The following is a 52,371-nucleotide window of genomic DNA, read 5'->3' on the forward strand; positions in this document are numbered from 1 at the left end:
GCCCGGGGACGGGACCCCGCCCGGACCGGACGGCGCCGGCACCGAGCCGCTGCCGCCGCCGGAACCCGAGGGCCCGCAGGCCGCCCTGCAGGCGCTCGTCGGCCTGGAGGGCGTCAAGGAGCAGGTCGCCACCCTGGTCAACCTCAACCGGCTGGCCCGGCGCCGCGAACAGGCCGGGATGCCCGCCCTGCCGATGGGCCGGCACCTGATCTTCGCCGGGCCGCCCGGCACCGGAAAGACCACCGTCGCCCGCCTCTACGGCAGCATCCTGGCCGAACTCGGCGTCCTGCGCAGCGGCCACCTCACCGAGGTCGCCCGCGCCGACCTGGTCGCCTCCATCGTCGGCGGCACCGCCATCAAGACCACCGAGGTGTTCACCGAGGCGCTCGGCGGCGTGCTCTTCATCGACGAGGCCTACACCCTGTCCGCCGGGGGCGGCGGCACCGGCCCGGACTTCGGCCGCGAGGCCATCGACACCCTGGTCAAGCTGATGGAGGACCACCGCGACGACGTGGTGGTCATCGTGGCCGGCTACTCCGAGGAGATGCGCGAGTTCCTCTCCTCCAACCCGGGCCTGGCCTCCCGGTTCAGCCGCACCGTCGAGTTCCGCAACTACTCGGCGCAGGAACTGGTCACCATCGTCGAACGGGCCGCCGCCGCCCACGGCTTCGACCTCGCCGAGGCCACCGTCGAGGCGCTCGGCACGCACTTCACCCGCATGCCCAAGGGCGCGGACTTCGGCAACGGCCGCGCGGCCCGCAAGGTCTTCGAGGAGATGGTCGACCGCCAGGCCTCCCGGCTGGCCGCCCTCGCCGAGGTCACCGACGCGGACCTGCCGCTGCTGCTGCCCGAGGACCTCGGCGCCGAGGCCGCCCGCGCCACCGGCCCCGGCGCGGACGGCCGCAGCGAACTCCTCGCGCGGCTGCGCCAGATGGTGGGCCTGAGCGCCGCCAAGGAGCAGGTGGAGAACCTGGTCAACCTGATCACCCAGGCCCGCCGCCGCGAGGAGGCCGGCCTGCCCGCCGCCAGGATCAGCCACCACCTGGTCTTCGCCGGGCCGCCCGGCACCGGAAAGACCACCGTCGCCCGCCTCTACGGCGCCCTGCTCGCCGAACTCGGCGTCCTGCCCACCGGCCAGCTCGTCGAGACCGCCCGCGCCGACCTGGTCGGCCGCTACATCGGCCACACCGCCCAGCTCACCAAGGAGGCCTTCGAACGCGCCCGCGGCGGCGTCCTGTTCGTCGACGAGGCCTACACCCTCACCCCGCGCGGCGGCGCCGCCTCCGGCGACTTCGGCCAGGAGGCGGTGGACACCCTGATGAAGCTGATGGAGGACCACCGCGACGAGGTCGTGGTGATCGTGGCCGGCTACCACGAGGAGATGCAGGGCTTCCTCGCATCCAACCCCGGCCTGGCCTCGCGCTTCCCCCAGCAGATCGCCTTCGACCACTACAGCGCCGACGAACTCGTCACCATCGTCAGCCGCCAGGCCGAGGAGGCCGGCTACCTCTGCGCCCCCGAGACCCTCACCACGCTGACGGCGCTGTGCGCGGCCGTCCCCCGGGACCGCAACTTCGGCAACGGCCGCTTCGCCCGCCAGACCCTGGAGGCGATGGTGACCCGTCAGGCCGGGCGCCTGGCCCGCCTGGAGGTCGGCGACGTCTCCGAACTGAGCCTGCTGCTGCCCCAGGACGTCCCCGCACTGCTCCAGGGGAGCGCGGTGTGACCACCCGCCGGGCAACCGCCCTCGCCGCCTGCACCCTCGCCTGCGCCCTGACAGCCCCGGCCGCGGCGGCCACCGGCGACCCCTCCGCCCTGCCCGTGATCGCCCAGAACCGCCCGGCCGCCCGCGCGGGCGACTGCCTCAAACCCTCCGACAAGGGCACCGACCGCACCCCCTGGGCCCAGACCTTCCTGCGCCCCGAGGCCGCCTGGGCACTGAGCCGCGGCGCCGGGGTGACCGTCGCCGTCGTCGGCTCCGGCGTCGACCCCGCCTCCGGCGTCCTGGGCGAACGCCTGCTGCCCGGCCCACGCGAGTACGGCACCGGCGACTCCACCCGCGACTGCGTGGGCCACGGCACCTTCCTCGCCGGACTGATCGCCGCCCGCCACCAGGACGGCACCGGCTTCGCCGGCATCGCCCCCGAGGCGCGGATCCTGGCCGTGGCCGTCACCGACGACACCGGCACCACCACCCCGGCCCTGCTCGCCAAGGGCATCCGGGACGCGGCCGACGCCGGCGCCCGGGTCATCGCCTCCGCCCTGCCCGTACCCGCCGGCGACGCCGGCCTGGACGACGCGCTGCGCCACGCCGACGCCAAGGGCGCCCTGGTCATCGCCCCGGCCACCCCCGACCAGGGCGGCGCCGCGCTGCCCTCCGCCCCGCCGCAGGTCCTCACCGTCGCCGCCCTCGCGCCGGGCGGCACCGCACCGGACACCACCGGCACGGCGGGCACCACGGGCACGGGCACGGCGAGCGGCACCGGCGGCACCGGCGGCAGCGCGGGGACGAGCACGGGGACGAGTACGGGGAGCGTGAGCACCGGCACCGGCAGCGGAGCGGGGACGGGCGCCGGCGCCCGGGTCGACCTGACGGCCCCCGGCGAGGCGATGATGAGCACCGGACCGGCCGGCAAGGGCTACTTCACCGGCAGCGGCCCCAGCTTCGCCACCGCCGTGGTGGCCGGCACCGCCGCCCTGCTCCTGGGCCACCACCCCGACCTCGACCCGGCCCACCTGCGCGAGCGCCTCGAATCCACCGCCTACCACCCCGGCACCGCCCTGCCCGACCCCCGCCTGGGCTACGGCACCGTCGACCCCCTCGCCGCCCTGACCACCACCCCGCCCCCCACCGCCGCCGCCCTCCCGGCCGCGCGGGCCACCGTCCTGGGCCCCCCGCCCCCGGACCCCGCCCCCCGCCAGGCCGCGACGGTGGCCGCCGTCGTCCTCACCACCGTCACCCTCACCCTGGGCCTCGCCCTCCTGTGCACCGCCGCCCGCCGCCGCGCCTGGCGCCCGGGCCGCTGGCAGGCCTGACGGACCGCCGCCCGCCCGTCAGCCCGTCAGCCGGCCCGTCAGGTACCGGGCGGCCGGATGCCCTCGGCGACGAGGGCGGCCAGCTCCAGGTAGGCACGGCGGGTGCGCTGGTGCAGCCTGGCGGGCTCGAACGTGCCGCCGAGGGCGAGGTGTTCGTCGAAGGGCAGCACCACGGCGGCCCGGCAGCGCTGCCCGAAGTGGTCCACCAGGTCGTCCGCCCGGATCGCCCGGCCCTTGGCCCGCACGCCGGAGATCACGGTCACGCTGCGCCGCGCCAGCTCCTCGTACCCGTTGACGCACAGCCAGTCCAGGGTGGTGTCGGCGCCGCTGGCGCCGTCGACGCTGGTGGTGGCGGTGATGACCAGCTGGTCGGCGAGGTCGAGCACGGCGCGCATGGAGCCGTGCAGCAGGCCGGTGCCGCAGTCGGCGAGGACGACCGGGTACTGGCGGCTGAGCAGGTCGACCAGCCGCCGGTAGTCCTCGCCGCCGAAGGCGTTGGCGACGGTGGGGTCGCCGTCGTTGGCCAGGACCTCCAGTCCGCTGGGGGTCAGCGAGGTGAAGCGGCGGATGTCCATGTAGCCGGTGATCGAGGGCGCGGCCGCGAGCATGTCCTGGACGGTCGCCGCCGTCTCCCGGCGGACGCGCCGGCTCAGGGTGCCGGTGTCCGGGTTGGCGTCGACGGCGACGACCTTGTCGGCCCGGGTCTCGGCGAGGACGGAACCGAGCCCCAGGGTCGTGGAGGTCTTGCCGACACCGCCCTTGAGGCCGATGACCGCGATCCGGAAGGAGCGGTGCAGGGGTGTGCGGATGACGGCCTCCAGCCGCTCCCGCTCGCGCTGCTCGCCCCGGCCGAGGCCCAGACCGGCCCCGAGGCGCCGGGCGCGCCGGGCGGGAACCGGGGCGGCGGCGGGCACGGATGCGGGCACGGGTGCCGGGTCCGGCTGAGGCTGCGGCGCGGCGTACGGGACGAGGGCCGGTGCAGGCGGTGGGGTGGCTGGTACGGGCGGTGCGGGCACGGCGTACGGCGCGGGAGGCGCGGCGGGCAGTACGGGCACGGCGTACGGCGGGGGCGGCGGCAGGAGGACGGCGGGGCCGTCAGGGGCGGGCCGGGCCTCCGGGGGGATGAGCACCGTGCCCAGCGAGTCCAGCGGCCGGTGCCAGTCGGGCACGGCCGCCCGGGCCGGGGGGACGAGCCCGTAGTCGGGGGCGAGGTCCCGTTCCGGGCCCGCTCCCAGCCGCCGCACCTGCTCGATGACCATGTGGTCCGCCGCCACGCTCCGCCTCCTGTCGCCGCGTCGGCCCCCTGCCGGTGCCGTACGGGATCCCCCCCACCGGGCTCAACGGCCCGGGCCCGCGACGCCGTTCACCGCGGACGAGGCGCGCCGCATGCTCGCCGTCCTACCGCTGCGCCCGCACGGCGAGGCCGACGGAGTCGACATGGAGTTCCACGACCACCTCGTCGCCCTCCCAGCGGCCGCGCTCCTAGAGGTCCTCGCCGTCCTGGGCTTCCTGGGCAGCTGACCGGCGCGAAACCCCGTGCGGCCCGCAACGGTTGACATAGTTGATCATGGAAGTCCAGCCTCGGTCCGCATACGTATCGATAGGTGCTCCAACGCTCAGGGGTGGCTGGTTTCATGAAGCTCGGCAGGGTTCTCGGTGTGACGGTGTCGGCCGGTCTCGTCTTCGCGGGAATGGGGACCGTCACGGCGAGCGCGACCTCGACCGTCCCCTCGTTCCAGAACAGGTGGAGCGCGCAGTGCCTGGGCGTGGGCAGCTCCACTTCGAACGGGGCGCCCGTCATCCAGTGGCCCTGCAACGGCGAGTTCGACGAGAAGTGGATGACGCGGAACTTCTGACCGGCCGCGAAGCGAAGGTTCCCGAACCCGGCGGGCAGCGCGACGTGATCGACCGCGACGACGGACCTCGGCGCGGGACGCACTGGTAGCGCACCGGCTCGGCGTCCGCGCAGACCCGGGTGCCCCTTCCGCACGCGGGCCGGGCGCCCGGGCCGGGCAGCCAGGGCCTGTCTCCTTGATCGGGCCGGGTGGGCGGCCGGGTCGGAGCAGGCCGCCGGCCCGGGGCGGAGGTGTGTCGGTGTGGTGCGGCAGGATCTCCTGTATGACGGACGGAATCGCCTGGCTCGCGGAGCCACAGAGCATCGCCTTCGGCGGCTACAGCGTGACGCTGGCCCGAGGGCTCGGGGTCGAGGCGCTGGCGGCGCGGATCGCGGCCTCGGCCCAGTGGTCGGAGCGGACGGTGGAGCCGGTCGGGGAGCTCACCGGGGACGGGCTGGTCGAGGCGCTGGAGGAGGAGTTCGGGGACGCCTGGGACGGGATCGGGCTGCGGCTGGGGGTGAGCGGCGGGTGGACCTTCGCGGTGGCGTACGGGGGCTGGTTCGGGGAATTCCGGGACGGTCCGGCGATCTCCGAGGGCGGGGCCGAGGTCTTCCTGGTGGAGTACGAGGAGGAGAACGGCAAGCCGGTGCCGCCGACCTTCCGCTACCACCGGGACGGTCGGACGGTGTGCTCGTTCAATCTGCACCTGGACGACTCATGGGGCAACGGCCAGGTCGTCGGAGACCCCGAAGTCGCGGGTAAGATCAAGGAGTTGCTGAGCGCCGAAGGTCTGCCGGACGAGGAGCGAGCGGGCCGCGAGGTGCACCGGACCACCCTGGGGGTGCTGGAGCGGCACTTCGGTCTGACGCTCCCCCGGGCCCTGGTGCTGGAGGCCCCGCTGCCGGCCGTCCTGCTCGCCGACTAGAGCGTGACTCTTTGATGGGCTGAGCTGTTGATCGGATGTGTCTGTCCGATTGGTGATCAGTGATGCCATGTGGGACTGGATCGAGCCGTTGATGCCGGCCGATCCGGTCCGCGGGCGGCGACGGGCGAACCACCGCCGCACTCTGGAGGCGATCGCGTGGAAGTACCGCACGTGCTCGCCCTGGCGGGACCTGCCCCACGAGCTCGGCTCGTTCAAGACCGCTCACAAACGACTGCTGCGCTGGGCAGTCACGGCACTTGGGTCAGGGTCTTCGCAGCTATTCTCGCCGCAGCGGACGCGGGCGACGACATCGGCTGGACCGTCTCGGTGGACTCCACCGTCTGCCGGGCCCACCAGCACGCCGCCGGTGCCCGCAAAAGGTGACACCGGCCGAGGAGAGCCGGCCGACCACGCACTCGGACGCTCGCGGGGCGGCCTGAGCACGAAGGTCCACCTGGCCTGCGACAGCAACGCCCGTCCGCTCGCGGTCGTCCTCACCGCCGGACAAGCGGGCGACGCGCCCGCGTTCACCCCCGTCATGGCGGCGATCCGCGTCCCACGCACCGGTCCGGGGCGACCGCGAACTGCCACCGCCAACGACGTGGTCCTCACGGTGGCAGGCCACCTGCCTTCGACCCCGAGTCCGACAAGGAACGCAACACCGTCGAGCGGTGCATCAACCGGTTCAAGCAGTGGCGCGGCCTGGCCATGCGAACCGACGAACTCGCCATCGCCTACCAAGCCGCACTCCACCTCGCCGCGATCCTCATCTGGACCCGCAGATAACCAAAGAGACAGTCCCTAGCCGAGGATGAGGCGGAAGACCTGGTTGTAGACGAAGAAGCCGCCGGGCCGGTCGGGGATCGGGGCCAGGACGAACATCTCGCTGAACCGCAGCGGCTTGTCGTAGGCGTTGTCGACGGCGAGGCTGCCGGTGACCAGGACCACCACGGAGCCGTTCGCGCAGGGCTGCGGGTCGACCGAGGTGATCTGGGTCCTGACGGTCTTCAGCTCGGGCTTGGCGAGCTGTCCGATGATGCCGCTCGCGCCCTGGATCTGGGCGCCCTCCCAGGTGAGCATCGACTCGGGCCGGTAGAGGCTCGCGAGGTTGCCGCGCGCGGAGTAGTCGTCGAAGGTCGTGAAGTAGTGGTTCACGAAAGCGTTGGCGATTGCGCTGAAGTCCATGGGCGGAACGTATCGGGACGCCAAAGCGCCTCACTGGCAGGCGAGATGACGACCACTCGTTCGAGTGGCTCCGGGTTTGCGGCCCCGACGGACCCTGCGGGCCGTCCGGCGGCCACCGCCCGAACCGCGGGCCCGGGTGGAGCGGGAGTCGGCGGGGCGACTTCCCGCTCCGGTCAGGGGGCCGCCGCTCAGCCGCAGGGCAGGTCCAGGTTGTACGTGCGGCAGCCGGAGTCGATCTGGGTGTCGGTCCAGCGCGGGCCGCTCAGCACGTACCGGGCGCGCAGCGTGTCGTTGCCGCCGCCCGCGCAGGCGGCGGAGTTGCCCCCGACGGTGCCGCAGGCTCCGCCGCTGCCGGAGCTGGAGCCGTCCAGCAGGTCCCGGCCGTCGTAGGTCACGGTGGAGGCGAAGTCGAACCCGCACGGGTACGTGTTGCCGGCGCTGTACCACGCGCCCCGGCGCCGGAGCACGCCCGGAACACCCCGGACCCGGCCTGAGCCGGCCGCTGCACCCCTGCGAACCGCCTTGACCTCAAGCCGACTTGAGGTCCTACGGTGATCACGTCCTGGCGATCGAAGAGAAGAGGCGCACCAGCGTGACGCTCAAGGAGTACCCGCACGAAGTCCTGGCCGCCCAGCCCATCGGCGCGTGGACCGGCGAGGCGTACCGCCGGGTGGTCGGAGCCCTGCGCGAGCAACTGGCCGTGGAGAGCCTCACCCAGCCGCACTGGTGGACGCTCAACCACGCCGCCGGCGCCCCCGGCCGCTGGAACCGCACCACCCTGGTCGAACGGCTGGCCCGCCACGACGACCTCGGCATCGACCTCGACGGGGTCTTCGACGACCTCGCCGCCCGCGGCTGGCTGCTGGAGGACGAGACGACCGGCGGCATGTCGCTCACCGAGGACGGCGAGGCGGCCCGCCTGCGCGCCCGCGAGCGCAACCACCGCGTGCTCCGGCAGGCCCACGAGGGTGTGGACGAGGCCGACTTCGTGACCACCGTCAACGTGCTGCGCCGCATCACCGCGAACATGGGCGGCGACGGCAACCTGCCCGACTGACCGGGCCCGGGCCGCGCCGGCGACACGGGGTGGTCCGGCATACCGATGCCGCCGCCGGCGGGGCCGTCACCCCGCCGGCGGCGATGCCCGGGACGGCCCGCACAGGAAGTCGACGGGGGTGACTTCCTGTGCGGGCGCACGGAGCCCGGACCCCCGACAGGGACCAACGGCACCCGCGCCCGGGCGGGTTCACCGGCAGGACCGGGAGGCCGGGGGAGGCCGGGGGAGGACAGGGAAGGGCGGGGAGGGTCGGGAGGTCGAGGAGGGGACAGATTTCGATATTGATCGAACAACTGACCGCATCTTGATCTACTGTCAGGCCCGAACCATCGGAACGTCGGAGGATCCATCATGCTCAAGCGCATCGTCGTCGGTACCGCCACCGCCGCCCTGATCGTCCTCGGCAGCGGCCAGGCCTTCGCGGGGGACACCTCCTGGGGCGGCGTCGCTCCCGCCGGGGACACCTCCTGGGGCGGTGTGGCGCCCGCCGACACCTCCTGGGGTGACGTCGCCCCCGCCAACACCTCCTGGGGCTGGTCCGCTCCCGCGGACACCTCGTGGGGCGACATCGCCCCCGCTGGCAAGTAACACCCGGGACGAGAGCCCTCCCGCACCCTCGGTGCGGGAGGGCTCGGCGCCTCCGGGTGCGCCGGGTGATGCCCCCCTTGCGCTCTGGCGCGGACGGCGCCGCTTCGACCACGCTGGGCCCGAACCGTCCGGCCGGTACGGCCACGTACAGCCGCTACGGACGACCACCGGACCCGGGAGTGCGGAAGCCGAATGCCCCAGGACATCGAGTTCACGGTGCCCCTCGCCGGCCGGGTCAGCCCCGAGCTGGCCCGGGCCCGCCGGCGCCACCTGGCCTGGGTGCGGGCCTCCGGGCTGGTCGGAAGCGGGGAGGCGCTGCGCCGTTACGAGTCCTCCCGGGTCGCGGACAGCGCCGCGTACGGCGTCCCGGACGCGACCGGCACCGACCTGGACCTCTGCTTCGACCTGCTCGGCTGGTTCTTCCTCTTCAACGACCAGTTCGACGACCAGTTCGACGGCCGGGACGGGTGTACGGGCGACGCGATCGCCGTCTGCCAGGACCTGGTGGACCTCCTGCGCTGGCCGAAACCCCGGACGACCCACGCGCCGCCCGTGGTGGCCGCCTTCGCCGACTGCTGGCAGCGGATGAGTGCGGGCATGTCCGAGGAGTGGCGCCGCCGCACCGTCCACGACTGGGTCGACTACCTGGCCGGCTGGCCCACCAAGATCGCCGAGCGGGCGCACGGTGTCCTCCCGGCCCCGTCCGCGCACCTGCGCGCCCGCCGCCGCACGATCGGCGTGCGCCCGCTGCTCGCCCTGGCCGAGCGGGCCGGGCACTTCGAAGTCCCGCTGCGGGCCTGGTGTTCCAGCCATCTGGAGGCGATGCGGATCGCCGCCTGCGACGCGATCATCGCCATGAACGAGATCCACTCGCTGGAGAAGGACCAGGCCGGCGGCCGCCCCAATCTCGTCCTGAGCCTGATGCGCCACCACGGCGCCTCGCGGGCGGAGGCCGTACGGCAGGTGTGCGACACCGTCGACCGCAGCGTCGGCTCCTTCCTCGACCTGCGCGCCGGCCTGCCCGCCCTGGAGCGGGAACTCGGCGGCAAGATGCCGGAGTTGGCCCGCTACGCCGACGCCCACGCCGCCTGGATCCGCGGCTACCACGACTGGGGGCGCGCGGCTCCGCGCTACACCACCGGCGCGCACCCGGGCGACCTCGGTCTGGAGAACTTGGCCGCCCGGCAGCCGAATTGACCGTGCCCGGCCAGGGGCATCCCCCTATCATGGGCGCGCTCCACGCATCATGATCACGAACCCAGGGGGACACCAGATGACCGCTACCGTCGTCGTGCACGCCGAGCCGCCGTTGGTCGCCCTGCGGAGGGGCTGCCTCGGCGTGGAGATCGACGGGGTGCCGGTCGGCAAGGTGAAACAGGGTGCGATCGCACGCTTCCCGGTGCCGGCCGGCACCCACACCGTCCGGCTCACCACCTGGGACCGCACCCGCTCCAACACCGTCACCGTGGAGGCCGTCGAGGACCGCGAGTTCCTGCTGACGGGCCGGGCGACCGGATACGGCTTCGCCTTCCTGGTGGTGCCCCTGGTTCGCGCCACCATGATCCCCTGGCCCTACGCCGCAGTGCTCCTGCTGCTGATGGTCGCGGTCTTCTGGAGCGTGCCCGGCCTGCTGTTCCGCCTGCGCGCCGTAGGCGACTCCCTGCTCCCGTCGGCCCGGGGCGCCGAGCCCGCCCGGCCCGCCGAGGAGGGGTCCGCCGACAGCGGCCTGTGGTGGGAGTCGGACCCGGCCCTGGCCAAGCGTTTCGGCAAGAACGCCGCCTCCTGACGCGTCCACCCCGCTTCAAGGCCCGTTATTGTGGACAACACCCAGGGGTGGCAAGAGAGTTGGCACCTTCACGGGAGCGGACATGGCGCTGAACGCCGGGGGAGGGCCGGCCCGCCACCCACGGCGTCAGCACCGGCGCCGGCATCGGGGCCCGACGGCGACGGAGCTGGGCTTCCTGCTCTTCGCCTCGGGCAGCGCCGTCGTGGTGCTGCTGGTCGTGACGCGCTCCTGGGGCAAGTGGCTCTACATCGGGCTGATGGTCCTCGGCGTCCTCGGCGTCGGTGCGATCGACCTGTACCGGGCCTGGCGGCGCAGGCGGCCCGGGCCTGGCGATCAGGTGTAACGCGATATACCGTATCGCGATATAACGTAAGTTGCCGCGCGGTCCCTCGCGCGCAGACCTTCGCCGAGCGAGTTCAGGGACGGGAAACATGCCGGGAGAGATCGTGCCCGCCGGGAGCGCCCCCGGCCCCAGCGCCCTGCCCGCGCTGCGGGCCTCGCACGCGGACCGCGACCGCGTGGTCGCCATGCTGGGCGTGGCGGCGGGCGACGGCCGGCTGACGGCCGATGAGCTGGACCAGCGGGTGGAGGCCGCGCTGTCTGCGCGCACGGTCGGCGACCTGGCCGCACTCACCGCCGACCTGCCGCCCATCTCGATCTCGACGTCAGGGGTCCCGGCGGAGTCCAGGGACGTTCTGCGGATCGAGCAGAAGTTCAGCAGGCTGGAGCGGACGGGCGGTTGGGTGCTGCCGCGGCGGCTGGAGCTCGCCGCGGAGTGGTGCAACGTGACGCTGGACTTCACCCAGGCGGTGATCACCCAGGACACCCTGGAGATCGACGTCGACATGCAGGGCGGGAACCTGACGCTGATCGTCGGCCCGGGCATCACGGTCGACCCCTACGGCCTGACCCTGGAGTTCAGCAAGATCAAGAACCAGTACGCCCCCGACCCGGGCACCCCGGTCAGGCTGCGGATCGAGCTGATCGGCAAGAAGGGCTTCGGCCGCATCCGGGTACGCGGCCCCCGCAGGTGGGGGACCCGCCGGAGCTGACCGCCGCGCCACCCGCCCACCGGCCGTCGGCGGTCATGCGTCACCCTTCCTCCGCTTGCGCCGGCCGGTGGAACCGCGGCCGGCGCGGTCGGTGGCTGTGTCCCGGCTGCGTGCCGGCGCTGCTGCCGCTCGCCCTCGTGTGTGCGCACGGGTGCGTCCTTCCGGATGTCCACCGACGTTCCATGGTCATCCGGCGGGTGGCGGGACGGAAGGGCTGAGGGGGCCAGCAGCCGGTGCCCGTCCGGACAGGGGAGCGCGAGTCGAACGGCCGGGCGGGCGTGGGAAGTCGGCCCGGCCGACTTCCCACGCCCGCCCGCCCCGGGGGCTCAGAACCGCTGGAGGACCCAGTCGGCGAGGACGGCGGAGACCGCACTGTGCTCGGTGTTGGCGATGTCGAAGGCGACGTCGTCCAGGTGGAAGCGGTCGGGGGCCTGGTCGAGGAGGTTGAGGTTCGGGTCGACGTCCCAGACGACCGGGTCGTAGGCGAGGGCGCTGGCGCTGACCGCCGGGACGAAGGCCCCGCTGCGGTACTCCTCGCCGATCTTCGCCTTCAGCGCGTCCGCGACCTTGCCGAAGGAGTCCAGGGTGCCGCCGGGCACCCCGTCCAGGGCCGGGACCTCGGTAGTGGTGGAGCGGCGGATCTCGGCGAGCACGTGCATGCTGCCGATCCGCTGCTCGCTGCCGCGCTCGGGCTGGAAGCGGGCGGTGGCGCTGGCGGTGTTGAGCAGGGCCTTCCAGTCGAAGGCGATCTCACCGGCGGGCAGCGGGAGGCCGACCCCGTCGCCGCGGCCGTTGGCGACTCCGAGCAGCCGGGGGCGGCGCGGGAAGTTGCCGAGGTCGGCGAGCTCGCGCACGAAGTCGGTGCGCAGCTCGCTCGCGGTGGCGACGTCGCCGGAGTACGTGGCGTCCGGCACCCAGGCCCAGAGCAGCTGCTGGGCGGCTTCGCTGCGGATCAGGTCGGCCTGGGAGGGCCGGCCGGGCTCGGCGGGGGCGAGCTTCTCGAAGAAGTACGCCATCTGCTGGAGGATCAGCGGGATCCAGGCGCCGTTGTGCGGGGAGTCCCAGGACAGGTAGGTCGCGGTCTCGTGGTCGACGCCGTCGCTCTCCAGCTTGGTGAGCGCGTAGCGGGTGATGATGCCGCCCATGCTCACGCCGCCGACGGTCAGCGGCTCGTCGCCGAGGCGCTCGGCGATGGCCCGGTGGATCGCCTCGGTGACGACCTCGGCGTTGTGCTGGATGAAGGTGTGGCGCTGGTCGAAGCCGATCACGACGATGTCGTAGCCGCGGGCGAGGAGCTGGTCGAAGAGGCCCGGACGGCCTTCCGCGTAGGGGGCGTTGAAGTGGTTGAAGAGCCCGGGGACGTCGCTGGGGCCGTAGTTGAAGCCGTCGGCGAACAGGAACGGCTTCCGCAGGTCGGTGCGCCCGTCGGCGTAGTAGACGCCCGCCGTGCCGCTCGCCCGGCCGCCGCGCAGCTCCCAGGTGGTGTCGGGGACGCGGGTGCCCGGGAGGCCGATCTCGGTGGTGAAGAGGACGTCGTGGGAGATGCCCGCCGCGAGTTCGGCGAGCTCTTCGGAGCCTGGTGCCGCGCCTGCGGCGCTGAGGGAGGTGGAGACGTCGATACGGGGGTTCACGGCCATGGGCTACCGCCTCGATCGGTGCTGATGATTCGTGGACGACCGTAGTCGTGCGGTCACCCTGCGCACCAGGGAGCGACCGGTACTGGTCGGAGCCGACCGGGGCCGACCGTTCGGGAACGGAAGCGACCACCAGGGACCGGCCCCGTGTGGCCGGGTGATCACGCAAGACGGCTGCCGAAGGTCACCCGGACTGGTGACGACATGGCCCCGCCACCCCGGGGAGGGGCGGCGGGGCCATCAACTGCGGTCAGCGGGCGTCGAGTTCGCCGGTGCGGACGGCGGTGATGAAGGACTGCCAGGCGGCGGCGGAGAAGACCAGGGCGGGGCCGTGCGGGTCCTTGGAGTCGCGGACGGGCATGACGCCGGGGAAGTTGTCGGCGACCTCGACGCAGGCGCCGCCGCCCCCACTATGGGAGCTCTTCCGCCAGTGTGCGCCTGTCAGTCCGACATCCATTCCAGGTCTCTCCTTGCCGAGCGGATCATGGCCAGCGAGTCGGTGCGATTCTCGGCCTCGACCGCAAGCCGATCGTAACTCGTGCTCAGAGCCGTGACGGACTCAGTCTCTTTATCGAGGTAGCCACGCTGCTCGGTCTCGCTATAGGCGAGAAACCTGGGTCCGGGCATGGTAAGGAGGTGCACCATGCGGAGGAAGGGTTGGTTCTCGCCCAGAGAGAAGGGCACCACCTGGATAACCACGTTCGGTCGGCTGGCCATGTGTTCAAGGTGGGCCATCTGCTCGACCATGACGTCTCGGCCGCCGATCATCCGCCTGAGGCAGCTCTCGTCCATCACGGCGTGAAGGAATGGCGCCGGCGTGCGATCCAGGCACTGCTGCCGAGTTAGGCGGAATGCCACACGCTCTTCGGCTTCCTCCGGCGTCGCCGTGTGCTGCCTGACCTTCCCAACTTCGAAGGCCGCGGCATAGCTGCGGGTCTGAAGGAGCCCGGGCACGATGTTGATTTCGAAGAGCCGGATCTGCTCCGCGCGGTTCTCGTAGTTGGCGTACTCGGGGAAGCCCGGAACCAGTGCCGTGTGCTTGTGCTGCCACCACATCAGCATCAAAGTCCCGCCGGTCTTCAGGACTTCGTCGGCCTTGGTAGCAAACTTTTCACTCGGGGGCCGACGCGCAAGTTCAATGAACGAGACGTACGACGCGCTGACCCCGCACTTGCGCGCGAGCTGACCCTGCTTCAAGCCCGCCGCCCGTCGTGAGTTGCGGAGTTGGATCCCGAAGGGGGCCCAGGGGGACGACGCCGGGTCGATCTCCTTGATGTTCACCATGGCTGCTCCAAAGTTACGCGCCCATGAGGTCAAGTTGTTTGACGCTTCCGATGCTAGGTGGCTCTGCGCCACCATGTGCAACAGAACGTGAAACTCCGATCGCAGAGAGTTCCATTCCCATGACCCATGCCCAAGTCCCCCGCCTCCACGGCTACGGCGTCCGCTGGGACACCGAGGCCCGGTGCTACCGGGTCCGCAACGAGTGCACCGGCGCGTGGCTGTGCAAGCCCACCGGTGAGCGCAGCGGCTTCTCCTCCTTCACCGAGGCCTTCAGCGCCTGGCGCCTCTTCGAGGTCCACAAGCGGCCGGGGGAGCTTTGACCCTGTCCCGCGTGACCGCCGATCAGCGCCGGCAGGCCGCCGTCGTGCTGGACGACCTGACCACGGTCCTCGCCCTCGGCCGGGTCCACCTCCCCACGCTCGAAGTCGACTGGGACACCGGCCGTTCGACGTGCGAGTACCTGCTCCACCTCACCGCCCGCCCCCTCGACCTGTTGCGCATCGTCGACCTGCTCCGCAAGGGCCTGCGCTACGAGCGCCTCACCTATGACGACTGAGCTCCTCGCCCGTCTCCTGTGGTGGGCCTGCCTCGCTCTCCTTCTCTTCTGCACCCTCAGGAAGTGAACTCCCCATGCACGACCCCCGACTCCTGGCCAAGCCCCCCGTCTGCCGGCTCGGCTGCCTCGTCCTCGTCCGCAACCAGGCCGGCGACGTCCTGCTCGTGGATCCCGACTACCTGGACGGGATGATCCTGCCGGGCGGCGCCGGCAAGGTGAACGAGCCCCCGCACCGTGCCGCCGCCCGCCATCTGCACGCCCAGACCGGCATCATTCTGCGCCTGACCCACGCCGTCGCCCTCGACTACGCGCCCTGCGACCGCTACCTGGAGCGCCTCAGCCTGGTCTTCGACGGCGGCACCGTGCGCGACGCCACCACCCTCGCCGTCCCCGCGCAGAAGCGCAGCCGACTGCTCGGCGCCCGCTTCGTCCCCGTGCGCGAACTCGCGCGGCACATGGCCCCTTCCCAGGCCGCCCGCACCGCCGAGGCCCTGACCGGTCGCGCCCTGCCCCTCCTCCTCCACGGCCAGCGCCCCGACTGAGCCCGGGGCGGCGAGGTCGCAGGCGGGCGGCCGGAGCCCCCGAGGCCCCGGCCGCCCGCCTGTCGGGGTGACGGGTCAGAGTACGGCGAGCCGGTCCACCAGGAGGTCCACCCTCGGTTCGGCTTCTTCCGGCGGTAGCCGTCCCGCCCGGGTGAGGGTGGCGAGTCCGTGCAGGGCGGCCCAGAACACCTCGGTGAACATTCCCGGGTGGACGCCGTCTCCAGCAGCCTCGCTGAGGTTTTCCAGCAGGGCGGCGAAGGCGTCTTTCAGGGGTTCCGGGGTGGACTCCTGGGCGAAGGCCAGGCCGCCGTCGAGTTGGAAGAGGGCGTCGTAGACGGCGGGGTTGCGTGCGGCGAAGTCGAGGTAGGCGCGGGCGAGGGCGGTGACCCGTTCGCGGGGGCTGGTCGCGGCGGAGGTCGCGGCGCGTACCGCGGCGGCCATCTCGGTGGCGCCTTCGAGGGCGACGGCGCCGATGATCTCGCGTTTGCCGCGGAAGTGGCTGTAGAGGACGGGCTGGCTGTATTCGATGCGTTCGGCGAGCCGGCGGGTGGTGACGGCGTCCCAGCCCTGCTGCTCGGCGAGTTCGCGGGCGGTGGCGACGATGAGGCGTTCGCGTTCCGCCCGTTCGCGTTGCTTTCGTTCCTGTACCGACATGACCCGATCCTAGCACTGCTAGACAGTGGAGCGGCAGCAGTACTAGCATTGCCTCATCAGCTAGCGGCACTAGATGTCCGGAGGGGTCATCATGCTCAGCGCACTCGAGGTGTTCACGACCGTGGTCGTCGGGGTGATGGTGGGGGTGGAGTTCTCCGTCGCCTTCGTCATGAACCGGATCTTCGGCGCACTTCCCGAGGACAGTGGCCAGCTCGCCCGCGCCCACGGCGGCCGGATGCTCGGCGCGGTGATGCCGGTCTGGTACATCTCCTCGCTCGTCCTCGCCGGCGCCTGGGCCGCCGCCGGATGGCACCACCACGGCACCGGCCTCGTTCTCACCGCCGCGGCGCTGCTGATCGTCAGCGTGATCATGTCCGTCCTGCTGCTCGTCCCGATCAACAACCGCAGCAAGACCTGGACCCCGGAGAACCGGCCCGCCGACTGGAAGGAGCAGAGCGACCGCTGGGACCGCTACCACTACGTCCGCGTCGCCGTCATCATCGCCGCCTTCGCCCTGCTGGTCACCGCCCTCGTCTGAGCCCGCGGCGCGGTTCCCGGCTCCGGCCGGGGCGAGGTCCCGCGCCACGAGCAGGCGCCCCGGTCGAGGCGCCTGCTCGTTCACTCGTTCGAGTGACAGTCATGCCAGTCGGCGAAGATCTGTAGCAGGCTCCTCCCTGGCTGACGCACCGTCAGCGAACCTCGTCCTGCGGAGAACGCCATGGCCTACCCGAAAGACTTCAAGTACACCGAGGAGCACGAGTGGGTGCAGACCACGGGCAAGAACAAGGCCCGGGTGGGCATCACCGACTACGCCCAGCGGCAGCTCGGTGACATCGTCTTCGTCGAACTGCCGAAGGTGGGTGCCACGTTCGAGGCCGGCCAGTCGTTCGGCTCCGTGGAGTCCGTCAAGTCGGTGAGCGAGCTCTACGTCCCGGTGTCCGGCAAGGTCGCGGCGGTCAACGAGGACCTGAACGATTCGCCCGAGGAGATCAACTCCGACGCGCACGGCGTCTGGATGATCGAGCTCGACCTGACCAAGCCCGCCGAACTGAACGGCCTGCTCACGGCGGCCACGTACGAGGCCTACCTCAAGGAGAGGTCGGAGTAGCCGGATCCCGCCGCCGCGCTGAACACCGGCTCGTGGCCGGTCAGTTCGCAGCTGGCCTCCCACAGCCAGGCCGCGGTGACGGGATCCGCCAGGTGCTCCCACAGGGGTTCGGGCCGGGGCTCGCCGCGCAGCCCGAACACCCGGGGGCTCCACAGCACCGGCCCGCCGCGCACGCCCGGGTCGAGCACGGCCCGCACGGCCGGCCACGCGGCGGCGTCCTTGCCCTGGACGACCAGGCCGAGCGGCAGATGGCCCAGCCGCTCGCCGGTGGTGCGGGCGTGCAGGGGCGGGCGCGCGGGGGTGAGGGCGTCGAGCGCGCCGCCGGGGTGCACCAGGACGCTCAGCGTCCGGCTTCCGGCGGCGCGCAGCCGGCGGTCGAGTTCGACGGCGAAGAGCATCTGGGCCAGCTTGGAACGCGCGTAGGCCCGCTTGGGCCGGTAGTCGCGGGCGCTCTGGAGGTCGGTGAAGTCCAGGCGTTCGGACTTGGCGGCGAAGCTGCCGGTGGTCACGATCCGGCTGCCGGGGGTGGCCGCGAGCAGCGGGGCCAGCCGGGCGGTCAGCGCGAAGTGGCCCAGGTGGTTGGTGGCGAACATCAGCTCGTGGCCGTCCGCGCTCCGGCGGCGCGGCGGGTCGTCCAGCGCGATGCCGGCGTTGTGGACGACCGCGTCCAGGCGCTCCAGGCCGATCGCCTCCGCGGACGCCTCCACCGAGGCGGGGTCGGCCAGGTCCAGCGGCAGGTGCCGCAGCCTGGCGCCGGGCACGCGGGCGCCGATCGAGGCCATCGCGGCCTCGGCCTTGCGGCGGTCGCGGCTGCCGAGGACGACGGTCGCCCCGGTGCCGGCGAGCTGCTCGGCGACGAAGTAGCCGATGCCCGCGTTGCCGCCGGTGACCAGGACGGCCTTCCCCTCGGCGCGGGGCAGCCGGTGGACGTCCCACGGCGGGCTCTGGGGTGCGGAGGAGGACATGGCGGGCTCCCGGGGGTTTGCGCGGTGACGGGCTGGAGGCGGGGTGTCGTTCAACGCCCCGCCTCCAGGGTTCCGCGGGCCGCTCACAGCCCACCGGCAGACCGCTGTCCCCGCTGTCAGCCGGCCGTCATCCGCGCTGCCCGGCGGGTGCTCAGTCGACGCAGAACTCGTTGCCCTCGATGTCCTGCATCGAGATGCACGAGTCATGGCCGTCGTACAGCACCTGCACCCGTACCGCGCCGAGCGCCTCCAGCCGGGTGGCCTCCGCCTCCAGGACGGCCAGGCGCTCCTCGCCCACCAGCCCGGTGCCGACCCGCACGTCGAGGTGCACCCGGTTCTTGGCGCTCTTGCCCTCGGGAACGCGCTGGAAGTACAGCCGCGGGCCCACCCCCGAGGGGTCGGTGCAGGCGAACCAGGAGTCCCGCTCCTCGGGAGCCTGGGAGGCCTGGTACTCGTCCCACGTGGCGAACCCCTTCGGCGGCGCCGGCACGACGTACCCCAGCACCTCGCACCAGAACCGGGCGACGCGCTCGGGCTGCGCGCAGTCGAAGGTGACTTGGAACTGCTTGATCGCTGCCATCCGGGCACCGTAGCAGGGCGCGGTCAGGCGCTCCCCGGAATTTCGGCGGCCACGATCCAGTCCGCGGAGGGCGTGGTGCCGCCGGGCTGGGCGCTGAGGCGGCCGTCCTGCGTCTCCGTCAGGTAGAGGTCGTTGCCGTTGAGGTCCGACTCCGAGCGCACCCGGGAGCGGCCGCCGTCCGGGATGGTCCACGCCGACTCGGTGGTGCCGCACTGCCCGTAGCGGATGCTCCAGTTGTCGCCGATGGCCATACAGCCCCAGGTGCCCTTCTCCCGGTCGAACGCCGTCACGTTGGTCCACGCGCCCGCCGCCCGCAGCTCCCACCGCTGCTCGGGCACCTCCTCGCAGGGCTCCAGACGCACCTGGGCGGTGCCGAAGGCGTGGTGCAGGCACGTCCCGGTACGGGCGTTGCGCAGCGTGTACGCCGCCGGCTCCGCCGCTGCGCGGGGAGCGGGCAGGAACAGGAGCACGGCGGCGGCTGCGACCGCCGCGCGCCAGGAGCGAACGGGCATGGGGTGGCTTTCCGTTGCGGCCCGCCCGGCGCTGCGCCGGGCGGGCCTGCGGGGGAGGGGTGTGATCCGTTGGTGCAACGATCAACGATTCACGCGGAGCCGGGAAACGAGGCACCACGCCCCGACGCGCGAAAGCGCGGGAAGCCGGCCCGTCCGACTTCCCGCGCTCCGGCCTCCCGCGTGCGGGGATGCCGGGGCCTGCGGGGTGATGGTGGCCTTGCTCGGCGCGGTCGGGGTCGAGCGGGTCGTGGACCCCGGCGAGCCGTGGATGCCCGAGGCACCCGTCAGCCATGCGGACGCCCCCAGGGCCCGGACGGCGCTCAACTCCCGGCGTTCCGTCGCCGGTTCGGGGGATTGCCGTATCCGACGCGGCGCCGACACGATCCTCCGTACAGGCGCCGCCTCGGGGCGGTGCGCTCCGACAAGGGAGGTCGTTCCATGCGTCGTCGGATCTGTCGTCGGATCCTCGGAGTCGTCCTGCCGGTCGCCACCGGGATGCTCGCCCTCAGCGCCCCCGCCCAGGCCGCCACCGGCCTTCTGGTGGTGAACGGCGTGCCCCACGACAACCCGCAGCGCGGCTGCTACCCCGTCACCTCGCCGGTCTCCCTCCAGAACCACACCGGCTCCCCGGTCCTGGTGCACGCCGCGGCCAACTGCCAGGGCCCGGTCACGGCGGAGGTGGACCCGGGGCAGTCCGTCCGGACCTTCGGGGCGAGCTACTTCGTGTTCTGAACCCTGCGGATCGTTCCCGGTTCCGCTGTCGGTGAAGGCCCGCCCCGCCGGGCCCCACCGGCGCCTACAGTCCCTCGCATGACAACCGTCACCACCCGCACGGTCGAATACCCCGCCGACGGACTGACCATGGTCGGCCACCTCGCCCTCCCCGCCGGCACCGGCCCCCGCCCCGCCGTCCTGATCGGGCCCGAAGGCACCGGCCTCAACGACTTCCAGCGCCGCCGCGCCGACGCCCTCGCCGAACTCGGCTACGTCGCCCTGGCCTTCGACATCCACGGCGGCCACTGGTACACCGACCCCGAGCAGATGCTCGCCCGCTGCCTGCCGCTGCTCGCCGACCCCGCCCGGCTGCGCGAGATCGGCCACGCCGCCCTCGACGTGCTGCGCGCCGAAGCGCGTACCGACCCCGCACGGATCGCCGCCATCGGCTACGGCACCGGCGGCGCCGTCGTCCTCGAACTCGCCCGCGACGGCGTCGACCTGCGGGCCGTCGGCACCATCAACGCCCTCATGACCGGCCGCCCCGGCGAAGCCGCCAACATCCGCTGCCCGGTGTGGGCCGGCGTCGGCTCCGAGGACCCGATCCAGCCCGCCGCCCAACGCGAGGCCTTCACCGCCGAGATGCAGGCCGCCGGCGTCGACTGGCGCCTCGTCGTCTACGGCGGCGCCGAGCACGCCTTCCACCACCCGCCCGTCGACCAGGTCACCGTTCCCGGCGTCGCCCACCACCCGCTGCACGCCCGACGGGCCTGGCGCGACATCGTCGCCCTCCTGGACGAATGCCTGCCCGTGGCCTGACCGGCGCCCTGACCGCGCGGCCTCGTCAGCGGTACGGCCGCAGGTCGTCGCGAAACGCCGTGCCGGTGCTCCGTCTGCCGCGTGAGTTGGCGTGGCCGCTCACCGCCACGGACGTGCGCGGCGTCCTCGGCCCGGAGGAGGAGGGGGCCGTCGACAGCCCCGACTGCCCGGCCGGCGAGCGGGTTTCAGGCAGCCCCGGACCCGGTCCCGGGCGCGGCCGCCCGGCGCTGCGCCAGTACGGCGATCGCCTCCCGGCACCAGTCCCGGTTGCCGCGTTCGAAGGCCAGGCCGCGCAGGCAGGTCAGGTAGGGGCCGATCCGCTCGCCCTCGCGCAGGAACTCCGGCTCCTCGCGCCCGCCGCGCATGCCGTGCAGCATCCGTTCGAACAGGTCGATCTTCGCCTGGGCGAACTCGGCCCGCTCGGCGAGCTGTTCGGCGAGCACGCCGGGGTCGAGGTGGTCGGCGGCGCGGACCTTGACCATCAGGTCGTCGCGGACGAAGGAGGGCTTGGCGCAGGCGGCGGCGAAGGCGTCCAGCTCGGCGAGGCCGGCCGCGGTGACAGTGAACAGCCGCTTGGTGGGCCGGTTCTCCTGCACCACCTCGCGCCCGGCGACCAGCCCGTCGCGCTCCAGCCGGGTCAGCTCGGCGTAGAGCTGCTGCGGCTGGGCGTACCAGAAGTTGGCCACGCCCAGGTCGAAGGCCTTGGCCAGCTCGTAGCCGCTGGTCTCGCCGTCGAGCAGCGCGGCCAGCACGGCGTGTCGCAGGGCCATCGGGTCGGCCCTCCCTCCTGTTGCCGGACAGGCCTTCCATGGTAGTAGTCATGAAACTGACTAATCACATTCATGAGTATCCAAGGAGTGTGCCGGCTCATGACCACCACCACCGCGGAGCGCTTCCGCGCCGCCGTCGACGCCCGTGACCTCGCCGCGCTGGACGACCTGTTCACCGACGACATCCGCTTCTACAGCCCGGTCAAGTTCAGCCCCTTCGAGGGCAAGGCGATGGTGCTCGGCCTCTTCGGGGTGCTGCTGCGCACCTTCGAGGACTTCCGCTACGTCGGCGAGTACGACGGCACCGCGCAGACCAGCGCCGACGGCGGCGAGGCGCCGTCCGCCGTGCTGCTGTTCCGGGCGGTGGCGGGCGGCAAGGAGATCCACGGCATCGACCTGCTGCACTTCGACGAGCGGGGCCGGATCAAGGAGTTCACCGTGATGGTGCGCCCGCAGTCCGCCGTCCAGGCCCTCGGCGAGGCGGTCTTCGCCGGCCTGGCCGCCGCCGGCCTGGTCCCCGCCCCGCCGGCCGTCTGAGGCGTCAACTCCCTTTCAGTGCAGGCCGGTTGCCGCTGGAATCGCCCGGGCCCCCTGCTCGTCCCAGCAGTGCCGCCACCGCCCCCACCCCCCAGTGCCCGGCCGCGCCCGGGCGGGTGGCGAGGTACCCGGCGGCGCGCCAGGGCCCCCAGCCGTGGGCTTCGGCCAGCCCGGCGCCCAGGGTGCGCAGGTAGGCGGCGGTGGGGGCGGTGACCTCGGCGCCGGCCAGGCCGGCGGGGGAGGTGAAGGTGAGCACCGGGCGCCCCCCGAGTGCTCCCACGCGCAGCAGGGTCTCGTAGCGGCCGGGGCCGGCCCGGTCGCGCCCGGTGGCCAGGACCCGGGTGAGGTCGAGGTCGGCGCCCGGGGGGCGGCGCATCTCCTGGGCGGCGATGTCGCTGAACTGGCCGGGTGTGAGCAGGTAGCCGCGGCAGGGCACCGGCCCGTGGCCGGCCGGGTCGTAGGAGGCCGTCCCGCCGCCCCAGGTGGGGGAGTTTCCGGCGAAGTAGAGGGTGCCGGGCAGGGTGAGGGCCGCGGTCAGCCGGGGCGGGCGGCGGTCGCGGCAGCCCGGGCAGCGCAGGGCCGCGCCGCCCGGACGGCCGCCGTACAGGTAGCAGGCGAAGCGGGCGGCGTGCAGGTTGGACCCGTACGCCGCGTACCAGAGGAGTGAATCCCCGCCGTCCGGCCCGGGACCATCCGATCCGGGACCATCCGGCCCGGGGCCGTCCGATCCGGGGCCCTCCGCCGCGGCCCACACCGTCTTCACAGGAAACGTCCGTTTGACGGACGCCGGCTGGAGAGTCTCACACAAACCCGAGGCTGACGTGGACAGGATGAACATCCGACCAAAACCCCCCGATTCGGTAGCCAACCCCTCACTACCGGTACCGTTCCGGACGCCATGGTGTTCATCGCTCTTCCCTCCGCCGTCATGCCCCTCCGGTTTTCGCCGATTAGCCTTCACCAGTGAAAATGCACGAAATACCCGAATCGACATTCGAATCGCATCACCATTAGGCCGTTTGGCATCGATGATGAGAATTCTCTTTGACCGCACCTTCGCTGCATCCAGCGGACGCCCAGCGGAGTCATGGTGAGTGGGCGCGTCCCCTCACCTGACAACGGCGTCACCGCACGTAGCGCGTGACACGCGCCTCCCCGAACAAACGGAGCCAAGGAACCCATCCCCATGGACGCACGCCACGACACGGCTGGCCCAGGCACGCTGCACCGACCCAACCCGGGGCAGGCCGCGGGCTGGCCGGTGGCCCAGCCCGCCCACCCGCGAAGCCTCCTCGACGTCATCGCCGCCACGGCCGACGCGCACCCGCACGCGCCCGCGCTGGACACCGGCGACACCGTCCTCGACTACAGAACCCTGCTGCAGGAGGTCGACGCCCTCGCCGGCGTGCTGGCCGGCCACGGCATCGGCACCGGCGACCGGGTCGGCGTACGCATCCCCTCCGGCACCGCCGACCTGTACGTCGCCATCCTCGCCGCGCTGCGCTGCGGCGCCGCCTACGTGCCCGTGGACGCCGACGACCCCGACGAGCGCGCCGAGATGATCTGGCAGGACGCCCAGGTCTGCGCGATCCTCGGCGCTGGCCGCCGGCTGGCCGCCGGCCCCGCCGCCCGCCCCTCGGGCCGCCCGGCCTGGCCCACCCCCGACGACGACGCCTGGATCATCTTCACCTCCGGCACCACCGGCCGCCCCAAGGGCGTGGCCGTCACCCACCGCAGCGCCGCCGCCTTCGTCGACGCCGAGGCCCGCATCTTCCTGCGCCCCCGCCCGCTGGGCCCCGGCGACCGCGTCCTGGCGGGCCTGTCGGTGGCCTTCGACGCCTCCTGCGAGGAGATGTGGCTGGCCTGGCGCCACGGCGCCTGCCTCGTCCCCGCCCCCCGCTCCCTGGTCAAGGCCGGCACCGACCTCGGCCCCTGGCTCGTGAGCCGCCGCATCACCGCGATCTCCACCGTCCCCACCCTGCTCGCCCTGTGGCCCCAGGAGTGCCTGGACCAGGTGCGCCTGATCATCGTCGGCGGCGAGGCCTGCCCGGCCGAACTCGTCGAGCGCCTGGCCGTGCCCGGCCGCGAGTTCTGGAACACCTACGGCCCCACCGAGACCACCGTGGTCGCCACCGCCGCCCGGATGCTGCCCGGCCAGCCGGTGCGCATCGGCGCCCCGCTGGACGGCTGGGAGATCGCCGTCGTCGACCAGGCCGGCCACCCCGTGCCCTGGTACGAGAGCGGCGAACTGCTGATCAGCGGCATCGGCACCGCCCGCTACCTCGACCCCGCCAAGGACGCCGAGAAGTACAGCCCCCACCCGGCGATCGCCTCCCCCCGCGTCTACCGCAGCGGCGACCTGGTCCGCAACGACCCCGAGGGCCTGATCTTCCTCGGCCGCGCCGACGACCAGATCAAACTCGGCGGCCGCCGCATCGAACTCGGCGAGATCGACGCCGCCCTCCAGGCCCTGCCCGGCATCCGCGCCGCCGCGGCCGCCGTCCGCAAGACCCCGGCCGGCGCCGACCTGCTGGTCGGCTACCTCGTCACCCAGCCCGGCACCGGCTGCGACCTCGCCACCGCCCGCCAGCAGCTGCTGGAGCGCCTGCCCGCCCCGTTGGTGCCCGTCCTCGCCCTCGTCGACTCCCTGCCCACCAAGACCTCCGGCAAGGTCGACCGCAACGCCCTGCCCTGGCCGCTGGCCACCACCGGCGGCTCCGACCGCCCCACCGAGACCCTGGACGGCACCGCCGGCTGGCTCGCCGGCCAGTGGGAAAGCCTGCTCGGCATGGCCCCCGGCCGCAGCGACGACTTCTTCGCCCTCGGCGGCTCCAGCCTCACCGCCGCCCGCCTGGTCTCCGAACTGCGCACCCGCCACGCCGGCGTCTCCGTCGCCGACCTCTACGCCCACCCGGTGCTCGGCGACCTCGCCGGCTACCTCGACTCCCTCGCCCCGGCCCCCCAGGCCGCGGCGGCCGCGGCAGGGCCGGAAGCCGCCGCGACCGCCACGCCCGCACGGCCGGTGCGCCCCACCCCGCGCAGCGCCGGGTTCTGGCAGACCCTCATGCTGCTCGGCATGTTCGGCCTCTCCGGCCTGCGCTGGGTGATCGTCCTGATCGCCATCGACAACCTCATGGGCAGCAACACCCCCTGGGCCCCGCACAGCCCCTGGTGGCCCGTGGCCGCCGGCGTCGTCCTCTTCTACAGCGCCCCCGGCCGCACCCTGCTCGCCGCCGCCGGCGCCCGCCTGATCACCGCCGGCCTCAGACCCGGCAGCCACCCCCGCGGCGGCCAGGTCCACCTGCGGCTGTGGGCCGCCGAGCGCTACACCGCCATGTTCGGCACCGGCAACCTCTCCGGCACCCCCTGGGCCCCCCGCTACGCCCGGATGCTCGGCTGCCGCGTCGGCCGGGACGTCCAGCTGCACACCGCGCCCCCCGTCACCGGCCTGGCCCGGATCGGCAACGGCGCCAGCCTCGAACCCGAGGCCGACATCGTCGGCTGGTGGCTCGACGGCGACACCCTCCAGCTCGGCCACATCGACATCGGCGAAGGCGCCAGCATCGGCCACCGCGCCACCCTGATGCCCGGCGCCCGCGTCGGCGCCGGCGCCGAGATCGCCCCCGGCTCCTGCGTCACCGGCACCGTCCCGCCCGGCGAGCACTGGCACGGCTCCCCGGCCCGCCCCTCCACCGAGGCCCGCACCCCCTGGCCGGCCGGCCCCGCCAAGGCCTCACGGGCCTGGAACCCCGCCTACGGCCTCGCCTTCGCGCTCTTCGGCCTCGTCCCGGTCATCGCCGCCCTGCCCGCGCTGTTCACCGTCTACCCGATGGTCGACAACGACCGCACCCTGGCCGCGATGTTGCTCCAGCTGGTGCCGATGACCGTGCCGCTGGCCATCCTGACCGTCTTCTGCCACGCCGCGCTGATAGCCCTGCTGATCCGGCTCTTCTCGCTCCCGCTGCGCCCGGGCTTCCACCCGGCCACCGGCCGGGTCGCGTTCTGCGCCTGGGGTGTGTCCCACCTCAGCGACAGCGCCCGGCGCACCCTGTTCCCCTTCTACGCCAGCCTCTTCACCCCGGTGTGGCTGCGCCTGCTCGGCGCGAAGATCGGCAGCCGGGTGGAGGCCTCCACCGTGCTGGCCCTGCCCGGCCTGATGCGGGTCGACGACGGCGCCTTCCTCGCCGACGACACCCTCGTCGCCCCCTACGAGCTGCACGCCGGCTGGCTGCACCTGGGCCGCGCCCACGTCGGGCGCCGCTCCTTCGTCGGCAACTCCGGCATCGTCGGCCCCGGCCGCTCGCTGCCCGACAACTCCCTGGTCGGCGTCCTCTCCGACACCCCCGCCCAGGCCCCCGAGGGCTCCTCCTGGCTGGGCCGGCCCGCCTTCGCCCTGCCGCGGGTGGCCGACACCGGCGGCGAGGCCCGCACCTACGACCCGCCCAAGCGCCTGATGTGGGCACGCGCCGGCGTCGAGGTCTGCCGGCTGCTGCCCGTCGTCATCGCCGCCGTCATGGCCGACCTGGTCTTCGCCGCCCTGCAGGCCGTCCGGGACGACTACGGGCTGGGCGCCGCCTTCGGGACGGCCGGCCCGGTGCTGATCGCCGCCGCCGTGGTGGCCTGCGCGATCACCACCCTCGCCAAGTGGCTGCTGGTCGGGCGCTTCCGGGTCTCCGAGCACCCGCTGTGGTCCTCCTTCGTCTGGCGCAACGAGCTCTACGACACCTTCGTCGAGGAACTCGCCATGCCCTTCGGCGGCGGCGCCATGACCGGCACCCCCTACCTGAACCTGTGGCTGCGCAGCCTCGGCGCCAGGATCGGGCGCGGCGTGTGGTGCGAGACCCACTGGCTGCCCGAGAGCGACCTGGTCACCGTCGAGGCGGGCGCCAGCGTCAACCGCGGCACCGTGCTGCAGACCCACCTGTTCCACGACCGGGTGATGCGGCTGGGCCCCGTCCACCTGGGCGCCGGCTCCACCACCGGGCCGCACTCGATCGTGCTGCTCAACTCCTCCCTCGGCGACGCCGCCACGGTCGGCCCGGCCTCCCTGGTGATGCGCGGCGAGAACGTCCCCGGCGCCACCCGCTGGCTCGGCAACCCCGTCGCCGCCTGGAACGCCGACGCCACCCCGCCGGCCGGGCGCCGCGCGGCCCGGGGACGACGGCGGGCCGCCGTGAGGTAGCTCACATCTTTCGAGCGATGAGGAAGCGGTGCGGTCACGGTCCTACCCGTGAACGCACCGCTTCTGCTTTGCCCGCACTTGGGAGGACACCGGACATGACCACGGCAAATGTGAAGGCCACCGAGAAGGCCGCCACCGCGCAGACCACCGCGCAGACCACCGGGAAGGCCACCGCCGCGCAGACCACCGGCGCGGCCGTGAAGGGCCCCGCGAGCTACTTCCCGTCCATCGAGAAGAAGTACGGCCGCCCGATCGCGCACTGGAAGGACCTCGTCCGCGCCTCCCCGCTCACCCGGCACATGGAACTCGTCGCCTGGCTCAAGACCGAGCACGGCCTGGGCCACGGCCACGCCAACGCCCTGGTCGCCCACACCCTCGCCGAGAAGGCCTGACACCGCCCCCGCAGGCCCGGCACCGTGGTGGAGCCTGCCCCGTCCCGGGGATCCGGCGACAGTGGATCCGGTGACAAGGGCCGGGGCCGCCAACGGCACGATCGGGATGGAGGCGGCCCCGGCCCCGGTCCGTTCCGTACGGGCGGGGCATCGACCGCGGAAGCCCGTACGGCTGCGGTCGGCCCCATTCCACGACTTCAACAGGACTTGAAGTCAAGCCCGAAAGGCCCCCGACCGGAAAAGCCCCGCCCGGAAGGCGCCCGACCGGGAAGGCCCCGACAGGAAAGCGGACACCCGCGCGGGGTAGCCTCGCTCCCGGCGGGGGCCGACAGGCGGAACGGACAAGGGGCGGACGGATGACGCAGCAGCAGCGCGGCTACTGGCGGGACTCGGACGGCTCGCCCGTCGCCATCAGCCAGGCGCACATCGTGTGGACCAGGGCGGCCTACCCCGCCCTGGTGGACGTGGCCCACCGCTACCACGCGGTGATCACCTACGCCGAGCTGGCCGAGGCCGTCCAGCAGGCCTCCGGGGTGCGCACCAGCGTCAACCAGCGGCACTGGATCGGCAAGGTGCTCGCCCTGGTGGTGCGCGAGGCCCACCGGCGCGGCGACCCGCCGCTGACCGCCCTGGTCGTGAACGCCACCGACGGCATGGTCGGCGCCGGCTACCAGGACGTCCTCGCAGTGGCCGGACAGCCGCCGATCCTCGACGAGATGGACCGCGAGCAGCACGCCGCCGCCGCCCGGCTGGCCTGCTACCGGCACTTCGGCGCCGACCTGCCCGCCGACGGCGGCATCCCGGCGCTGGCCCCGCGGCTGAAGACCGCGGTCACCCGCAAGAAGGCCGCCACCACCACCGCCGACCCCGCCGCCACCGCCGCGCCCGCCCCCCGCCCGCCGGCGATCTGTCCGAACTGCTTCCTGGAACTGCCCGCGACCCGGGTGTGCGACTCCTGCGGGGCCACCGTCGCGCCGTGAGCGCGCCGCCCGGCCACCGGCCCCGCCCGCGGGGCGCTCAGACCGCGGCCGGCAGCCTGCCGGGCATCTGCCAGCCCTCGGCCAGCCGCGAAGGGGTCAGCCGCCGGCCCTCGCCGAAGAACTCGCAGAACTTCATGATCAGCGGGTCCCAGCCGACCGGGTCCACGTAGTGGTCGGTGCCCGGCACCAGCAGCCGCTCGTCCACATGGGCACGCACCACGCTCACCTCGAAGGCGGTGCACCCCTCGTTGCCCGCCAGCGGCCTCGCCTCCTCCAGCCGGCACTCCAGCTGCACCGGGCACTCCGCCGCCCGCGGCGCCCGCACCAGCTCCCCGGGCAGCTCCGTCATCCCGGCGGCGCCGAACTTGTCCCGCTCGTGGCGGTAGCCCTGCGCACGCCGGTAGTCGGAGATCTTCGGGTTGGCGGTCAGCATCGCCAGCGCGTCGACCGCGTCGACCTGCGCCGCACTGGGCAGGTTGAGCACGCACTCGCCCTCGCGCCGCAGGTTGATCGCCGTCTGCGAGGTGTTGCCCAGGCCCAGGACACACGTCTGGCCCAGCCACCAGGCCGAGGACATCGGCATCAGGTTGGCGCCGCCGTCCTCGTTGCGCGAGCCGATCAGCACCACGGGGGTGCCGAAGTACAGGACCTTGAGATCAGTGACCTTGTGCACGGGAAGAGCCGTCCTCGAATCGGGTGAGTCGGTGGCCCGGACCGGATGATCCGTGACCGGCCACCGACTCTGCCCCCGCCCGCACCCCCGCGCTGGCGGGGATCGGACATGACGTTCCCGTACCCCCGCGGGGTCAGCCCAGGCCGCGGACGGAGACCGTACGGGCCTGGCCGTCGGTCAGCCGGTACGACAGGCCCACCACCGCGGCCCGCCCCTCGGCGACCCGGGCGGCCAGCAGCTGGGAACGCTCCAGCAGCAGGTCCACGGTCTGGCGGATGTGCTCGTCCACGATCGCGTCCGGGTCCTCGATGCCCGCCGCCTTCGCCGACAGCACGCTCGGCGTCACCCGCTCCACCACGTCCCGCACGAACCCGCCCGGCAGCTTCCCCTGCTCCAGGGAGTCCAGGGCCGCCGCCACCGCACCACAGGAGTCGTGCCCCAGCACCACCACCAGCGGACAGTCCAGCACCGCCACCCCGTACTCGACACTGCCCAGCGCCTCCGCACCGGTCACATGACCGGCGGTGCGCACCACGAAAAGGTCACCCAGGCCCCGGTCGAAGATGATCTCGGCGGCCAGCCGGGAATCCGAACAGCCGAACAGCACCGCGAAGGGCTTCTGCGCCGGCGCCAGCGCGGCCCGCCGCCCGGCGTCCTGGTTGGGGTGCTCGGGACTGCCCTCGACGAAACGGGCATTGCCGTCCAGCAGCACCCGCAGGGCCTCGGCGGGGTCGGATATCGGGCCGGATATCGGAGAGGAAATCATGCGGTCACCCTAGATCGCCGCTGCTGGGAGCCGCAGCCGGGGGCCGGGGCAGGCCCGGTTGTCCGAGCCGCTCGGTACCGTTGCCGGTATGCCCACCCGAGTGCCCCTCGCCGACCTCGTCCGGCTGCGCCAGGCCCGCGACCGGATGGACCGCGAGTACGACCAGCCCCTGGACGTCCCCGCGCTCGCCGCCACCGCGCTGATGTCCCCCGGCCACTTCTCCCGCAGCTTCCGCACCGCCTACGGCGAGACCCCGTACAGCTACCTCATGACCCGCCGCATCGAACGCGCCAAGGCCCTGCTGCGCCGCGGGGACCTCAACGTCACCGAGGTGTGCATGGCCGTGGGCTGTACCTCGCTGGGCTCCTTCAGCACCCGCTTCACCGAACTCGTCGGCGAGAGCCCCAGCGCCTACCGGGCCCGCGACCACGCCGACGGCGAGCCGATCCCCGCCTGCGTCGCCAAGATCCGCACCCGCCCGGTCCGGCGCACCTGAACGCCCCCGTGGACGCCCCCGGGAGCGCTCACGTCAGGCGAAGGGCCGGGCACCTCCCGTAGTTTGACGGTCATGAACATCGAACTCGCCCAGTGCTTCATCGCCGTCGACGACCACGACAAGGCGCTCGCCTTCTACCGCGACGTACTAGGCTTCGAGGTCCGCAACGACGTCGGCTTCGAGGGGATGCGGTGGGTCACCGTCGGCTCGCCCGACCAGCCCGGGGTGGAGATCGTCCTGGAACCCCCGCTCGCCGACCCGCACGCCTCCGAGGACGACCGCCAGGCCGCCGCCGAACTCCTGGCCAAGGGCCTGCTGCGCGGCGTCATCTTCCGCACCGACGACTGCGACGCCACCTTCGAACGCATCCGCGCCGCCGGCGCCGAAGTCCTCCAGGAACCGATGGACCAGCCCTACGGCGTCCGCGACTGCGCCTTCCGCGACCCGGCCGGCAACATGCTCCGCTTCAACCAGCCCCGCACCAAGTAGCGCCCGGGCCCTGGCCCGTGACCGCCCCGGCCCGTGACCGCCCCGGCCCCCGTACGGCCGGGGCGGGGGTCAGGTTCGGTGCGGTTCGCGGCCCAGGCGGTGGAAGACCAGGCAGGCCTGCACTCCCTGGGCGAGGGCGATGGTGGGGAGCAGGGACCAGGGGAGGAGGCCGGCCAGGGCCGGCGGGGGGAGGGTGAGGGCGGCGACGGCCAGGACGGGGAGGGTGCTCAGCAGGCTGATGCGCAGGCGGGTGTGGCGGGGGATCATGACGCCGCCTCGCGGGCGTGGTCGAGGAAGGTGCGCAGGTCGGCCCAGGCGTCGGCGGGGGCGGCGGGGTCGCCGGAGAGGGCGGCCGGGTCCTCGCGCCAGGCGGTGCGCACGGCGGCGGACAAGGTGGCGTCGCCGCCGCTGAAGAGGCGGGAGAGCTCGTCCAGGCGCTGGACGACGCGGCGCACCCGGGGGTCGGCGGGGTCGGCGCCCTCGACGCGCAGGGCTTCGGCGCGCCGGTAGAGCTGGGGCCATTCGACCTCCAGCAGGTAGTGGGCGGCGGGGCCGAGGGCGGCGGCGTGGTCGGCGAGGGCGTGCAGCTGGTCGTCGTCGAGGTGGCGGCGCAGGGCCTCCTCGGCGGCCGGGCCGGTGGCGCCGACGGCCTGGACCAGGCGCAGCAGGTCGGCGGTGCCGGGCTCGCGTTCGGCGTCGAGTTCGGTGTGCAGGTGGGTCAGGCGGTCGTGCAGGGTGTGCAGGGCGGCGAGGGAGGCCTCGGTGGCGGCCAGGTGCTCGCGCACCAGGCGCCGGGGGTCGACGCCGGCGTCCAGGCAGGTGGCGATGGTCTCCAGGCCCAGGCCCAGGCGGCGCAGGGCGAGGATCTGGTAGAGGCGTACGACGTCCGGCTCGGTGTAGGCGCGGTGGCCGGAGGCGGTGCGCCGGGAGGGGCTGAGCAGGCCGATCCGGTCCCAGTGGTGGAGGGTGCGTACGGTCAGTCCGCTCGCCTCGGCGAGCGGGCCGACCTTCCAGGTCTGTTCGGTGGAGGGCATGGCACGAGCATTCCTCCTGACGCCGCGTGAGGTGCAAGCCCGGTGCGGGCCTCGGTGCGGGTCTCGGTGCGGGCCGGGCTTCAGGCGTGGGCGGGCAGCGGGTAGTCGGGCAGGGCGATGGCGCCCGCCTTGGCGAACTGGGCGGCCAGGATGGGGCGCAGCGGCCAGCGGCCCATCCAGCGCATGGAGGCGGCGCGCAGGCGGATCATCAGGGCGCTGTCGGGGGCGTAGCCGTTGACGCCGCCGGGCGGCAGTTCCTGGGCGCGGGTCACGTAGGGGCGCATCAGCTCCTCGTAGCGGGCGTAGGCGGTGCGGAAGTCGCCTGCGGCGGAGGCGAGTTCGCCGGCCAGCAGGTAGGCGCCGACCAGGGCGAGGCTGGTGCCCAGGCCGGTGATCGGGCTGGGGCTGTAGCCGGCGTCGCCGAGCAGGGCGACGCGGCCGCGGCTGTAGCGTTCGAGGTGGATCTGGCCGAAGGAGTCGAAGGCGAAGTCGTCGGCGGTGGCCATGGCGGTGAGCAGCCGGTCGACTTCCCAGCCGGTGCCGGCGAAGCGCGCGGCGAGCAGGCGGCGCTGGGCGGTGTCGTCGCGGCGGTCGAGGTCGAGCGGGCCGGAGCGGAAGCCGAGGGAGGCCTTGACCTCGCCGGGCAGCCGGCCGGGCCGGGCGGCGGCGACCAGTCCGCCGGGGGCGTTGTACATCAGGAACCAGCTGTCCAGGTCACGGGCGAGCGCCGGGTCGTGGACGGTGAACCAGGAGTGGTAGCCGCCGAGCGGGCGGTAGTGGTCCCGCTCGGGGCCGAAGGCCAGCCGGCGCACCACGGAGTGCAGCCCGTCGGCACCGATGACCAGGGCGAAGCGGCGGGCGGGGGAGCGCTCGAACCGGACGGTGACGCCGGCGGCGTCCTGGTCGAGGGCGGTGACGGTGTCGTCCCAGAGGTACTCGACGCCGTCGGTGGCCTCCCGGAGCAGGTCGGCGAGGTCGCCGCGCAGGATCTCCAGCTCGGAGACGATGCCCTCGCCCTCGAACAGTTCGACGGGCACCCGGGCGGTGTGCCGGCCGCGGGTGTCGACCAGGGCGATGCCGCGCTGCTCCACGCACAGGGTGCGGGCCCGTTCCATCAGGCCCATCCGTTCGATGACGGTGCGTCCGGCGCCGCGCAGGTCGACGGCCTGTCCGCCGGGGCGCGGGGCGGGGGCGCGTTCGACGACGGTGGGGTTGAAGCCGTGGCGGCGCAGCCAGTAGGCGAGGGCGGGGCCGGCGATGCCGGCGCCGGAGATGAGGATGTCGGTGTTCTCCATGCCCGTACCGTACGCCGTACGCTTCGGGCTCAACAAGCCTTAATCTGCGGTTATTTGGGATTGACGCACTAGTGCACTTGGGCACTTCGGGGGAGGCCGGGGCCGCTGCGGGGGGTTTGCGCAGGCGGGCGGCGCCCCAGGTGCACTAGTGCGGCCGGGGGTGGTGCTCTCAGGACGGGGGCGGCGGCTCGGGCAGCCCCGGCACCGGGGCGTCAGGGCCTCGGGGCGGTGCCCGTCGGGGCGGGGTTCGTCGGCGAGGTGCCCGTCGGCGAGGTGCCCATCAGGGTGTGCAGCAGGTCCTCGCCCAGGCCCAGGCCGGTCTGCGACTCGTCCGGCAGGTCGTAGTCGAGGTACCAGTCCGACGGCGCCTCCGGGTGCGGGCCGCTGACCGCCACCCGCCCCGCGCCGTAGGGGGCGACCACGGCCGCCGCCCGGTCGTTGGTGTAACGGGCCAGCACGTCCGCGTCCGGGCCGCTCACGTCGAAGTACGGGCCGTCCTGGAAGTACATCCGCTGCGGGTGCCCGCGCCAGGAGACGTCGACCAGGTGGTCCTGCTCGTCGGTGACGGTCGCGCCCCGGGAGCTGATGTACTGGCCCGAGTCGCCCGGCAGGAGGCCGTAGCCGGGGTCGTGGCCCGCCAGGTAGCCGCCCATGCACAGCCCCAGGAAGTGCCCGCCGCCGCGCACGTACGCGCGCACCAGCTCCGGCGAGAAACCCGGGTCGCGCTGCATCAGGCGCCACGCGGTCGACACCTCCTGCCCGTTGGTGCCCCCCGGCTGCACGTACAGCGCGACGCCGGACAGCGCGTCCGGGCCGAAGCGGTCCTGCTCCTCGGGCCCGATGTAGCGCACCGCGAAGCCGTCCTGCTCCAGCATGTCGTGCGCCGCCTCCGGGCAGCCCTGGCAGGCCGCCGGGCCCCGGTAGACCAGGGCCAGCGGACGGCCGTCCGGATCCGGCGCCGCCTGGCCCGTCCGCCCGGCTGCGGCCGCGGTGTCCGCGCTCGCACCGCTGCCGGGCGCCCCACACGCCGAGGCTGTCAGCACCACCGCCGCCAGTGCCAGCGCCGCCGCGCCCCGTCCAGCCCTCATGACCTGCACTTCCGCCGCCCTCCAGGGCTTCGCGCCGACCCCCGTACGCCGCCACGACGCTACGTCCCACCTGCCCCGACTCGCACACCAGACCCCCTGATCGGGTGAATATACGGAGAGTAGTTGACGCCCGGGGGCCCTCGGACGGCCGGAGCCGCCGCCGCTTCGACCTGGAGGGCCGCCGCCCGGGCCGGCGGGAACCGCCGCAGCCGCACCAGCGCCAGCACCAGCAGCAGGGCCAGCGCCCCCGCCGCGCAGGCCAGCGCGAACGCCGCCGGGTACCCGTGAGCGCCGACCAGCGGCCCCGCACCCGTCACCCGCCAGACCCTGCCCCGCGATCAGCCCACTGCCCAGCAGCGTCATCGCCTCGCCCATCCGCCCCGGCGCCGCGACCCCGCTCGGCCAGGCCGAACACCGCGATCAGCGTCGGGGCCACCGCCAGGCCGATCGCCCCCACCGACCACGCCGCACCCGCCACCCCGCCCACCGGCAGCAGCGTCAGCAGCAACAGCGCCTGCACCGCCACGGCCGCGCGCAGCCGTACCGTCAGGTCGAACCGCCCGGAGAAGGACGCCAGCAGGAACCCGGCCGCCGCGCTGCTCACCCCCATCGCCGCCCACACCAGGCCGCCGACGCCCGCGTCACCCCGGGCCAGGTACTGCACGCCGGTGTTGGTGGCGCCGAACACCACGCCCTGCAGCACCGTCACGGCGAGCAGCACCAGCAGCGGCCCGCGGCGCAGCCGCCCCGCCTCCACCGTGCGCGGCACCGCCGCCGGAGCCGTCGGGTGCAGCGCGAACAGCACCCCGAAGACCGCCGTCAGCGCCGCCGCGCAGACCAGCTCCGCCGCCGGGTGCACCGCCCAGGCCAGGACCCCGACCAGCGCGGGGCCCACCACGAAGCTCGTCTCGTCCACCACGGTGTCGAACGACAGCGCGGAGCCGACCAGTTCGGCGCCGTCACGGCGCCCGCTCGCCAGCGCGATCCAGCGGGTCCGGGACAGCGGCCCGATCTGCGGCACCGTGAAACCGGTCAGCACCGCGCAGCCGGCCTGCACCGGCACCGGCAGGGCGCCGGCCACGGCCACCACCAGGGCGGCGGTCATCAGCGCGTTGGCCACCGAGGCGGCCAGGATCACCGGACGGTGGCCGCGCCGGTCGGCCAGCCGGCCCAGCAGCGGCCCGCCCACCGCCTGCCGGTCCACAGCACGCCCGCCACCACGCCGGCGCGGCCGACCCCGCCGAGCGCGGTGACCATCAGCAGCGTCCCGGTCGGGCACAGCGCGGCGGGCAGCCGGGCGAGGAAGGAGACGACCGGCAGGCGCGGCCCGGCCGGCCGGACGACGCCGTGCACGGCGCTGCGAGCGGACAAGGGGGCGCCCTTCGTCGGTGATCGGCATCGGTGATCGGTGATCGGTGGCCCGGGAGTGCCCCCACGACACAGCCAGGTGCCCGGGCCCGGCCATCGGCGCCGTCTACCAAGCTGCCCGCCGCGCTCCCGGCCGGGCGCTGGACGTTCCTCCCAGGGCGCAGGCATGAGGCGCGTCCGACGGATGACCCGGTCGACGAGTGCCGCGTCCGCCCACTCGCCTCGCCTCGCCCCGACCGGACACGGGATCAATGATCGGACGCGCCTTGGCCGCCGCAGGTCGGATCCTTCGCGGGCAGCCGGCCCGTGGTCAGGTAGCGGTCGACGCTGCCGTCCGCGCAGGACGGGCCGGCCACCACCACGCCGTGGCCCTCACCGCCGGCCAGCGTGACCATCCGCCACCGTGCAGGGCCCGTCAGCTGAACCGGCCCTGGCGCCCGTTTCGGACCGGACCAGCCACGGCTTTCCGAGCGAGCGGTCGCGGAGCAGAGCCCGGCCGACCGCCTACAGCCCGGGCCCGGCCGGCCTCTGCCCGGGCCACGCGGCGGTGCTGTGGCGGGTGATCGGGTAGCCGATCTCGTACTCGTCGGCCCGCATGCGGGTGTCGTTGACCTCCACGACTGTGCCGTCCGGGCCGGTGCTGGTGCGGATGATGCGCAGCAGCGGGGTGCCCTTGGGGGCTTGGAGGTCGGCGGCTTCGGCGGGGGTGGGCATGCGGGAGGTGATGGTCTCGTGCCAGGCCAGCGGGCCGTGGCCGAGGTCGCGTTCCAGACGGTCGTAGATGCCGCCGGGGCCGGTGTCGGCTTCGGCGAGGCGGGTGCCGCGAGCGATGGCGGCCGGCAGGTAGCTGGTGGCCAGCTGGGTGGGCTTGCGGGTGTCGGGGTCGCCCATGAGGCGGTCGCGCAGGAGGACGTCGCCTGTGGGTTCGACGCGCAGGAGGGAGGCGATGTCGTGCGGTGCGGGCGCCCAGGTGATGGTTGGCTTGCGCAGGGCGACCCAGGGCTGGGCGGTGGGGTCGAAGTAGTAGCCGCGGTCGTCCCGGAGCACCTGGCGGACGCGGGAGAGCTTCTGGCGCTGGGGCAGGGCGCGCACGATCGTGCCGCGGCGGCGGACGACTTCGACCAGGCCTTCGGCTTCGAGGAGGGCGATGGCCTGGCGGGCGGTCTGCTTGGAGATGCCGTACTGGGTGGCGAGGCTGGTGATCCTCGGCAGCACCGTGCCGGCCGGGTGGCGGCCGTCGAGGATGGCGGCGCGCAGGTCGTCGGCGAGCTGGCGGTAGTGGGCGGGCGGCTTCTCCATGGTGCTCTTTTCCGGTCGGTGGTTCCGATGGCGTGGGCGCTCTTCGTATTAGTCCTAGCCCTATTGACAGGGGTTTGAACCAGCCCGATATTAGAGCTAGGACTAACTGTGTGTTAGGTATTCGACACGGTAGGTCCGATCGCCCGGCGTGCAGCTCATCACCGCCGGGGCACCATCCGAACGTCCTCACACGGCCCTGGAGGCCAGATCGTGACGACCCATCACCTGCTCCGCCGTGACACCGCCGACCCGCACGATGCCGTGGTCACCCTGGGTCCGGAGGGCACCGACGCTCACCACGAGGCCCGCCGCCACTTCGCGAAGGTCCTGCTCACCGACACCTTCGAGCTCGCCGTTCGCGAAGCCCTCTCCCGCGACTGCCACGCCCTGGTGGCCGCCGGGTTCGTCGAGCGCCACCGCCCCGGCGGCGAGGTGTCCGACCTCTGGGTCGACATCCACTTCCGCCACCTGGGCCAGGTCGAGTTGGCGGCCGTCTGGGAGGCGCCGACCAAGCCGATGTGCCTGGCCGCCCCGCCCGGAATCCACACCCCGCGCACCGTCGCGCTCCACCCCGCCACCGGAGCCTTCGCCGAGCGCTACGCCCCGGCCGCCGGCCGCCGCTACGTCGACGCCAAACCCCTGGCGGTGCGCCAGGTGCTCGACGGGACGGCCGAGGGCTGCATCGGCTCGGTCGACGTCGTCCAACACGCCGGCCTCGCCGTCCTGCAGGAGTTCCAGCCCACGATGGTCTGGTGCCTCTACCGGGCCGTCAATCGGCATATACCAGGCAGGTAGGGTAAAAACCGCGACTCGCCCAAATCGCTGCTAGGCTGCCCGCCGATTCCCCAACTCGTGGGAACAGCAACCGACTTGGGAGCGAGGCCATGAAGGTTCTCATCACCGGCGGCGCCGGATTCATCGGATCCACCATCGCCAGCGCCTGCCTGGACGAAGGCATCGAACCCGTCATCCTGGACAACCTGTCCACCGGACGTCCCGAGTTCACCGTCGGCCGCACCCTCTACCGGGGCGACATCGCCGACGGCGACCTGATCGACCGCGTCTTCCACGACCACCCCGACATCCACGCCGTCATCAACTGCGCCGCCCGCATCGTCGTCCCCGAATCGGTCGCCGACCCGCTCGGCTACTACGACGCCAACGTCACCAAGGGCCTGGCCCTGGTCAGCCACCTGCTACGCAACGGCTGCCACCGCCTCGTCTTCTCCGGCTCCGCCGCGATCTACGACTCCGGCCAGGCCATCACCGAAGACGCCCCCCTACGCCCGCTCTCCCCCTACGCCCGCACCAAGTCCGCCTTCGAAGGCGCCCTGGAGGACATCACCGGCGGCACCGCCCTGCGCGTCATCACCCTGCGCTACTTCAACCCGATCGGCGCCGACCCCAAGCTGCGCACCGGCCTGCAGACCACCAAGCCCACCCACGCACTCGGCGTCATGATCGACCGCTACCGCGCGGGCGAGCCGTTCCCCGTCACCGGCACCGACTGGCCCACCCGTGACGGCTCCGGCATCCGCGACTACGTCCACGTCTGGGACCTGGCCGCCGCCCACATCGCCGCGGTGCGCCGCTTCGACACCGTCGTCGGTGACGACGGGCCCCGCTACCTGCCGATCAACCTCGGCTCCGGCAACGGCACCACCGTCTTCGAACTGATCAAGGCCTTCGAGGACGTCACCGGCGAGCCGCTCGCCCACCACCGCACCGAAGCCCGGCCCGGCGACAACGCCGGCGCCTACCCCGCCATCGACCGCGCCCACGCCCTGCTGGGCTGGACCCCGGGCCACACCCTCCAGGAGGGCATCGCCGCCGCCCTGGAGTGGAACGCCACGCGCCACACGATCCTCAAGGACGAGTGATGACACCTGCCCCATCCGGGGCGCCCCGGCCGGCGACCTCGATCGTCGTCGCCGGCTACGGGGCGCTGACCTCCGGCATCCTGCCCCACCTCGCGGCCCTGCCCGCCACTCGCGTCGCCCTCACCAGCCGCCACCTCACCCAGGCGCCCCACGCCGCCGTGCCCCTCATCGGCCCGGCCGAACTCACCGACCAGCGCCCCGACGTGGTGCTCGGCTGCTTCGAGAACGACGCCCGCAGCCGCAACTTCTGGACCAACCAGCACGTCACCGCAGCCATCGCCACGCACCGCCCCGCGTGCATCGAGCTGTCCACCATCAGCCCCGAACGGGCCGTGCAGTGGCACCGGGAGACCGCCGCCCTCGGCGCAACCACATGGGAGTGCCCCGTCACCGGCTCCCGCCCCGGCGCGCAGGCCGGAACCCTGTCCGCGTTCCTCTACGCCGCCGCCCCCAACGCCTCTGCCAAACGCGCCCTGGCCGCCTTCACCCGCCACCGCTACCGCTTCACGGCTCCCGGCAACCCGGCCCGCTTCAAGCTGATCTTCAACGCCTGGGGCGCCGCCCTCCTGCACGCCGCCAGCGCGTTCGCCCGCCGCCTGCCCGAGCACCTGGGGGAGGACTACCCGGTGGCCGCCCGGATCGTGACCACCGACGGCTGGATGGCCGCCCTCGCCGCCCAGAAGCTCCCCCGATTCGAACAACGCGCCTACGGCGACCCGGACTTCGCCGTGCACCACATGATCAAGGACCTCCGCTATGCCCGTGACTTGCTGGGCGAGGAAGTCCTGCTGACCGCCGCGCTGGACGCCTACACCGCCGCCGAGCAGCACCACGGCCCCTACGCCGACTTCACCGCCGTCGCCGACATCCGAGGAGCGCAGTGAACTCCCACGACCTGCCCCTGCTCCTCAAGCAGCTCACCCACGAGTTCGCCGACGCCACCGGCATGTCGGTGGCCCTGTCCGGCTCCCTCGCCCGCGGCGACCACCGCACCGGGCGCAGCGGCCACATCACCTCCGACCTCGACCTGATCCCCATCGTCGCCACCCCCGCCGACGCCCCCACCGCCCGCACCGTGCTGCAACCGATCCTCCAGCGCCTCGCCGACACCTGGCAGATCGAGGCCACCGCCGCCATCACCACGCTGCGCGCCTTCCAGCTGGCCGGCCACGCCCCCTACCGCACCAGCATGCGCCCCCAGTGGCTCTGCGACGCCCTCGGCCTCGGTCCGGACGCCTTCGCCCGCCCCGGCGACGACGCCGAGGGTACCGCGCCGGCCTGGGCGCTGCAGCCGGTCACCTACTACCTGGCCAAGGCCACCGCCCAGGAGCCGGCCACCAACCTGCTCAAGGCCCGCACCGCCGCCGCCAGGGCAGCCGCCGCCTTCGACCTTCCCCTCGCCGACAGCCTCGACGACCTCCCGCGCGCCCTGCGCACCCTGATCGCCGAACGGCGCCTCAGCCCGCTCGACTCCACCGCCCGCTACCTCACCACCCCCACCCGGCCCACCATCGCCGACGCCGTCCGCGACGCCGTCTTCTTCGAGAACCAGGGCCTGCCCTTCGCCGACTCGGCCGTCGCCGCGCTGCCGTCCCTGCCGAACTGACCAGGAGCACGCCGCATGCCCACCCGACAGCACGTCGAGATCCTGCCCCCGCACCCGCTCAGGGCCGGCTACGACCGCACCCTGGAACGGGGCTCGATCGCCGACCAGTTCCAGCAGCGCCTGGAACCCGCCCACTTCAACCCGGCCTACCTCACCGCCCTGACCGAACGCGTCGAGGCCGCCCTGCGCCGCGACCCCGCCGACGAGGCCATGCGCTGGCGCCTGGCCTGCCTCCTGCTGCAGAACAACGCCACCGCGGCCGCCGTCGAACGCGCCGACCAGCTGCTCACCGGCGCCACCCTCCCGCAGGCCCGCCGCCTGGCCGACCTCGTCACCGCGATCCGCAGCCGAGCGGGCCGGCCGCGCACCGGCCGCCGCGTCACCCGCGTCAACTGGTCGATCAACAACCGCTGCCCCATGTCCTGCCATGGCTGCTACAACCCCTTCGCCACCGAGCAGATCGATCTCGGCCAGGCCAAGCACATCCTCGACAAACTCGCCGCGCACGGCACCACCGACCTGATCCTCGCCGGCGGCGACCCGCTGCTGTGGCCCCCGATCTTTGACGTGATCGACCACGCCACCGCCACCGGCATCAACACCGCCCTCGACACCACCGGCTACACCCTCGATGCCGCCAAGCTCACCCGGCTCCGGCCGCTCTCCACCCTGCGCCTGCCGCTGGACGCCGTCACGCCGGAGGTGCAGCGCGCCTTCCGCCGCAGCTCGGACGCGAACCTCCTTCAGGTCCTGCTGGACTCCCTCGCCCTGTGCGACCGCGAGGGCTTCGACCGGGTCCGCGTCCACACCGTCGCCAGCGCCAGGAACCTCCACCAGCTCAAGGACATCGCCGCCGAGGTCTTCTCCCACCCTTGCGTCGTCCAGTGGGTCGTTTTCCAGTGGTGGGGCCGGCGCGCCTCGCCCGCCACGACCCGCGCGCTCAGCGTGGACACCCACGCCGTCCGCAGCGCCGTCGAGGCGATCCGGCTGGACCACCCCGGCCGGGACATCATCCTTGCTGAGACCGCCGACCGGGAACTGCTGAACTGGATGATCCAGTCCTCCGGGCAGGTCGTCACCTTCGGCTCCGGCCCCGAGGAGGAGTTCATCCTCGGCAACCTCCTCACCGACCAGGTCGAGGACATCCTCACCCACCCGATCCTTGACTTCGACGCCATGTCCCGCGGAGTCCCCGTCACCCCCGGCCCCCAGTAGGCCCGGGCACTCGGCAGGTCGCGCAGCAGTCCCGAGAAGACCGGGCAGGGGCTCCAGCAGGCCTACTCACCTGCTGGAGCCCCTGGTGTTGGTGCGGCGCCGGATTCGCTCGGAGAGTTCGGGACTCGGACCGCGGCTCCGGCAGGGCCAGCAGGCTCACCCGGAAGGGCGGTTGATCGCAACCCGATACGCGCCCTGGTGCCGAGGTCCCACGCCCCGTCGTCCAACGGTCGGGGTGACCGGCCCGCCGGGGCCGGCGGTCACCGGTCGGGCCCGCCCGGACGGGCCCCGGCCCGCGAGGCGTCGAGCAGGGTGCGCAGCTGCGCGGTGTGGACGCGCAGCAGGCGCACCGCGCGGTCGGTGCCGCCGGGCAGGAAAGGCAGGACGACCAGGGCCGGGACGGCGGCCAGCACGGTGAGCAGCAGCAGCGGCGTCAGCAGGGCGACCAGCAGCACCCGTTGGGTGGTGCGGCCGGCCGGCGACAGGAAGGGCAGGGCGGGCAGGTGCACGGCGGGTCTCCTCGCGGTGGTGGCGGTGCGGGTGGCGAGGAGGAATCTGGCACCGGTCCGGTTGATCCGCCCCTGTCCGGGGCGTTGCGGCAGGTAAGGTCCGGACAACGGCCGGGATGGTCCGGGACGTCCCGGACAACTCCGGGGGCGCGGGCGGGGGTTGGGGCATGGGCAGGCCGTGGGGGCCGATCCGGGCGCAGAGCGCCGAGGGCCGGGAGCTGGCGGGCTTCCTGCGCGCCCTGGTGGACGCCAGCGGCCTGACGATGACCGCGATCGCCGGGGGGATCAGCTGGTCCAAGACCCAGGTCGGCTCCTACCTGGCCGGCAGTCAGCTGCCCGAGCAGGACTTCGTCCTCGCCCTGGTCGCGGCCACCGTGGCGGAACCGAGGCTGCGCGAACGCCGCCGGACCGAGGCGCTCACCCGCCTGCGGGCGGCCGAACACCCGGCACCCGAACGCAAGCCCGCCCAGACCCCGGCCGGCCACGTTCCGGCGGGCGGGGGGTACGCCGTGGAACTGGCCGAGGCCCGCCGGCAGCAGCTCGACACCTACGACCGGCTCACCCGGTCACTGGAACAGCAGGCCGTCCTGGAACGCACCGCCCACAACTCCGCGCAGCTGGTGATGGCCCTGCTCTACATGATCACCAAGCTGGAGCAGCGCGTCGACGGCCTCTGCGCCGAACGCGACGAACTGCGCGGTCAGGGCCAGGCGCATGAACTGGAACAGGCCCAGCGGCAGTTGGAACGCGCCCTGGACCAGGAACGGCGGGCCCAGGAGGAACTACGGCGGGCCCAGGAGAAGCAGCGCCGGGCGGAGGAACTCGCCGCCCGGGTGCAGCACCTGGTGCGGCAGCTGACCGACGAACTCGACCGGCTGCGGGCGGGCGACCCGGACCCGCAGGCCGACGAACCGCGCCAGGCGGCCGAGGTGGTGCCCGCCGCGGGCGCCGGCGACCCGGTCGGCGACGACATCGAGCAGGCGCTCGCCAAGGCGGCGGCCGTCAACGACGCGGACGGGGAGGCGATCGAGCGGGTCAGCGAGGAGCTGGGGGAGGAGAGCCCGCGGGTTGTCCCGGTTGTCCGGGACAACCTGACCTACCGGGACAACCTCACGACCGGCGGCGACGCCGCCCGGGCAGTGATCCGGGCCAGGGCCGCAGAGGCGGCCCTCCTGGGCCCGGGCCGTGCGGCCGTGCGGCGGTGGGAACTGCTCGTCGCGGACGCCATCCGCATGCTCGGCCCCGACGACCCCGAGACCCTGGCCGTCTACGGCAACCATGCCGGAGTCGTCGGGGCCGGCGGCGACCACGCCTGGGCGGTCCAGCTGTATGAGGACCTGGTCGACCGTTGTGAACAGGTCCTGGGGCCGAACCACCGTGAGAGCCTGGTCGCCCGCAACGGACACGCCCTCAATCTGGGGAACCTCGGGCGCCACGCGGAAGCCGCCAAGCTGCTCGAACCCCTGATCGACGACTGCGCGCGGGAGCTGGGGCCGGGCCACCCGGAGACTCTGATCGCCCGCAACAACCAAGCCTTCAACATCGGGTATGCGGGCCACTGGGGCCGTGCCGCGTACTACTTCGAAACGCTGCTCCGTGACCGCCGGCTGGTGCTGGGGCCCGACGACCCGGACACTCTCACCACCCGCAGCAACCACGCCTACTGCGTCGCTCGCGCCGAGGGCGCCGCCGAGGCCATCCGGCTCTTCGACGCCCTCGTCCTCGACTGCGTCCAACTGCTGGGCCCCGACCACCCCGAGACCCTCGCCGCCCGCCGCCACCGGGCCGAGCTGAGCCGCCCGGGCGGACGCTAGCCCGCCCGCACCGCCCCCACCACCGCCGACAGGTCCCGCTCGGCGATCGACGGATCCGCCAGCAGCACCTGGCGGGCCGCCGCCAGCACCGGGCCGCCGCCCGCCAGGGCGAGGTCCTTGGCCGCCAGCCGCACCGGGAAGTCCGACTCCGTGCTGCGCGCCCGGGCCACCACCCCCGCGAGCGGCCCGGCCGCCAGCACCTCCAGGGCCTCCTCCTGCGGAACGCCCAACTCCTCGGCCACCGCGACCACTTCACTCAGCGCGGTGACGGATGCCACGATCGCGCCCATCACCACGACCTTCAGTGCCGCCCCCGTACCCGGGCCGCCGCAGCGCCGCACCCGCCCGAGGTGGGCCAGGACGGGTTCGGCGCGGTCCAGGTCGGCGTCCTCGCCGCCCGCGTAGACGACCAGGTCGCCGCCGGCCGCCGGGCCCACGCTGCCGAGCACCGGGGCGTCCACCAGGGCGACGCCGCCGGGCAGTTGGGCGCGCAGGCCGGCGACGGCCCGCGGGCCGATCGAGGACATGTCGATCCACAGGGTGCCCGGGGCCAGGTGGGCGGTGAACCGCCCGGCGACCTCGGCCGCGGCCTGCGGGTCGGACAGCATCGTGACGACGACGCCGGCCCCCGCCACGGCATCGGCCGGGCTCGCGGCCTCGGTGAGGCCCCCGGCGCGGCCGGGGGTGCGGTTCCAGACGGTCAGCGGGTGGCCGGCGGCGGCGAGGCGGCGGGCCATCGGCAGCCCCATCCGGCCCAGGCCCAGAAAGGCGATCTTTTCCATGGCCGCCACGCTAGGCAGCATCGAGCCAGGCGACCAGCGAATGTCTCGCATGGTAGTCATGCGGAATGGACATGGCTTGGCTGGACGTCTTCCGCACCGTCGCGCACCTCGGCTCCTTCACCGCTGCCGGGGAGCGGCTGGGCTTCACCCAGTCCGCGATATCCCGCCAGATCGCCACCCTGGAAGGCGAGTTGGGCGTTCCGCTGTTCGACCGGCTGGCCCGCGGGGTGCGGCTGACCGACCACGGACGCGCACTGCTCCCGCACGCCGAAGCCCTGCTGGAACGCCTCGACACCACCCGGCGCGACCTCGTCGCCCTCACCGAACTGGATGCCGGACGCCTGCGGGTGGGCGCCTTCGACAGTGCCAACGCCGAACTCGTCCCCAGCGCCCTCGCCGCCTTCCGCGCCGCCCACCCGCAGGTCGAGATCACCCTCACCGAAGGCCTCACCGCCCACCTGCTGGACCGGCTCGCCGAGGGCGCCATCGACCTCGCCGTGGTCGCCTCCTACGCCGAGAACCCACAAGACGCCTACGACACCGACCAGTTCGACCTTCATCCGCTGCTGGACGACCCCGTCCTGGTCGCCCTGCCCCGCGGCCACCGGCTCGCCGGCCGACGCCGCCTGCGACTGGCCGAACTCGCCGACGAATCCTGGATCGCCGCCCGCCGCCACCCCGAATCCACCCTCCTCGCCGCCTGCCTGCGCAGCGGCTTCCAGCCCCGGATCGAGTACGCCGTCGGCGCCTGGACCGCCAAACTCGGCCTGGTCGCCGCCGGCCTGGGCCCCACCCTCATCCCCTCCCTGGCCGCCCGCGCCGTCCGCCCCGACATCGCCCTGATCCCCCTCCACCCCCAGGACACCCCCGTCCGGCACGTGTGCACCGCCACCCGCCGCGGACAGCGGACCCCGCCCGCGGCCGAGGGCTTCACCGCCTTCCTGCGGGCGGGGGCGAACCGGGTGTCCGGGGCGGAGCGTTGACCGAGCTGCCGCGCCGCCGCCTCCACCGCCTGGGCCGGCAGCACCGCGATCGTCATCGGCCCCACCCCAGGCCGCTCCCCGGTGGTACTCCACCCCAGCGCCGGCCGCGGCCCGCTCCTGCCCTGACCGAGGCGTGGCCCGACGGCGCTCGAACCCCTGGCCGGGCGGTAACTCGCTGGCGGGGGAGAGATGTTGCGGGTGATGATGCGCGGATGGCAACCGAGCGACCCGAGCGACCCGAGCGACCTGAGCGATGGACCCAGGCGAGCGTCTACCCCGACATGTGGGCGGACCCGGACGAGGACCCGCGCAACAGCGAAGGGCCCGCCCCGGACGGCGAACTGGCCACCCTGGAGGACTACCTGACCAACTACCGCCTCACCCTGCGGATGAAGTGCGAGGGACTGGACGCTGAACAGCTGGCCCGGCGCTCGGTGCCGCCGTCGACCATGTCACTGCTCGGCCTGGTGCGGCACCTGGCCGAGGTGGAACGCGACTGGCGGGGCTGGATCCGCGACGGCGAGCCGCTGCCCAAGCTGTACGGCGCGCGCGACGCCGACTTCGACGGCGCGGTCGCCGACCCGGCCGTGGTGGCGGCCGCCTGGCGGGACCTGGAGAGCGAACAGGCCGCACTGGACACCGAGTTGGCCGCCCACCCGGATCTGGGGACGCGGCTCGGCAAGCAGGGCGTCGCGGTCCGCGAGCTGTGGGTGCACCGCGTCGAGGAGTACGCCCGTCACTGCGGCCACGCCGACCTGCTGCGCGAGTGCGTGGACGGCCGGGTCGGCCAGTGACGGGTGCCGGTGCCGGTGCCGGCGCCCGGGCGGACGCCCGGCAGGTGGCGTCGGCCGGTGGCAGGGCGCCGGTCGACAGGTAGGCGTCGACGGCCTGTCGGGCGCAGGTGCTGTAGCCGTCGAGGTGGACCGTGTGGACCCGGCCGGGGGTACGGGGGGGCCGCGGGGTCGGTGCTCGACGGGCCGGTGCGGGCAGGGTGTGGAACGGTGGAAGACCGGGGGAGAGCCGGGGGCCGGTTGCGAGAGGAGTCGCCATGTCGTCGAAGCGCCGCCGCAAGAAGAAGGCCCGGGCCAGGCGCGGGGCCAACCACGGCCGCCGCCCCCAGTGCTGAGCGGCTGAACGGCCGGGCCGTACGGCCCCGCGTCCGAGCGTCGGAGGCGGGGCCGTACGGTCACCCTGCGTTGTCGAGCGCGGCCGCCTTGCGCAGCAGCACCGCCCGCTCCCGGGCGTTGCGGCACAGTCGGGCGGCCAGTTCCAGCTCGGCCCGGGCCTCGGTGCTGCGGCCGAGCCGGGCCAGCAGTTCGCCGCGCACCCCCGGCAGCAGGTGCGAGCCGGACAGGCGGCCGGAGACGGCCAGATCGTCGACCAGGGACAGCGCCGGCAGCGGCCCCTCGGCCATCGCGACGGCCACCGCCCGGTTGAGCTCGACCACCGGGGACGGCGCCACCCGGCCCAGCGCCTCGTACAGCAGCACGATCCGCTCCCAGTCGGTGTCCGCCACCGAGGGCGCCGCCGCGTGGCAGGCGCCGATCGCGGCCTGCAGGCCGTACGGGCCCAGGCCCCGCCCCAGGGCCGCGGCCCGGCCCAGCGCGGCCAGGGCGCGGCGGATCGCGGAGTGGTCCCAGCGGCGCCGGTCCTGGTCCTCCAGGAGCACCGCCTCCCCGTCCGGCCCGGTGCGGGCCGGGAAGCGCGAGGCGGTCAGCTCGAACAGGGCGAGCTGCCCGTGCACCTCCGGTTCGTCGGGCAGCAGGGCGGCCAGCATCCGGGCCAGCCGGACGGCCTCGTAGGCGAGGTCGGGGCGCAGCAGGTCCTCGCCGGCCGTCGCCGTCGAGCCCTCCGTGAAGATCACGTACAGCACGCTCAGGACGGCGCCCAGCCGGGTGCGCCGCTCCTGCGGGGGCGGCAGCTCGAACGGGACGTGCGCGGCGGCGATGGTCTTCTTGGCGCGGGTGATCCGGGCCTGCACGGTGGGCACCGGCACCAGGAACGCCCGGGCGATCTCCTCGCTGGACAGGCCGCCCACCACGCGCAGGGTGAGCGCCACCCGGGCCTCGGGGGAGAGCACCGGGTGGCAGGCGGTGAACATCAGGGCGAGGACGTCGTCGTCGACCCGGTCCGGATCGAACGGCAGGTCCGGCTGCGGCGCCGGGGTGCCCGCCGCGCCGGTGCTGAACTCGCCCTCGGCGAGCGGGCCCGCGAGCGCGGTGTAGCGCTCGTCCAGCGCCGAGGCGCGGCGGAAGGCGTCGACGGCCCGGCGCCGGGCGGTGGTCAGCAGCCAGCCCACCGGGCTGGCCGGGGCGCCGTCGCGCGCCCAGCCGACCAGGGCCTCCGCCAGCGCCTCCTGGGCGACGTCCTCGGCGAGGGCGAAGTCCCCGGTGTAGCGGGCCAGCGCGCCCACGATCCGCGCGGACTCGATCCGCCAGACGGCCTCGACGGCCCGCCGGGCGGCCTCGGCGCCCGGCGGACCGTCGGTGGCTGCGGGCATCAGAGCTGGCCGGTCCGCTCGCGCCACGCCCGCTCCTTGACGATCCACTCGTTGTCCTGCGGGAACTCCTCGATGCCCGGTACCCGGCGCACCTCGCACTTGGAACCGGGCAGCGCCGGCAGCCGCTTGGCCCACTCCACGGCCTCCTCCTTCGAGGTGACGTCGATCAGGTAGAAGCCGCCGAACAGCTCCTTCGTCTCCCCGTACGGGCCGTCGGTGACCACCGGCGTCTCCCCGTCGAAGTCGACCACCACGCCCTGCGACGGGTCGTCCAGCCCCTCGGCGGCCACCAGCACGCCCGCCCGGATCAGCTCCTCGTTGAAGCGGCCCACGGTCTCGAGCATCTCCTCGAACGGCGTCTCCATCATCTTCGCCATGGACTCGTCCGTGCCCCGCATGATCAGCATGTACTTCGCCATCTCAACCTCCTCCACGGGGGGCCGCCTGCCGACCCTCTCCAACCCAAGGTCGAACGGCGCGGCGCCGGATCGACACGGTGAACGAAGACGGACGATATTCCCTCCCGCCGACACCCCCCGGCCGCCCCGCCGCCGGCCCCCGGACACCCCGCGCGCGCTGCGGGCGGGCCGGTCAGCGGGCGGCGGGCCCGCGCCCAGGGCTGCGGGCCCGCCCCCGAACACCCCACACCCCCTTCCAGGAAGCGCACGGCAACGGCGGCCCCGGCCAAGATCGGCCGGGGCCACCGACACCGGAGCCGAACGGACCTGCCCCGGTGCCCCGTCGCCGCTTCGGCCCACCGAAGCGGCGACGGCATCGTCCGGACCTTCCGCGCGGAAAGGACGGCAATGCCCTCGCCGCTCTGCGCAAGAAGTCGGACCGGCCGACTTCCCGCGCAAGGGGTCGGGTCAGCCCTGGGTCGTCTCCCGATCCAGGGCGGCGCCGAGGGCGGTGGCGTCGGCGGCGATGCGCTGGAGCTCGGCGAGGTGGGAGGCCAGGGCCCGGCGGCCTTCGGGGGTCAGGCGCAGCCAGGTGCGGGGCCGCTTGCCCACGTAGCCGCGGCGGATTGTGAGGTAGGAGGCGGCCTCCAGGGTGGCGGCCACCTTGCTCAGCGCCGACTCGGAGACTCCGCAGCCCTCCCGTACGGCGCGGAACTCCGCCTCGGCGCAGCCGGAGAGGAAGGCGACGACGGCCAGGCGGGTGGGCTGGTGGATCAGCTCGTCGAAGGCCGGGACCGGCGGGTCGGGGGTCATGAGGCGTCCGCCCGCGCGCGCTCGCGGTGCAGTACCAGCAGGTGGGTGAGGCCGCCGGTGACGCCGAGGGTGAGCAGGAACCCGGCCGGGCCGAACAGCAGGGCGAGCGCCCCGGCCGCGGCCGGCGGCAGCAGGTGGGCCGCCGCGGCCGGGTACGCCGGGGTGGGGACGATGCCGGGCCGGTGCTCGATCCGGTGGCTGACCACGACGTGGCCCACCAGGAGCAGCGCCGCGACCAGTTGCAGGAGCGCGGCCGGCAGCCGGAGCCGCTGCGGCAGCAGGACCGACAGGCCGATCGCGGTGAACCCGGCCCCGAACAGGCCGGCGGCCGTGACCGGGTACCAGCCCGGCCACGGGTCGGGGCGCCGGGCCGCCGCCCGGGCCCGGGCCGCGGTGCGCAAGGACGCGAGGGCGTCCTCGGGGGCGATGTCGTGAACGGTCACCTGGTGCTCCAACTCCCCCCTCCGAGAAGGCTGCTGACAGCACCGGAGATCCTGGCATTTACTTTCCCGTCAGGCAAGTACTAGCGTGATGGGCATGTGCAAGGGGGAGGCCGGCGTACCGCTGTGCCGGGCGGTCGCGGGTTTCGCGCCGGCACCCGGCCTGCCGCGCCGGACGGCCCGCCGCGAGTCCGGCTCCACCCTCTCCGAACGCGAGCGCAAGCGCCTGGCCAAGAGCGCCTACTGACCCCGAACCGAAGCAAAGAAGAAAAAGAGGAACCACCATGCTCAGCCCGCTCTCCGGCCCGTCGAATCCGGCCGACCTCGAACCGCTCAAGGCCGCCCTGCGCGCCGCCCTGGACACCGCCGACCAGGTCGAACAGGTCGGACTGCGCCGGGCCCTGCGGATCGTCGAGGACTTCGTCCCGCCCGCCGCCCCGACCCCGGTGGACTGGGCCCGCGCCGTCCTGGCGCACGCCGGGATCGACCCCCGCACCGCCGAGGTCAAGGCCGTCCGGGAGCTGCGCCGCGCGCACGCCGGCCTCAGCCTCAGGGACGCGGTCGCGCTGGTCCGGCTGGTCGTCACGCACTCCGGCTGACGGCTGACGGCTGACGGCCGGCGACCGACCGCAGACGGCTGCGGCCAAGGCCCAGCCCGTACGCGGGCGCGCCGTCACCCGCCCTCGGAGCGGACCGGGCCGCCGCGGGCGCAGGCCAGCACCGCGGTGGCCGAGGCGTCGAGGAAGAGCACGAACGCCCAAGCTCCATCCGCCGTCACGATCCTGCCGGGGCGCAGGGGTTCGCCTCCTGCCCGTTCGAGGATCCGGAGGGCCTCGGTGACGCCGAGGGTCGGGACCCCGCGTCTGCGGGCGTTCCGGAGCCGGCGTGCGTAGACGCCGAAGTGATGCCTGGCGGGGAGCGGACGGTCCCAGACGTCGAAGGTGCCTCCGGCGAGGAGGGCTTCGCGTGCGGGGGCGCAGGCCGGCGTCTGGTCGGTGAGCATCCGGGCGAGGTCCTCGCGTTCCATGCGCCGGATCCTGCCGGGTGCCGCCCGGCGGGCCAACCGGATTTCCCGGCGGCCCGGGCCCGGCGGCAGCCGCTCACGGCTGGCCGAGGTAGCCGGCGACGAAGGCGTCCAGGTCGGTGAGGGCGGCCGCGAGGTCGGCGCTGGAGAGCTGCTTGGCGGCGGCGCCGGTGGCCAGCAGGTGGCCCAGGGCGGCCTGGCAGGTGGCGACGGGGGAGGCGGACGCCGGGAGGGTGCAGCTGATCTCCTGGGCGGGGCCGGCGGGGGACTGGAAGGTGACCAGGGCGACCGTGCGGTTCGGGCCGCCGGTGGTCGCCAGGTTGGGTTCACGGGTGTTCGCCGGGACGCCGACGGCGGCCGGCAGCAGGCCCGGGGCCCGGGTGGGGACGGGGTGCACCAGGGTGGCCGGCAGCCGGGCCGGGGCGTTGCAGGTGTTCGGGGCGGCCCCGGCCGCGGGGAGCAGGCCGCAGGCCAGGTCGACCTCGGTCTGCGCGCCGCCGCTGACGAAGACGGCCTGCACCACCGCGTCGAAGCGGGTGCCCGCCGGGTCGGCGGCCGGGGCGCCGGGGTGGACGTAGGCCTGCTGGCCGCCGTCCCCGGCGAAGAACACCGCGTCGCAGGTCCAGTCGGCGGGCGCGACCAGGAAGTGCGCCTCGCCCGGGTAGCGGGCACCGTACACCGCCGCCGTCGCCGGCACGCTCACCCCGTCCGGCACCGGCACCGAGGCCGGCACGGCGCCCGGCGGCGGCCCCGGAACACCGGCCTGCGCCGGACAGGCCCGCACCGGCACACTCCCGACGGCGGACGCCGCCCCCGCCCCGGGCACCACCGCCCCACCCACGCCCAACAGCACCGCCGCCGCCAGAACCCTCAGCCGGCGCCCACCGGATGCGCCACCCATGCTCCACCTCCAGGCACGTGCTGGAGACCCCTGGGGTCCGTCTTCGAACTCCCACCAGGCTAGGACCGGCCCCCGCACTCCCGTCTGCGGGAGCCGCCGGTGCGCGCTTCTACCGTGGGCGCCGTGATCGACCCCGCGCCGGGCGACGACGGGGCCGGCCCGGGCGCCGGCTGACGGCGGCTCACGGCAGGGCCCCCTCGACCCGGGCCGCCCGGGCGCGGGGGGGGGGGGGGGGGGGGGGGGGGCCGGGGGGGGGGGGGGCCGGGGGGGGGCGCGCGCCCGGGCGGGGGCGCCGGGGGGGGGGG

The 52,371-nt window shown here is 73.9% G+C and carries 64 protein-coding genes and 3 pseudogenes; 36 read left to right on the top strand and 31 right to left on the bottom strand.

The features are described from left to right. Together BG452_RS26295 and BG452_RS26300 are read left to right on the top strand one after the other, a co-directional pair. Positions 1-1,726: AAA family ATPase (locus tag BG452_RS26295; protein ID WP_188306830.1), on the top strand; the 1,726-nt coding region annotated here is incomplete at its 5' end. Continuing rightward, positions 1,723-3,036, top strand: a complete 1,314-nt coding sequence (locus tag BG452_RS26300; RefSeq protein ID WP_188306831.1) for a S8 family serine peptidase — start codon at positions 1,723-1,725, stop codon at positions 3,034-3,036. The genes BG452_RS26295 and BG452_RS26300, both read left to right, overlap by 4 nt. A gap of 38 nt (positions 3,037-3,074) precedes the next feature. Here the strand turns inward: BG452_RS26300 and BG452_RS26305 are convergent, their stop codons facing one another. Next, on the bottom strand, positions 3,075-4,310 hold the full coding sequence (locus BG452_RS26305) for a MinD/ParA family protein (protein WP_188306832.1): 1,236 nt from the start codon (positions 4,308-4,310) through the stop codon (positions 3,075-3,077). A 112-nt stretch (positions 4,311-4,422) separates the two neighbouring features. On the opposite strand from BG452_RS26305, the gene BG452_RS47250 reads away from it, so the two are divergent. From BG452_RS47250 to BG452_RS48170, 5 genes and pseudogenes are all read left to right on the top strand, one after another. Continuing rightward, a complete protein-coding gene (locus tag BG452_RS47250) occupies positions 4,423-4,557 on the top strand; it encodes a hypothetical protein (RefSeq protein WP_262986054.1) in 135 nt (44 codons plus the stop codon). A 113-nt stretch (positions 4,558-4,670) separates the two neighbouring features. Then, positions 4,671-4,892 carry an RICIN domain-containing protein gene (locus tag BG452_RS26310; RefSeq protein WP_188306833.1) on the top strand — a complete coding sequence of 74 codons (222 nt, stop codon included), beginning with the start codon at positions 4,671-4,673 and terminating at the stop codon, positions 4,890-4,892. 262 nt (positions 4,893-5,154) lie between these two features. Beyond that, on the top strand, positions 5,155-5,796 hold the full coding sequence (locus BG452_RS26315) for a DUF6461 domain-containing protein (protein ID WP_188306834.1): 642 nt from the start codon (positions 5,155-5,157) through the stop codon (positions 5,794-5,796). A gap of 91 nt (positions 5,797-5,887) precedes the next feature. Then, positions 5,888-6,313: pseudogene (locus BG452_RS48165) on the top strand (transposase); the annotation flags it as partial. Positions 6,314-6,384: 71 nt separating this feature from the next. Continuing rightward, positions 6,385-6,582 (top strand): annotated as a pseudogene (locus BG452_RS48170) (IS5/IS1182 family transposase); the annotation flags it as partial. 15 nt (positions 6,583-6,597) lie between these two features. Here BG452_RS48170 and BG452_RS26325 read toward each other — a convergent pair. Both BG452_RS26325 and BG452_RS26330 read right to left on the bottom strand, forming a co-directional pair. Continuing rightward, on the bottom strand, positions 6,598-6,981 hold the full coding sequence (locus BG452_RS26325) for a nuclear transport factor 2 family protein (RefSeq protein WP_188306835.1): 384 nt from the start codon (positions 6,979-6,981) through the stop codon (positions 6,598-6,600). A gap of 188 nt (positions 6,982-7,169) precedes the next feature. After that, positions 7,170-7,448, bottom strand: coding sequence for a hypothetical protein (locus BG452_RS26330; RefSeq protein ID WP_188306836.1), 279 nt, complete (start codon positions 7,446-7,448; stop codon positions 7,170-7,172). Positions 7,449-7,573: 125 nt separating this feature from the next. Between BG452_RS26330 and BG452_RS26335 the strand changes: the two genes are divergently transcribed. The 6 genes from BG452_RS26335 (at position 7,574) to BG452_RS26360 (ending at position 11,464) form a co-directional block, all read left to right on the top strand. Further along, on the top strand, positions 7,574-8,038 hold the full coding sequence (locus BG452_RS26335; protein WP_188306837.1) for a MarR family transcriptional regulator: 465 nt from the start codon (positions 7,574-7,576) through the stop codon (positions 8,036-8,038). Between the two features lie 351 nt (positions 8,039-8,389). Next, complete coding sequence (locus BG452_RS26340; RefSeq protein WP_188306838.1) at positions 8,390-8,626, top strand: hypothetical protein; 237 nt, start codon at positions 8,390-8,392, stop codon at positions 8,624-8,626. A 192-nt stretch (positions 8,627-8,818) separates the two neighbouring features. Beyond that, on the top strand, positions 8,819-9,823 hold the full coding sequence (locus tag BG452_RS26345) for a terpene synthase family protein (protein ID WP_188306839.1): 1,005 nt from the start codon (positions 8,819-8,821) through the stop codon (positions 9,821-9,823). 76 nt (positions 9,824-9,899) lie between these two features. Continuing rightward, positions 9,900-10,412, top strand: a complete 513-nt coding sequence (locus tag BG452_RS26350) for a hypothetical protein (protein ID WP_188306840.1) — start codon at positions 9,900-9,902, stop codon at positions 10,410-10,412. 82 nt (positions 10,413-10,494) lie between these two features. Next, positions 10,495-10,755, top strand: coding sequence for a hypothetical protein (locus BG452_RS26355; RefSeq protein ID WP_188306841.1), 261 nt, complete (start codon positions 10,495-10,497; stop codon positions 10,753-10,755). Between the two features lie 88 nt (positions 10,756-10,843). Further along, on the top strand, positions 10,844-11,464 hold the full coding sequence (locus tag BG452_RS26360) for a DUF1707 domain-containing protein (RefSeq protein WP_188306842.1): 621 nt from the start codon (positions 10,844-10,846) through the stop codon (positions 11,462-11,464). Between the two features lie 326 nt (positions 11,465-11,790). Here the strand turns inward: BG452_RS26360 and BG452_RS26365 are convergent, their stop codons facing one another. From BG452_RS26365 to BG452_RS26375, 3 genes are all read right to left on the bottom strand, one after another. After that, positions 11,791-13,101, bottom strand: coding sequence for a hypothetical protein (locus BG452_RS26365; protein ID WP_188306843.1), 1,311 nt, complete (start codon positions 13,099-13,101; stop codon positions 11,791-11,793). 247 nt (positions 13,102-13,348) lie between these two features. Then, a complete protein-coding gene (locus BG452_RS26370) occupies positions 13,349-13,555 on the bottom strand; it encodes a DUF397 domain-containing protein (protein WP_188306844.1) in 207 nt (68 codons plus the stop codon). Next, the gene (locus tag BG452_RS26375; RefSeq protein ID WP_188306845.1) at positions 13,540-14,382 is read right to left on the bottom strand and encodes a helix-turn-helix transcriptional regulator; all 843 of its coding nucleotides are present in this window, start codon (positions 14,380-14,382) and stop codon (positions 13,540-13,542) included. Before BG452_RS26375 ends, BG452_RS26370 begins: the two co-directional genes overlap by 16 nt. A 119-nt stretch (positions 14,383-14,501) precedes the next feature. On the opposite strand from BG452_RS26375, the gene BG452_RS26380 reads away from it, so the two are divergent. The 3 genes from BG452_RS26380 to BG452_RS26390 all read left to right on the top strand — a co-directional run bounded on the left by BG452_RS26380 (position 14,502) and on the right by BG452_RS26390 (position 15,480). Continuing rightward, positions 14,502-14,702: a hypothetical protein gene (locus BG452_RS26380; RefSeq protein WP_188306846.1), complete on the top strand. Its 201-nt coding sequence runs from the start codon at positions 14,502-14,504 to the stop codon at positions 14,700-14,702. Positions 14,703-14,713: 11 nt separating this feature from the next. Continuing rightward, a complete protein-coding gene (locus BG452_RS26385; RefSeq protein ID WP_188306847.1) occupies positions 14,714-14,938 on the top strand; it encodes a hypothetical protein in 225 nt (74 codons plus the stop codon). A 74-nt stretch (positions 14,939-15,012) separates the two neighbouring features. Continuing rightward, positions 15,013-15,480 (top strand): NUDIX domain-containing protein, encoded by a 468-nt coding sequence (locus BG452_RS26390; RefSeq protein WP_188306848.1) that lies wholly within the window; start codon positions 15,013-15,015, stop codon positions 15,478-15,480. A 75-nt stretch (positions 15,481-15,555) separates the two neighbouring features. Here the strand turns inward: BG452_RS26390 and BG452_RS26395 are convergent, their stop codons facing one another. Then, entirely contained in the window at positions 15,556-16,134 is a 579-nt protein-coding gene (locus tag BG452_RS26395; protein ID WP_188306849.1) for a TetR/AcrR family transcriptional regulator, read from the bottom strand. 91 nt (positions 16,135-16,225) lie between these two features. Between BG452_RS26395 and BG452_RS26400 the strand changes: the two genes are divergently transcribed. Beyond that, positions 16,226-16,672, top strand: coding sequence for a DUF1772 domain-containing protein (locus tag BG452_RS26400; RefSeq protein ID WP_188306850.1), 447 nt, complete (start codon positions 16,226-16,228; stop codon positions 16,670-16,672). A gap of 180 nt (positions 16,673-16,852) precedes the next feature. Beyond that, positions 16,853-17,242, top strand: a complete 390-nt coding sequence (gene gcvH / locus BG452_RS26405) for a glycine cleavage system protein GcvH (protein WP_188306851.1) — start codon at positions 16,853-16,855, stop codon at positions 17,240-17,242. Here the strand turns inward: gcvH and BG452_RS26410 are convergent. The 3 genes from BG452_RS26410 to BG452_RS26420 all read right to left on the bottom strand — a co-directional run bounded on the left by BG452_RS26410 (position 17,218) and on the right by BG452_RS26420 (position 19,299). Beyond that, on the bottom strand, positions 17,218-18,207 hold the full coding sequence (locus BG452_RS26410) for an SDR family NAD(P)-dependent oxidoreductase (RefSeq protein WP_188306852.1): 990 nt from the start codon (positions 18,205-18,207) through the stop codon (positions 17,218-17,220). The two genes, gcvH and BG452_RS26410, sit on opposite strands and share 25 nt — an antisense overlap. Positions 18,208-18,358: 151 nt before the next feature. Next, positions 18,359-18,787, bottom strand: a complete 429-nt coding sequence (locus BG452_RS26415) for a VOC family protein (protein WP_188306853.1) — start codon at positions 18,785-18,787, stop codon at positions 18,359-18,361. Between the two features lie 23 nt (positions 18,788-18,810). Next, the gene (locus BG452_RS26420) at positions 18,811-19,299 is read right to left on the bottom strand and encodes a hypothetical protein (protein ID WP_188306854.1); all 489 of its coding nucleotides are present in this window, start codon (positions 19,297-19,299) and stop codon (positions 18,811-18,813) included. Between the two features lie 438 nt (positions 19,300-19,737). Here BG452_RS26420 and BG452_RS26425 point away from each other — a divergent pair, with 438 nt between their 5' ends. Further along, on the top strand, positions 19,738-20,031 hold the full coding sequence (locus tag BG452_RS26425; protein ID WP_188306855.1) for a hypothetical protein: 294 nt from the start codon (positions 19,738-19,740) through the stop codon (positions 20,029-20,031). A gap of 78 nt (positions 20,032-20,109) precedes the next feature. Beyond that, positions 20,110-20,832, top strand: a complete 723-nt coding sequence (locus BG452_RS26430) for a dienelactone hydrolase family protein (RefSeq protein ID WP_188306856.1) — start codon at positions 20,110-20,112, stop codon at positions 20,830-20,832. A 185-nt stretch (positions 20,833-21,017) separates the two neighbouring features. Here the strand turns inward: BG452_RS26430 and BG452_RS26435 are convergent, their stop codons facing one another. Continuing rightward, on the bottom strand, positions 21,018-21,602 hold the full coding sequence (locus BG452_RS26435) for a PadR family transcriptional regulator (RefSeq protein ID WP_188306857.1): 585 nt from the start codon (positions 21,600-21,602) through the stop codon (positions 21,018-21,020). Positions 21,603-21,701: 99 nt separating this feature from the next. Between BG452_RS26435 and BG452_RS26440 the strand changes: the two genes are divergently transcribed. Further along, a complete protein-coding gene (locus BG452_RS26440; RefSeq protein WP_188306858.1) occupies positions 21,702-22,139 on the top strand; it encodes a nuclear transport factor 2 family protein in 438 nt (145 codons plus the stop codon). A gap of 4 nt (positions 22,140-22,143) precedes the next feature. Here BG452_RS26440 and BG452_RS26445 read toward each other — a convergent pair whose 3' ends face one another. Then, positions 22,144-22,902, bottom strand: a complete 759-nt coding sequence (locus tag BG452_RS26445; RefSeq protein WP_317621238.1) for a histone deacetylase — start codon at positions 22,900-22,902, stop codon at positions 22,144-22,146. 423 nt (positions 22,903-23,325) lie between these two features. On the opposite strand from BG452_RS26445, the gene BG452_RS26450 reads away from it, so the two are divergent. The 3 genes from BG452_RS26450 to BG452_RS26460 all read left to right on the top strand — a co-directional run bounded on the left by BG452_RS26450 (position 23,326) and on the right by BG452_RS26460 (position 28,693). Then, the gene (locus BG452_RS26450) at positions 23,326-27,321 is read left to right on the top strand and encodes a Pls/PosA family non-ribosomal peptide synthetase (protein WP_188306859.1); all 3,996 of its coding nucleotides are present in this window, start codon (positions 23,326-23,328) and stop codon (positions 27,319-27,321) included. 197 nt (positions 27,322-27,518) lie between these two features. Beyond that, positions 27,519-27,713, top strand: a complete 195-nt coding sequence (locus BG452_RS26455; protein ID WP_188306888.1) for a DUF4287 domain-containing protein — start codon at positions 27,519-27,521, stop codon at positions 27,711-27,713. A gap of 356 nt (positions 27,714-28,069) precedes the next feature. Further along, positions 28,070-28,693, top strand: a complete 624-nt coding sequence (locus BG452_RS26460; RefSeq protein WP_223242752.1) for a hypothetical protein — start codon at positions 28,070-28,072, stop codon at positions 28,691-28,693. Between the two features lie 37 nt (positions 28,694-28,730). On the opposite strand, the gene BG452_RS26465 is transcribed toward BG452_RS26460, so the two are convergent. Together BG452_RS26465 and BG452_RS26470 are read right to left on the bottom strand one after the other, a co-directional pair. Then, positions 28,731-29,366, bottom strand: a complete 636-nt coding sequence (locus BG452_RS26465) for a flavin reductase family protein (RefSeq protein WP_188306860.1) — start codon at positions 29,364-29,366, stop codon at positions 28,731-28,733. 133 nt (positions 29,367-29,499) lie between these two features. Continuing rightward, entirely contained in the window at positions 29,500-30,132 is a 633-nt protein-coding gene (locus tag BG452_RS26470; RefSeq protein ID WP_188306861.1) for a carbonic anhydrase, read from the bottom strand. An 88-nt stretch (positions 30,133-30,220) separates the two neighbouring features. Here BG452_RS26470 and BG452_RS26475 point away from each other — a divergent pair, with 88 nt between their 5' ends. Together BG452_RS26475 and BG452_RS26480 are read left to right on the top strand one after the other, a co-directional pair. Beyond that, on the top strand, positions 30,221-30,628 hold the full coding sequence (locus BG452_RS26475; RefSeq protein WP_188306862.1) for a helix-turn-helix transcriptional regulator: 408 nt from the start codon (positions 30,221-30,223) through the stop codon (positions 30,626-30,628). 72 nt (positions 30,629-30,700) lie between these two features. Further along, positions 30,701-31,117, top strand: a complete 417-nt coding sequence (locus BG452_RS26480; protein ID WP_188306863.1) for a VOC family protein — start codon at positions 30,701-30,703, stop codon at positions 31,115-31,117. A gap of 69 nt (positions 31,118-31,186) precedes the next feature. Here the strand turns inward: BG452_RS26480 and BG452_RS26485 are convergent, their stop codons facing one another. The 8 genes from BG452_RS26485 to BG452_RS26520 form a co-directional block, all read right to left on the bottom strand. Then, complete coding sequence (locus BG452_RS26485; protein WP_188306864.1) at positions 31,187-31,384, bottom strand: hypothetical protein; 198 nt, start codon at positions 31,382-31,384, stop codon at positions 31,187-31,189. Then, entirely contained in the window at positions 31,381-32,151 is a 771-nt protein-coding gene (locus BG452_RS26490; RefSeq protein WP_188306865.1) for a MerR family transcriptional regulator, read from the bottom strand. Before BG452_RS26490 ends, BG452_RS26485 begins: the two co-directional genes overlap by 4 nt. A gap of 80 nt (positions 32,152-32,231) precedes the next feature. Further along, the gene (locus tag BG452_RS26495) at positions 32,232-33,446 is read right to left on the bottom strand and encodes an FAD-dependent monooxygenase (RefSeq protein ID WP_188306866.1); all 1,215 of its coding nucleotides are present in this window, start codon (positions 33,444-33,446) and stop codon (positions 32,232-32,234) included. A gap of 212 nt (positions 33,447-33,658) precedes the next feature. Next, positions 33,659-34,534 carry a BPL-N domain-containing protein gene (locus tag BG452_RS26500; protein WP_188306867.1) on the bottom strand — a complete coding sequence of 292 codons (876 nt, stop codon included), beginning with the start codon at positions 34,532-34,534 and terminating at the stop codon, positions 33,659-33,661. A 313-nt stretch (positions 34,535-34,847) separates the two neighbouring features. After that, positions 34,848-35,723, bottom strand: coding sequence for an MFS transporter (locus tag BG452_RS26505; protein WP_188306868.1), 876 nt, complete (start codon positions 35,721-35,723; stop codon positions 34,848-34,850). Further along, positions 35,669-35,905, bottom strand: coding sequence for a hypothetical protein (locus tag BG452_RS26510; RefSeq protein ID WP_188306869.1), 237 nt, complete (start codon positions 35,903-35,905; stop codon positions 35,669-35,671). Before BG452_RS26510 ends, BG452_RS26505 begins: the two co-directional genes overlap by 55 nt. 245 nt (positions 35,906-36,150) lie before the next feature. Then, positions 36,151-36,297 carry an alpha/beta hydrolase gene (locus BG452_RS26515; protein WP_188306870.1) on the bottom strand — a complete coding sequence of 49 codons (147 nt, stop codon included), beginning with the start codon at positions 36,295-36,297 and terminating at the stop codon, positions 36,151-36,153. Positions 36,298-36,406: 109 nt separating this feature from the next. Next, complete coding sequence (locus BG452_RS26520; RefSeq protein WP_188306871.1) at positions 36,407-37,201, bottom strand: GntR family transcriptional regulator; 795 nt, start codon at positions 37,199-37,201, stop codon at positions 36,407-36,409. 210 nt (positions 37,202-37,411) lie between these two features. On the opposite strand from BG452_RS26520, the gene BG452_RS26525 reads away from it, so the two are divergent. From BG452_RS26525 to BG452_RS26545, 5 genes are all read left to right on the top strand, one after another. After that, the gene (locus BG452_RS26525) at positions 37,412-37,996 is read left to right on the top strand and encodes a hypothetical protein (RefSeq protein WP_223242753.1); all 585 of its coding nucleotides are present in this window, start codon (positions 37,412-37,414) and stop codon (positions 37,994-37,996) included. Positions 37,997-38,085: 89 nt separating this feature from the next. Further along, entirely contained in the window at positions 38,086-39,081 is a 996-nt protein-coding gene (gene galE / locus BG452_RS26530) for a UDP-glucose 4-epimerase GalE (RefSeq protein WP_188306872.1), read from the top strand. Further along, on the top strand, positions 39,081-39,965 hold the full coding sequence (locus tag BG452_RS26535; RefSeq protein WP_188306873.1) for an NAD(P)-binding domain-containing protein: 885 nt from the start codon (positions 39,081-39,083) through the stop codon (positions 39,963-39,965). Before galE ends, BG452_RS26535 begins: the two co-directional genes overlap by 1 nt. Then, the gene (locus tag BG452_RS26540; RefSeq protein WP_188306874.1) at positions 39,962-40,687 is read left to right on the top strand and encodes a hypothetical protein; all 726 of its coding nucleotides are present in this window, start codon (positions 39,962-39,964) and stop codon (positions 40,685-40,687) included. The genes BG452_RS26535 and BG452_RS26540 overlap by 4 nt, the downstream gene beginning before the upstream one ends. Positions 40,688-40,702: 15 nt before the next feature. Then, the gene (locus tag BG452_RS26545) at positions 40,703-41,902 is read left to right on the top strand and encodes a radical SAM protein (protein ID WP_188306875.1); all 1,200 of its coding nucleotides are present in this window, start codon (positions 40,703-40,705) and stop codon (positions 41,900-41,902) included. 260 nt (positions 41,903-42,162) lie between these two features. On the opposite strand, the gene BG452_RS26550 is transcribed toward BG452_RS26545, so the two are convergent. After that, a complete protein-coding gene (locus tag BG452_RS26550) occupies positions 42,163-42,519 on the bottom strand; it encodes a hypothetical protein (RefSeq protein ID WP_223242754.1) in 357 nt (118 codons plus the stop codon). Between the two features lie 8 nt (positions 42,520-42,527). On the opposite strand from BG452_RS26550, the gene BG452_RS26555 reads away from it, so the two are divergent. Beyond that, positions 42,528-44,225: a tetratricopeptide repeat protein gene (locus tag BG452_RS26555; protein ID WP_188306876.1), complete on the top strand. Its 1,698-nt coding sequence runs from the start codon at positions 42,528-42,530 to the stop codon at positions 44,223-44,225. Here the strand turns inward: BG452_RS26555 and BG452_RS26560 are convergent. Further along, entirely contained in the window at positions 44,222-45,007 is a 786-nt protein-coding gene (locus BG452_RS26560) for an NAD(P)-dependent oxidoreductase (protein WP_188306877.1), read from the bottom strand. The two genes, BG452_RS26555 and BG452_RS26560, sit on opposite strands and share 4 nt — an antisense overlap. A 71-nt stretch (positions 45,008-45,078) precedes the next feature. On the opposite strand from BG452_RS26560, the gene BG452_RS26565 reads away from it, so the two are divergent. Both BG452_RS26565 and BG452_RS26570 read left to right on the top strand, forming a co-directional pair. Then, a complete protein-coding gene (locus tag BG452_RS26565) occupies positions 45,079-45,990 on the top strand; it encodes a LysR family transcriptional regulator (protein ID WP_223242755.1) in 912 nt (303 codons plus the stop codon). Between the two features lie 212 nt (positions 45,991-46,202). Beyond that, on the top strand, positions 46,203-46,784 hold the full coding sequence (locus BG452_RS26570; RefSeq protein ID WP_188306879.1) for a DinB family protein: 582 nt from the start codon (positions 46,203-46,205) through the stop codon (positions 46,782-46,784). Between the two features lie 52 nt (positions 46,785-46,836). Here BG452_RS26570 and BG452_RS48175 read toward each other — a convergent pair. From BG452_RS48175 to BG452_RS26590, 5 genes and pseudogenes are all read right to left on the bottom strand, one after another. Beyond that, a pseudogene (locus BG452_RS48175) lies at positions 46,837-47,040 on the bottom strand (hypothetical protein); the annotation flags it as partial. Between the two features lie 136 nt (positions 47,041-47,176). Continuing rightward, complete coding sequence (locus BG452_RS26575; protein WP_317621239.1) at positions 47,177-48,517, bottom strand: RNA polymerase sigma factor; 1,341 nt, start codon at positions 48,515-48,517, stop codon at positions 47,177-47,179. Continuing rightward, positions 48,490-48,909 carry a YciI family protein gene (locus BG452_RS26580; RefSeq protein ID WP_188306880.1) on the bottom strand — a complete coding sequence of 140 codons (420 nt, stop codon included), beginning with the start codon at positions 48,907-48,909 and terminating at the stop codon, positions 48,490-48,492. Before BG452_RS26580 ends, BG452_RS26575 begins: the two co-directional genes overlap by 28 nt. A gap of 447 nt (positions 48,910-49,356) precedes the next feature. Next, on the bottom strand, positions 49,357-49,701 hold the full coding sequence (locus BG452_RS26585; RefSeq protein ID WP_188306881.1) for a winged helix-turn-helix domain-containing protein: 345 nt from the start codon (positions 49,699-49,701) through the stop codon (positions 49,357-49,359). Then, complete coding sequence (locus BG452_RS26590) at positions 49,698-50,144, bottom strand: hypothetical protein (protein WP_188306882.1); 447 nt, start codon at positions 50,142-50,144, stop codon at positions 49,698-49,700. The genes BG452_RS26585 and BG452_RS26590 overlap by 4 nt, the downstream gene beginning before the upstream one ends. A gap of 94 nt (positions 50,145-50,238) precedes the next feature. Here BG452_RS26590 and BG452_RS26595 point away from each other — a divergent pair, with 94 nt between their 5' ends. Both BG452_RS26595 and BG452_RS26600 read left to right on the top strand, forming a co-directional pair. Beyond that, entirely contained in the window at positions 50,239-50,388 is a 150-nt protein-coding gene (locus BG452_RS26595) for a hypothetical protein (protein ID WP_188306883.1), read from the top strand. A 37-nt stretch (positions 50,389-50,425) separates the two neighbouring features. Next, the gene (locus BG452_RS26600) at positions 50,426-50,740 is read left to right on the top strand and encodes a hypothetical protein (protein WP_188306884.1); all 315 of its coding nucleotides are present in this window, start codon (positions 50,426-50,428) and stop codon (positions 50,738-50,740) included. 74 nt (positions 50,741-50,814) lie between these two features. On the opposite strand, the gene BG452_RS26605 is transcribed toward BG452_RS26600, so the two are convergent. Beyond that, positions 50,815-51,168, bottom strand: coding sequence for a hypothetical protein (locus BG452_RS26605; protein ID WP_188306885.1), 354 nt, complete (start codon positions 51,166-51,168; stop codon positions 50,815-50,817). A gap of 73 nt (positions 51,169-51,241) precedes the next feature. Then, positions 51,242-52,066: a hypothetical protein gene (locus BG452_RS26610; RefSeq protein ID WP_188306886.1), complete on the bottom strand. Its 825-nt coding sequence runs from the start codon at positions 52,064-52,066 to the stop codon at positions 51,242-51,244. Positions 52,067-52,371 lie beyond the last annotated feature (305 nt).

It is taken from the genome of Streptomyces sp. CBMA123, assembly GCF_014596465.1.
Taxonomy (GTDB): Bacteria; Actinomycetota; Actinomycetes; order Streptomycetales; family Streptomycetaceae; genus Kitasatospora.

What these genes read in the sequence shown, in the direction of transcription:
- BG452_RS26435 (WP_188306857.1), bottom strand. Translation starts at nt 21,602, where the DNA reads ATGGCCCTGCGACACGCCGTGCTGGCCGCGCTGCTCGACGGCGAGACC.
- BG452_RS26315 (WP_188306834.1), top strand. Translation starts at nt 5,155, where the DNA reads ATGACGGACGGAATCGCCTGGCTCGCGGAGCCACAGAGCATCGCCTTC.
- BG452_RS26605 (WP_188306885.1), bottom strand. Translation starts at nt 51,168, where the DNA reads ATGGAACGCGAGGACCTCGCCCGGATGCTCACCGACCAGACGCCGGCC.
- BG452_RS26555 (WP_188306876.1), top strand. Translation starts at nt 42,528, where the DNA reads ATGGTCCGGGACGTCCCGGACAACTCCGGGGGCGCGGGCGGGGGTTGG.
- BG452_RS26395 (WP_188306849.1), bottom strand. Translation starts at nt 16,134, where the DNA reads ATGTCGGTACAGGAACGAAAGCAACGCGAACGGGCGGAACGCGAACGC.
- BG452_RS26360 (WP_188306842.1), top strand. Translation starts at nt 10,844, where the DNA reads ATGCCGGGAGAGATCGTGCCCGCCGGGAGCGCCCCCGGCCCCAGCGCC.
- BG452_RS26450 (WP_188306859.1), top strand. Translation starts at nt 23,326, where the DNA reads ATGGACGCACGCCACGACACGGCTGGCCCAGGCACGCTGCACCGACCC.
- BG452_RS26415 (WP_188306853.1), bottom strand. Translation starts at nt 18,787, where the DNA reads ATGGCAGCGATCAAGCAGTTCCAAGTCACCTTCGACTGCGCGCAGCCC.
- BG452_RS26355 (WP_188306841.1), top strand. Translation starts at nt 10,495, where the DNA reads ATGGCGCTGAACGCCGGGGGAGGGCCGGCCCGCCACCCACGGCGTCAG.
- BG452_RS26520 (WP_188306871.1), bottom strand. Translation starts at nt 37,201, where the DNA reads ATGGAGAAGCCGCCCGCCCACTACCGCCAGCTCGCCGACGACCTGCGC.
- BG452_RS26430 (WP_188306856.1), top strand. Translation starts at nt 20,110, where the DNA reads ATGACAACCGTCACCACCCGCACGGTCGAATACCCCGCCGACGGACTG.
- BG452_RS26515 (WP_188306870.1), bottom strand. Translation starts at nt 36,297, where the DNA reads ATGGTCACGCTGGCCGGCGGTGAGGGCCACGGCGTGGTGGTGGCCGGC.
- BG452_RS26495 (WP_188306866.1), bottom strand. Translation starts at nt 33,446, where the DNA reads ATGGAGAACACCGACATCCTCATCTCCGGCGCCGGCATCGCCGGCCCC.
- BG452_RS26580 (WP_188306880.1), bottom strand. Translation starts at nt 48,909, where the DNA reads ATGGCGAAGTACATGCTGATCATGCGGGGCACGGACGAGTCCATGGCG.
- BG452_RS26350 (WP_188306840.1), top strand. Translation starts at nt 9,900, where the DNA reads ATGACCGCTACCGTCGTCGTGCACGCCGAGCCGCCGTTGGTCGCCCTG.
- BG452_RS26475 (WP_188306862.1), top strand. Translation starts at nt 30,221, where the DNA reads ATGCCCACCCGAGTGCCCCTCGCCGACCTCGTCCGGCTGCGCCAGGCC.
- BG452_RS26490 (WP_188306865.1), bottom strand. Translation starts at nt 32,151, where the DNA reads ATGCCCTCCACCGAACAGACCTGGAAGGTCGGCCCGCTCGCCGAGGCG.
- BG452_RS26500 (WP_188306867.1), bottom strand. Translation starts at nt 34,534, where the DNA reads ATGAGGGCTGGACGGGGCGCGGCGGCGCTGGCACTGGCGGCGGTGGTG.
- BG452_RS26420 (WP_188306854.1), bottom strand. Translation starts at nt 19,299, where the DNA reads ATGCCCGTTCGCTCCTGGCGCGCGGCGGTCGCAGCCGCCGCCGTGCTC.
- BG452_RS26375 (WP_188306845.1), bottom strand. Translation starts at nt 14,382, where the DNA reads ATGGTGAACATCAAGGAGATCGACCCGGCGTCGTCCCCCTGGGCCCCC.
- BG452_RS26425 (WP_188306855.1), top strand. Translation starts at nt 19,738, where the DNA reads ATGCGTCGTCGGATCTGTCGTCGGATCCTCGGAGTCGTCCTGCCGGTC.
- BG452_RS26610 (WP_188306886.1), bottom strand. Translation starts at nt 52,066, where the DNA reads ATGGGTGGCGCATCCGGTGGGCGCCGGCTGAGGGTTCTGGCGGCGGCG.
- BG452_RS26480 (WP_188306863.1), top strand. Translation starts at nt 30,701, where the DNA reads ATGAACATCGAACTCGCCCAGTGCTTCATCGCCGTCGACGACCACGAC.
- BG452_RS26585 (WP_188306881.1), bottom strand. Translation starts at nt 49,701, where the DNA reads ATGACCCCCGACCCGCCGGTCCCGGCCTTCGACGAGCTGATCCACCAG.
- BG452_RS26380 (WP_188306846.1), top strand. Translation starts at nt 14,502, where the DNA reads ATGACCCATGCCCAAGTCCCCCGCCTCCACGGCTACGGCGTCCGCTGG.
- BG452_RS26365 (WP_188306843.1), bottom strand. Translation starts at nt 13,101, where the DNA reads ATGGCCGTGAACCCCCGTATCGACGTCTCCACCTCCCTCAGCGCCGCA.
- BG452_RS26310 (WP_188306833.1), top strand. Translation starts at nt 4,671, where the DNA reads ATGAAGCTCGGCAGGGTTCTCGGTGTGACGGTGTCGGCCGGTCTCGTC.
- BG452_RS26460 (WP_223242752.1), top strand. Translation starts at nt 28,070, where the DNA reads ATGACGCAGCAGCAGCGCGGCTACTGGCGGGACTCGGACGGCTCGCCC.
- BG452_RS26565 (WP_223242755.1), top strand. Translation starts at nt 45,079, where the DNA reads ATGGCTTGGCTGGACGTCTTCCGCACCGTCGCGCACCTCGGCTCCTTC.
- BG452_RS26325 (WP_188306835.1), bottom strand. Translation starts at nt 6,981, where the DNA reads ATGGACTTCAGCGCAATCGCCAACGCTTTCGTGAACCACTACTTCACG.
- BG452_RS26470 (WP_188306861.1), bottom strand. Translation starts at nt 30,132, where the DNA reads ATGATTTCCTCTCCGATATCCGGCCCGATATCCGACCCCGCCGAGGCC.
- BG452_RS26535 (WP_188306873.1), top strand. Translation starts at nt 39,081, where the DNA reads ATGACACCTGCCCCATCCGGGGCGCCCCGGCCGGCGACCTCGATCGTC.
- BG452_RS26370 (WP_188306844.1), bottom strand. Translation starts at nt 13,555, where the DNA reads ATGGATGTCGGACTGACAGGCGCACACTGGCGGAAGAGCTCCCATAGT.
- BG452_RS26570 (WP_188306879.1), top strand. Translation starts at nt 46,203, where the DNA reads ATGGCAACCGAGCGACCCGAGCGACCCGAGCGACCTGAGCGATGGACC.
- BG452_RS26390 (WP_188306848.1), top strand. Translation starts at nt 15,013, where the DNA reads ATGCACGACCCCCGACTCCTGGCCAAGCCCCCCGTCTGCCGGCTCGGC.
- BG452_RS26545 (WP_188306875.1), top strand. Translation starts at nt 40,703, where the DNA reads ATGCCCACCCGACAGCACGTCGAGATCCTGCCCCCGCACCCGCTCAGG.
- BG452_RS26410 (WP_188306852.1), bottom strand. Translation starts at nt 18,207, where the DNA reads ATGTCCTCCTCCGCACCCCAGAGCCCGCCGTGGGACGTCCACCGGCTG.
- BG452_RS26440 (WP_188306858.1), top strand. Translation starts at nt 21,702, where the DNA reads ATGACCACCACCACCGCGGAGCGCTTCCGCGCCGCCGTCGACGCCCGT.
- BG452_RS26485 (WP_188306864.1), bottom strand. Translation starts at nt 31,384, where the DNA reads ATGATCCCCCGCCACACCCGCCTGCGCATCAGCCTGCTGAGCACCCTC.
- galE (WP_188306872.1), top strand. Translation starts at nt 38,086, where the DNA reads ATGAAGGTTCTCATCACCGGCGGCGCCGGATTCATCGGATCCACCATC.
- BG452_RS26340 (WP_188306838.1), top strand. Translation starts at nt 8,390, where the DNA reads ATGCTCAAGCGCATCGTCGTCGGTACCGCCACCGCCGCCCTGATCGTC.
- gcvH (WP_188306851.1), top strand. Translation starts at nt 16,853, where the DNA reads ATGGCCTACCCGAAAGACTTCAAGTACACCGAGGAGCACGAGTGGGTG.
- BG452_RS47250 (WP_262986054.1), top strand. Translation starts at nt 4,423, where the DNA reads ATGCTCGCCGTCCTACCGCTGCGCCCGCACGGCGAGGCCGACGGAGTC.
- BG452_RS26595 (WP_188306883.1), top strand. Translation starts at nt 50,239, where the DNA reads ATGTGCAAGGGGGAGGCCGGCGTACCGCTGTGCCGGGCGGTCGCGGGT.
- BG452_RS26345 (WP_188306839.1), top strand. Translation starts at nt 8,819, where the DNA reads ATGCCCCAGGACATCGAGTTCACGGTGCCCCTCGCCGGCCGGGTCAGC.
- BG452_RS26600 (WP_188306884.1), top strand. Translation starts at nt 50,426, where the DNA reads ATGCTCAGCCCGCTCTCCGGCCCGTCGAATCCGGCCGACCTCGAACCG.
- BG452_RS26400 (WP_188306850.1), top strand. Translation starts at nt 16,226, where the DNA reads ATGCTCAGCGCACTCGAGGTGTTCACGACCGTGGTCGTCGGGGTGATG.
- BG452_RS26560 (WP_188306877.1), bottom strand. Translation starts at nt 45,007, where the DNA reads ATGGAAAAGATCGCCTTTCTGGGCCTGGGCCGGATGGGGCTGCCGATG.